This window comes from Gammaproteobacteria bacterium, from assembly GCA_016195665.1.
In the GTDB taxonomy this organism is placed as follows: domain Bacteria; phylum Pseudomonadota; class Gammaproteobacteria; order SURF-13; family SURF-13; genus JACPZD01.
Map to the genome: position 1 here is coordinate 1 of JACPZD010000005.1, position 57,671 is coordinate 57,671.

A 57,671-nucleotide genomic window follows, 5' to 3' on the forward strand; every position below is an offset into this window, starting at 1 on the left:
TCGGTCGGACGTTCCCCGCGCTCCAGCGCACCTAACACACGGTCACGCAAGTCTCTTGAATACGCATACATAGTCGCCCCTCCCCTATGACAGGGACACTATAACACATAAATGTAAATACTTAAATCAAAAATGCTCTAATGTGAGAAACCCGATCACCACGGTGGAAAAGGTTGTGAATTCCGTTACGACAGGGGATGTAGGGAGCTTGTTACGAACTGTCGGCAATGTGGCGCAAACGATAGTGGCGCAAAAGATTGAAGAAAAAATTGCTGACAAGATAGGGATCTCACCGACCCTCTTGAATGCAGGTCTGACGGGGCTTTCTATTATTGGCAATGAAGTAGCTGGGTCGAGATATACGGATAACTTTCAGGGCACCGGGCAACCTGGGTTTAATGGTGTTGGCAATCGTGGACCTATAGGCGCACCCTTTGACGCCGTCGACATTGTACTGGGCTATCAAGGTCTCCCGACCGCCTCGACAGGCGATTATATAAATGGGTCCTCTTATGCAACCAGCCCCACAGGGTATAGTGGAGGTGTGTTTGATGCTAACTATCTTGTATCCACTGGGAATGCCGTGGGGGGTAATACTTTTGCACCGCCCTTCGGTACTGTTGCGCCCGGTGGGGTAAACCCTACGATAGGCGCCTATGACCTTGTGAATGGAGGGGTTTTAGGGGTAATTCCGAACCCGACTGCAATCATAAACTATAAACCCTGTACTGCGGTACATTTTTTTGATGGGTGTTATGGGAATTAGAGAAGTCTGTTTTAAGTTAGAACAGAAAATCATCATGCTGAGAAACTGCTTTATGTTTTTGATAACATTTTCTCTAGCTGTGAACCTATATGGTTGTTACGGTATGGCGCACTATCAAAGTCCCCCCTCCGCTGTTTTAACTGATGGCACTGGCGTCGCACCAGTCAAGCCAGATGAGTTCGAAGTTAAATCTGATAAATACCAACGGTATCAGGCTTCGTTCGACTTTAAACCGCCGAAGCCTTCTGAAAGCCTGAGAAATATGGTAGAAGTTAGAAAGGAGGAAATCTGGAAGATTACACACGTCATCGGATCGAGATACATAATTCAGTCAGATGAATACAATGAACGCCAGTGCCAATACCTCAACAGTCTAGGCAAAGGCACTGGAGGGTTCGTAAACATCTTTGGTGTATGCCTCAGCGATTATGACTACGGTATTTACATCACAGCAGACGGAAAAGTCAACGGTGGCTGGGAGTTACTCCCAAGCGATCGTATAATGGGCGCTAATCGCTATATGTACATGCATTGGGAAGAGACAAAAAATGAGGGTTGGCCACGCGGCGTGGTGTTCGAACCAACAAAATCACTACCCTTCCATTAGGAACAGCGCCTAAAGGGTCACAATGTGCCACCCCCGGTTTTCCGGACACCCAGATAAGGGGATAGGCTTACTAAGCCGGTAGGGTGGGCAAACATCTTTTTGTTTGCCCACGCGTATCGAATGAACGTGATGCATGATGGACGGTGAATTTTATAGTGTCGGATTCTTCGGGCCTTTACCGCGCGGGCACAAAAACCGTGCCCACCCTACTACTGGGAATTACTCCCAAGCGATCGTATAATGGGCGCTTCTTCGGGCCTTTACCGCGCGGGCACAAAAACCGTGCCCACCCTACTACTGGGAGTTACTCCCAAGCGATCGTATAATGGGCGCTAATCGCTATATGTACATGCATTGGGAAGAGACAAAAAATGAGGGTTGGCCACGCGGCGTGGTGTTCGAACCAACAAAATCACTACCCTTCCATTAGGAGCAGCGCCTAAAGGGTCACAATGTGCCACCCCCGGTTTTCCGGACACCCAGATAAGGGGATAGGCTTACGAAGTGAGATGCCTCTAGTGTATGCGGCTCAATGAATCGCCGGGCCGATTTTGCTTCTCAAGCGGACGGTAGATAAGCTGCCAATTGGACGGTCTGAAGACTTCCAATTGGACGATAGTCAGGGTTGCAATGGGACGCTATGGGAACCGATCCGCTGTATCCGCGCTATCTGTTGCCCCGCCTGCGGGAAGCCTTGGCGGCACGGACCGCGCCAATGCGGCAAGACCACGCTTGCGCGGATGCTGGGCAAGCGCTACGCCTACTACACCTTTGACGACCGCGATCTGTTGGCGGCCGCCAAACGGGACCCGGTCGGCTTTGTCGAGCGGTTGCCCGCGCGGGTCATTCTTGATGAAGTGCAGCACGCGCCGGAACTCTTTGCGGAGTTGAAGCAGGCAATCGACTGGCAGCGGCAGCCGGGACGTTTCGTGTTGACCGGCTCCGCGAATGTGCTGCTGCTGCCCCGGCTGTCGGATTCGCTGGCCGGGCGGATGGAGATTCTGCCGCTCTACCCGCTGGCGCAGAGCGAGCTGGCCCGCAAGCCGTCCGGTTTTCTGGATCAGGTATTTAGCGGGAAGCTTGCCGGATATCACGCTGAGAGACTGGGAAAGGAACTGGCGGCGCGCATCGTGGCTGGCGGATTTCCTGAACCGTTGCAGCGCGCCACCGCGGCGCGGCGGCGCGCCTGGTACGACAATTACGTTGATACCCTGATCCAGCGTGATATCCGTGAGCTCTCCCACATTCAGCATGGCGACATCATCCCCAAGTTACTGCGGCTGCTAGCCAACCACACGGGGCAGTTGCTCAATATCAGTGAGCTGGCCAAAGCCTTTCAATTGAGCCGTCACACGATTGACGGGTATGTGGCGCTGCTGCGCCAAGTCTTTCTTGTGGATTTCCTGTCGCCCTGGTTCAGTAACCGCAACAAACGTCTGGTCAAGACGTCGAAGATTCATATGCTAGACACGGGTCTCGCCTGCGCGCTTATGCAACTTAATCAAGCCCGGATCGAACAGCAGCCGGCGGTATTCGGCCAAGTTCTGGAGTCGTTTGTTTACGGCGAACTGCGCAAACAGGCGAGCTGGCGGTCTGAGTCCCTGGAGTTTCATTATTATCGTGATAAGGACCAATACGAGGTGGACATGGTGCTGGAAGATTCCTCCGGCCGGTTCGTGGGCATAGAAGTCAAGGCGGCCGCCAGCATCGCCGAATCCGACTTCCGCGGTTTGCGCCGATTCCAACGACAGATAGGCAAGCGCTTTTCGGCAGGCGTGGTGCTGTACGACGGCAGGCAGGTATTGTCCTTCGGTGAGGGCCTGTTTGCAGCGCCTGTGAGTGTACTGTGGGCGATATAGTCATTGATACCCACTTATGAGCCGGTCCTCTACTCTTTCGGTTGCGATTGTTTGCTATCGCCCCGATATTTCTTTGCTAAGCAAAACGATTGAGAGTGTCAATGCAGCAATCGGGTATGCACAAGACAGGGGTGAATTGGGCGAAACAGCGTTATGGTTGATTGACAATGGTCCGCATCAGGAGGGGGAGACTACTGATATCACAAGCTTGTTGCGTGGTGAACGGGTACAGCTAAACGGTGTGCCTGTAGAGGTAATCAGGTGCGAAGAAAATCTGGGCTATGGACGAGGCCATAATCTCGCCATCCGGCGCACCAGCAAGGACTATCATTTGATATTGAATCCAGACGTCATCTTGGCGGAAGACGCGCTGTCCCAGGCCCTCGCTTTTATGGGAGCACATTCCGATGTCGGCCTGCTGGCGCCGGCGGTGACCGGAGAAGATGGCGCACCGCACTATTTATGTAAACGCTACCCTGCTGTGTTCGATCTTCTGTTGCGCGGTTTTGCTCCGCGAGCCGTTCAGCGCTTGTTTCGAAAGCGCCTTGCTTATTATGAGATGAGGGATGTGCTCAATACTGCGACGGCATTGGATGTGCCCATGGTGAGCGGTAGTTTTATGTTTTTCAGGCGCCCCGTGCTTTCAAAGCTGGGGGGCTTCACGGATGATCTGTTTCTGTACTTTGAAGATTTCGATCTCTCTCAAAGAACGCGTGAAATAGCGCGCACCGCCTACGTGCCCGCCGTCCGCATCCGGCATTTTGGAGGTAACGCGGCAAAGAAGGGGATGGCTCACGTCTGGATGTTCATTAAATCCGCTTTTATTTTCTACAATAAGCATGGATGGAGATGGTGGTAATCAGAGATTCCCGATAGATTTGTTTTCCCGGCAGTAGCTCCATAACTCAGGCCATACATTCAGCGCACTGCCGTAACGTTGTAATACATCGCGCGTCCCCTCACTACCGAGCCGGCCTGCCGACAGTTCTGCCTGATTTGATGGATTAACGTCATCGGACGGAGTGGATGTGCCGTTGGCGGTGATGATGCGTTGCAGGTCTTTGATCCAGTAGTCCGGCGCATCGGGATGTTCCTGCAGACGATTGTGCAGGCGTCGTATCACGTCAGCCCGCATGGATAGCCTGTGTTCCTGGAGAGCGGTCTTGAAGGTGCTCTCATCGGCGTCGGCAATGTCGAGATAAAGCGTTGCGAGGGTATGGAGGCGTTGCGCAGTGTGCCCGGCCAGGCAACGCGGCGCATCGCGCAGGGCAAGATCGGCGAGATAACCGAGCACGTTCGGCCTGGCGGCTCTGTCCAGGGCGTCCCTATCCCAGCGGCGCGGCGGTTCGGGAAGGTGTAACAACCCCCACGAAAACTCAAGCACGAGCATATCGGGATAAAGATATTGTGTGGCGGCGCCGAACAATGCGTCTTCGTTGCCGAACTCGGGCGCGGTGGGCGGGAGCAGGCGGCGATTATCCAGGCCCATGGCGGTCGTCGTCATGAGGCCTTTGGAGGTTGCGAAATGCAGGCCCGGATGGCCCCACCACAGTGTGCGGGAACTGCTGTTGTGCAGGTAGTCGGCCTCGCTGGCGATAAAGCGTTGCCAGGAATCCTTATCCAGATCGAATAACCAGCCTGGAGAATTGATGCCGGGATCGCCGAAGCTTCCGGCGACTGTTAATAATACCGGCGAGGCTTTGGCCACGCGCGATATTTCGTGGGGTTGCAGGCGGCTTACCGATGCCTGTGTCAGAGTGCCCCCGGAAAAATGCCCCAGCGCCTGCGTCAGGGTTGCGCCGAGTATTTCTTGATGCTGAGCGATAGGGTCTATGTCGGCAATCTGATTACGTTTCAGCAGCTCGTCACGATCAGGATAAAAATTAACCTGCCGCTCACGGCCGGAGATTTCTACTGCGGACGTGTGATGCGGGGACTTATACGCCACAGGCAGGGCGTCGTCATCGAACATGACGAAGCGTTCGCCGGCGCTCAGCAATAAAGCATAGTTCCAGGTGCGGCCATAGGACGCCGCGCCGTAACCCGGAGTCGCATTCAAAAGCCATTGTATCGTTGGCGCATGCTGCGGGAACTTCCGGCATAGAGTTTCCGTAAAGCGCTGCTGGGAAGTTTGGCCGTAGTAGGCGACGTTCAAGCTCTGCGCGGCGAACTCTGCTACGGATTGGTTATTCTGCTGTTGCTGTTCTGAAGACTTGGAGTCGTCGAGGATGATATAGCGATAATGATTTTTGAAGCGCTTTTCATTATCCAGGAAACTGTTTAATAGCCGGCGCAATTGCTCAGGGCGGTCGCAGGCACGCACCATTACGCTATGCAAGGGGCCCGCGCTGTATGGAACGGCCGGTATGGACAGCTCGCGGACAATATCCATGGCGCTGGTCATGAAGCCTTGGGTAGAGAGCGAGTCCAGGATGCGTCGCACCTCGGCGGCTTGATCTGCGAGTGCGGGGACAAGGCCGGTTACCCGGCTGACGTGATCGTCGAGGCTGCGGAATTCGCGGCACAACTGCAGGGTGTTTAATACATCCAGACCCACCGCAACTTCGGCGCCGGTGCGCTTGCTTCGCAGCAGACAGTGACTTGCAGAGAGCGGGAAGACGTGGCAGTCATCTAACGCTATTAAAGGCACGCTATTTCCTTTAGGTGCAGCAGATACAACCGTTGGAGCCTGGCTCCATGAATAATCCAGTGTCGTTTCGGGCTTTTCTTGATTCATAGAGTTCCTTGATGGTGGGGCGCGAGGGAGAACTAATGAGTTGAGGGCGCCCTCAACTCTCAGGTCCCTGTTACGGGCTGAGAGCGGTCCAGCAGCCTGTTCAGAAAACTTCGATTCATGGCGATCCATAAGACAGCGGTGGAGATGGGCGGCAGGATGAGGTAGCCGAATTGGTAGCCGAGTGCGATGCCTTCGCGGGTCCATTGCGGGAAGTTTACTTGCGTTGCGACAGTCGGACCGAGATCGAAGGCCACTGTTTTTAGAAATTCAAAACAAACGCCCCAGGCCTGAAAGGGCAGCAGGCCCACATAAGCAATAAAGAGCTTGCTCCAGGAAACGCTCAAGCCTTCGACAGCGAACAGCAATGCTATCAGTAAGGGGAGGCTATAGCCGTAAATGAGCGGGTTGATTTCAACGACGATAAGGCCCTTACCCTGTTGCGGCTGCGCCGCTGGTATCTCGGCTTCGAAGGGTGTGACGAAAGTGAGTTTGTGATCGCCCAGCTCGACGTTGGTCAGCAGATGGGTGGTAGATTGCTGCAAGGCGAACTTGGATATCGTTGCCAAAGGCAGGTTAAGCAGGTTGGCGGCCTGGTACCAGAACACAAAGCTAAGCGGCAGCCAGATCAGCGTCCTCAATAGAAATGCATAGAGCGGGTTAGAAGGCATGGGCGGTGTTACGCGGCAACATCCGTATCCAGACCAGCCAGACGATCATCGCGTCGAGCATGATGAGCGCCTGCCAGATATACAGGTGCGCCCAATCAAACGCCTCGCGGTCCCATTGTCCAATGTAAAACAGGCTGATGATGCGCACCAGGTTGAGGCCCTGGATGGCGAGAAAGCCGATGGCGAAGCCGATCAGCTTGTGCCACGCGGAGGCGGGAAAGGCGAGGATGGCGGCGAGCAGGATGAGCGTGGCCTCTACCCCATTGCAGCCGGCGACTATCTCTACGCCAAAGCCGGTGCGGATGCTTTGGATAATAACGCCGCCGGAGCGGACATCGCTGTCAAACAATTGCATGAGCCAGGCGCTGATCTTGGCCAGCAACCCCGTCCAGGGGATGATGACGGCCTGCTGCACCGGCTGGAGTATCTCCACGGTGAACAGAACTATGAGCAGCAAAAGAAAAATGGCGAAGAAGCGAAACATGGATGAGTTAGTATTATCTCGTGCTGTAATGTTGCTAAAAACTACGATAGTAATACCTCATAAAGCAACACCCTCCCCCCAGCCCCTTCCCGTCAAGGGAGGGGGATATTTTTCCGAGGGGCTTTGTTTACGAATTCATCGGTACAGGCGCCATCGTACAAGGGTGTGGTGTTCTAGTCTATATCTCATATAAGCGGCTGCATGCCGTAAATAGTAACAAGGTGCGCACAGCCTTTTCAGGCCACAGCCTGCCTGCGGCTACGCCGTAGTGATACAGTTGTCCGCGGTAGGGTTCAGCCAATTCGGTCAGGTTATCCGGGCTGGCTATTTCATGGGTTTTGTAGTCTACGACGGTGATGTGATCGGTGTGCACCACCAGGCGGTCTATGACGCCGTGCACCATCGTCGCGCCGGCTTGATAAGAAACGGGGACCTCGTTGTAAGCGGCGAGATAACACGTAGGGTCATAGAGGTCGCGGAACTGCGGTTGGCGGATGATTGCGCAGGCCTTGCTCCACCAGCCCTGCAGGGTGTTGTCGCCGGCCTCTAGTCCGTGTTCGTGGGCGATAAGTTTCAGCAGCTCGCTGTCCTTTATTGGGGGCAACGCGGTTAGTTTTTCCAGCATGCGATGAATGACGATACCGCGCAGTCTGCCGTCTTCGTCATCGCCGTAAAGGGTGGGTTGCGAGCTGCCCGCCCTGCTTGGCGCGATTTCTGTCACTCGGTTTGGTAGCAGGATAGGCTGAGATAAGCCGGCATCTATTTCGACGGGTTCACGCAAGAGATCATGTTGTGATGCGGTGATCTCCGTTGTTCTCTCGCCCGATTCAATCACCTGTGCGTCTTGTGACGCACAGGGATGTGCTAATGCCGCAGGCGCAGGAAGCGCAGGAGCGGCTTCGCCCGGAGGCGACAAAGCCTGTTGGATGAGACCGTACCAGCCGAGATCACTGCCTTTGTTCGGCGCGCAGCCGGAGATGAACAATAGTTGCTGGGCGCGGGTGAGGGCGACATAGAGCAGATTGGCGTCTTCGCGCCGTTCCGCCGATTTATGCCGTTCGAGTAATGTCTGGCTCAGCGTATCGAGATCCTCTTTTCTACCGCTGAGCAGAAAATGCGTGGGGCGCGGCGCCGCGGAGGGCCACTCGATCAATACCTGATAAGGCCGCGTGGACGGTGGCGCACGACCGGCGTCGGCGAGAAATACCACCGGCGCTTCGAGCCCCTTGGCCGCGTGTATGGTCATGATCCGCACGGTCGCTCCCGGCATCCTGCCTCCTGCGACATTAGTACTTCCCTGTACGTCACAAGAAGTGATGCCGGGCGCTGCGGCGTCATCGGGCGCTTCTCTATCGGCCTGCGCCATCGCGCGAAGCTGGGCGCGAAACTGCGGCGGACTGGGGTAGCGTCCGCTGTCGAGTTCCAGCGCAAGTTCGATAAATCGTGTTAGATTGCCTAGCACCCGCGCTGTGAGATGATCGGGGAAGGCCGCCCCAAAGCGCGCCATAACGCCGCCTTCACAATAGATACGATCCAGCAGATCATGCACGGGCAGCCGGCCTGCGAGCGCGCGCCATTGGCTGAGACTATGGTGCGCGCGGCAAAGCGGCGTGCCAGGCTGTAATTCCGGAGCGAGCAGCTTGAGCCGCTCATTCCAGGGCGTTTCATCTGAAGAGTGCATGGCGAGCCGTATGAGATCGGCGTCGCTGCATGCAAACAGCGGAGAGCGCAACACCTGCGCCAAGGCCAGATTGTCATAGGGGGTAATCAAGGTGTCGAGCAGGGCGAGCATGTCCTGCACCTCCAGACTTTCGAGGAGGGTGCCGCGCGCCGCGCCCAGGTAGGGGATGCCGGCTTCGCGCAGCGCGGCTTCGTAACTCTGGGCATGGGTGCGGTTACGCAGCAGGATGAGGATGTCGCCGAAATTGACGGGCCGCGCATTCCCCGGCGGGCCAATCAGGGTGCGCGTGTCAATGAGTGTTTGAATGCGTTGCGCGATGAGGCGGCCTTCCTCCAGGTGACGGATATCTTCTTCGAGTACGCGCGGCTCTAGTAAAGGATTGCGTAATGCGTCCCGTGCACTATTATCCGGCGCCGTCTCGGCAACAGTAATCAACGGCAGCAGTTCGACACGTCCCCACAGGTCGTCTTGATGTGTGACGTGTGTCTCAAAATCGCCGAGCTGCTCCGCCAGTGCGGGCAGACTGAAGGTCCGGTTCACACATTCGATGATGGCCGTCGCCGAACGCCACGAGGCGTGCAGCGGGAAGCTTTCGGACTGTAAATTCTTCTCCAGCCAGGACCGGGCCGCGGTGAACAGGTGAGGGTCGGCGCGGCGGAAACGGTAAATGGACTGTTTGTGATCGCCCACTAAAAATACACTGCGCTCCCGTGTAGGTCCCGAGGCAAGTTCCTCTAACAGAGGCAGGATCAAATGCCATTGCGTGGGGTTGGTGTCTTGAAACTCATCAATCAGTAAATGGTCAATGCGCTGATCCAGTTTATACTGCACCCACAGGGCATGATCGGAGCGGTTTAACAGGCGATACGCCTGCCACTCCAGATCGCTGAAGTCGAGCAAGCCCTGTTCCGCCTTGAGGCGTTGATAGTGATCGAGATAACGGCTCCCGGCCGTGAACCAGGCGCGCGATACGTTAAGGGTAGAATGTTTGGCAAACCACGCCAGCCGTTCGCACACGTGCTCAAAGATAAATACGAAACGCCGCGCGGCGGCATCACCCAGAAGCGTTGACTGCGCCTTGGTGATGGGACGTTTGCGCGGCGTGCCGTCCTGAGTGAGAAACACCTCACGGATCATCCGGATATGCAGTTCATTGTGTTCAGTGTGGTTCAGACAGTCTTGCAATAGCCGGATGTGATGCGGGTTGCCTGAAAACTTCACCAGCAATTCGGCAAACTCATGCAGTTGCTGTTGTACCTCTGACGTACATGGATGTACTAATGTCGCGGGAGGCAGGATGCCGGGAGCGACCGCTGAAAAGAATTCACTCACCGCATCTGAATCTGGGTCAATCTCCAACTGTTTTGCGAGGTTCATGACTGCAAAGCCGACAGGATCAGACTGGCCTTCGCTATAGGCCCACCAGTCGCTACGGTGTTCCAGAAAATTTTTGAGCGCCGTCTCGGTTCCGGAGAGCCCGCCGCAGAGATCGAACAGGGTCAGCATCGCCTCCGCGAGCGCGCCGTCCGGGGTCTCCGTCGCCTCGCGCAACAAGGCCTGCCACGCCGTTCGCTGCCAGTGCGCCGTCTGCTCGGCCAATTCAAATCCGGGCGAGACGCCTGCCTCCAGCGGGAAGCGTTGCAGTAATTCCTGGCAGAAGGCGTGGAAGGTGGAAATCTTGAGCGGTTGCTCAGAACGCAACAAGGCTTCGTATAAGCCGCGCGCCCGCGCGCAATTTTCCTCATCGGGCGCCACACCCATGCCCTGTAATGCAGTTATCAACTCAGGGCCGGAACAGCGGGCGAGTTCAAACAGGCGGTCGTTCAGGCGCGTCTGCATCTCCGCCGCGGCCTTGCGGGTGAAGGTGATGGCGAGGATGGCATCGGGACGCGCGCCGGCCAGCAGCAGGCGGATCAGGCGAGTGACCAGCAGCCAGGTTTTGCCGGTGCCCGCCGAGGCCGTTACGGTGGCATGACGCTCCGGGGCGCTGGCGGCATGTATCGAGGTCACTCCCGGCATCCCGCCTCCTGTGCCGTACAGGGAGTACCCATGTCGCGAGAGGCAGGAAGCCGGGAGCGACCGACATTAGTACCTCCGTGTACGTTACTAGACATGCCGTGATTCTGCGACAGGCCATGCCTGGCGGCGGCACAGACCCTGCATCTCGCAACGTGCGCAGGTTTTTGGATCGCCCCAGGCCGGTGCGCCTGTTCCTTCACGCAGCGCCTGCATGACGGCATCGAGCCGCTGCGCCGTCAGGGTGCTCAGCCGGTGCAGCTCTTCCCCTTCCAGCCGCGCGCCCGGTTTGACCAGATCTTTATCGAGCAGCAAATACTCGACGCGCTCTATATTATCGTTATATAACTGCTCCGCCAGCAGCGCATAGAAAATCAACTGCGTGGCCTCGCCGCTGGAGACGTCCGCCTGCTTGTCACCCTGGCCGGTCTTGTAATCCAGGATGTGCAGCCCGTTCCGGCGCCGGTCTATGCGATCCAGCCGCCCGGTTAGCGTGAGGCCATCCGCCCGAGCGCTGCGCACGCTGACCTCGCAGGCGAGTGGTGAACCCTCCTGCGCGATCTGCCAGTCAATGTAATCGGGGATAATCGCCAGCCAGCGCGCCAGCCAGGCGCGGTGTACGAAGTTTTTTTTCACATCGGGGGCGAATACGGCTTGGCTGATTTCGGTGAGCATGTGAATCGCCCGCGCGCGGTTTTCCGTCGCGATCGCTTCGCTAAAAGGGCCGGGTAAATCTTTGGCGCCGCAGTGAAAGGCTTGCAGGATACGATGCGCGCGCTCACCGAAGTCGCTTTTTTCGAGCAGCTCCTGTACCTCCTCGGACACGCGGAGTTGCAGGGCGTGTGCGGCGAAGAACTGATACGGACAATCAATGAGCCGCTGGTGAGCGCGGGCGGAGAGGGTGTCCGGCAATAGCGCCCGATCTATCGCGGGCCGCGGCCGGACGGTTCGGGCGGGGAGGGTGGATGGATCGGCATGGCTGATCTGGGCGCGAGGTTCATTGATCAGCGCGGTGAGCGTCTTGTCGTCCAGCCGGTCGCCATAGGCCAGGAGATGAAATGACTGCAAGGCCTCGACCCACGGACTGGGGAGGATGGGCTCGCCGTCCTGTTCGCGGCGCAGCGTGATCGTCACCTGCGGGGCGCACTCCAGCAATCGCCGGAAGTGGTAAAAGCGTGTGCAGAGTTCGTCATGACGCGTGGCGAGCCCCAACTCGCGCCGTACCGCGCTGTTGAAAAAGGGCGATGGCGGACCGCCGCCGGGCAGATGCTCGTGGTCGGCCCCGGCGATGATCAGCGCATCGAAACGGCACAGCGCTGTCTGTTCCAGCGCCAGCAACTGCACCGGACTGCCGGTATTATTCGGAACAAAATTCGCCGTCTCCAGGCTGCGCGCCAGCCAGGCCCGGAACTCCCGCCAGTTCATGCGCAGGCTGCGCCCAAAGAGCGCCTGCTGCAACGCCTCTATTTCAGCCAGGATGCGTTGCCCGGCGGCGTCATGAGCCAGCGCCTGGGTTATTCCCAGTCGCTGCAGGCTCTCTTGCAGGGCGTTGAGCAGGGTCTGGGGGTGATGTGCGTGCCCCTTCAACAGCGGCAGCAGAGGCTGGGAGGCGCGGTCGAGATCGGCGATGAGTTGGGCGATCGCGTCGCGCCCCTGCGTGAGGTGCGGCAGGCGCTTACGGGTCGTTCCCGGCATCCTGCCTCTGACGTACAGGGAAGTACTAATGTCGCGGGAGGCAGGACGCCGGGAGCGACCCGCGACATTAGTACTTCCGTGTACGTCATAATTGTGCAGCCCGCGCGGGAGATTGGCGCGGCGGATGATGTCGCGCTCCAGCCGGTAGACGGTATCGAGATGCTTGTCCCGGTCACGGTCCGGAAAGACAAAACTCGATTTGAGCAGGTCGAGCAGGGGGTCGTGGGCGAAATCCTGCTCCACCGTCTGTAGCCAACGCTCAATCGTGCTCGCGGCGCTGGTGGTGGACAGCGCCCATCCTGCCGCATCCTGAAGAGTGACACCGGCGCGCTCCAGCAAGGCCCGGATACGGCGGGTGAGGCGTCTGTCCTCGCTGACGATGCCGATGGCGCTACGGCCCTCAATCAGCCAACGGCGCACCTGGATGTCCACCGCCTTGGCCTCTTCTTCGGCCCCGTTGGCCGCAAACACCGACAGCCGGGTCGCTCCCGGCGTCCTGCCTCCCGCGACATTAGTACTTCCTTGTACGTCACCGGTGGCGGGGCTGTTGGAGCGGCGTTCCGCAAACGCACTTGCGCGTACCGCCAAAGCGGCGCTGCTGGGCGCATACACACTAGTTACAAAATCCGTGAAATCATCGTGGGATACTATTACCGTAGCGTCGCACTGCATGTTTTTTAGCAGCCTGACGAGAGGCGCGTCGGGAGCGGAACCGTGCAGAATGAGACTCAGTTGCCCGCGTTCATGCAAGGCCTTGCACCAGGCAAGTTCGGCGGGATAGAACTCATGAAATCCCGCCAGATAAAAATGCAGATTGCCCGGAATGGAACGATCACCGAGCCTGGACACATAGGCGCTGCGCCCATCCGTCTTGTGTTCGGCCTGAAGCTGATCGCGTAGCGCTTGCCAGAGGGTGTACACGACGCGGGCCTCGTCGCCCAGCGCCGCAGTGGCGATACCGTCAGGCAGGCCATACGCGTGCGCCAGCCGTGCCGTGAAGTGTTCCAGTGAGACGGGAGGGTCAGTCTGCCGCAGGGTCAATTCATCGAACAGCCTCAGCAAACTATCGGCTATTCGCCAGGGGGCCGCTCCCGGCGTCCTGCCTCCCGCGACATGAGTACTTCCGTGTACGTCACCGCCAAACAGATCCGGATGCTCTGCCAGGGCCTCTACGAGGAGGAGCGCGCGTGCGGGCTCTGAAATCACCCGGCCCGTTATGGGAACATGACGCTCCATCCAGCCGCGCAGGGTATCAATGTTCGGCCCCAGCAGGGCGTGATGACCGTGCGCCTGGGCGCGTTCCAACAGCAGCCTGCGCAGGCGCGGCGCGGCGCTCAGCGTAGGGAGCAGAATGACCGAGTTCGTGAGATCAGGCAGGGACGCCTGTTGCACGATCTCATCGGCGAGGACGGCGAGCGGATCGTGCCCATAGGGGACAATGAGCACGGGGTGGTGTATCAGCGCTCCAATAATTTGAGCTTGTCCGGCACCCCATCCCACTCCTTGGCATCAGGCGGCGGTTCGCCCATTTCGGTGATCACCGGCCAGGCCTTGGCCAGTTCGGCGTTGAGCGCGGTGAAATGCTTTTGTCCCTCGGGCACGGCGTCCTCCGCGAAGATGGCATTGGCCGGGCACTCCGGTTCGCACAAGGTGCAATCTATGCACTCATCGGGATCTATGACCAAAAAGTTCGGCCCTTCGTGGAAGCAGTCCACGGGGCAGACCTCGACACAGTCCATGTATTTGCATTTGATGCAGTTTTCGGTAACGACAAAGGTCATGTTCATCTCCCGCACGGGGCCGTGCGCTATCAAAATGCCCGGTTGCTCAATATAATGGGGTCACTATGATCCCTTTAGGCTGCAATTATAGCAGGATGTTTCCGGCCGTTTCCAAACGGGTGCGGTCGCTCCCGGCATCCTGCCTCCCGCGACATTAGTACTGCCTTGTACGTCACCGGTAGCCCTCCCATGACTTTGCACTACGACCTGCACAGCCACTCCACCGCCTCCGACGGCACCTTGAGTCCGGCCGAGCTGGTGGCGCGGGCCCATGCCCGCGGCGTGCACGTGCTGGCGCTCACCGACCACGACAGCACCGAGGGCCTTGCCGAGGCGGCGGCCGCGGCGGCCATTAGTACATCCATGTACGTCAGAGATATCGGGTTAGACCTCGTCCCCGGCGTAGAGATCTCGGTGAGCTGGAATAGCCAGACGGTACACATCATCGGCCTGCACATTGACCCTGCGAATCAAGCCCTGCAGGAGGGTTTGGCGGGGCTGCGCGGCTTTCGGGACTGGCGCGCGCAAGAAATCGCGCGGCGTCTTGAAAAACACGGCATTGCGGATACCTACGAAGGCGCCAAGGCCTATGCCAAAGGGACTATCGTGAGCCGCACCCATTTTGCGCGATTGCTGGTCGAGCGTGGCGAGGCGCGCGATCTGCAACAGGTTTTCAAGCGGTTTCTGGTCCACGGCAAGCCCGGCTACGTGAGCGGCGAGTGGGCCAAGCTGGAAGACGCCGTGAGCTGGATCACCGGCGCGGGCGGGCAAGCCGTCATCGCCCATCCGGCCCGTTACAAACTCACCGCCTCGCGCCTGCGCACGCTGTTCACCGAATTCAAGGACGCAGGCGGCGCAGGCATCGAAGTCGTGTCCGGCAGCCACAGCCGCGACGATTATTTCACCCTGGCCAACTACGCAAAACAGTTCGGACTGCTCGCCTCCAGCGGCTCCGATTATCACGGCCCCGAACACCCCTGGATAGAGCTGGGCCGGCTGCCTGAATTGCCCAAGAATTGCGTTCCGATCTGGACAGAATGGAGTCAATATCCATGCAACGTCTCCACCTCCACCCCACCCACCCCCAGGCGCGCCTGATTAACCTGGCCGTCAAGGTCATCCGCGACGGCGGAGTGATCGTCTATCCAACCGATTCCAGCTATGCCCTCGGTTGTCATATCGGCGACAAGACCGCGCTGGAACGTATCTGCCGTATCCGCAACCTGGACGACAGACACAACTTCACCCTGGTGTGCCGCGATCTCTCGGAGATCGCCATCTATGCCAAGGTGGATAACACCGCGTACCGGGCGATCAAGGCTCACACCCCCGGCCCCTACACCTTCATCCTCAAGGCCACCCACGAAGTGCCGCGCCGCCTGCAAAACCCCAAGCGCAAAACCATCGGCCTGCGCGTGCCCGATCACCCCATCGTGCAGGCGCTGCTGGCCGCGCTGGGCGAGCCGATCATGAGCACCACCCTCATCCTCCCCGGCGGTGATCTTCCGCTCAATGATCCGGATGAGATCGAGCGGCTTTTAAAAAATCAAACGGACCTCATCCTGGACGCCGGCAACGGCGGCTTGGACACCACCACCGTGGTGGATCTGGTGGACGAAGTCCCGCGTGTGATCCGCGAGGGCAAGGGCGATGGCCGTGCGTTTGTGAGCTGAGCGGATTTCCCGCCCGGTTTGGTAAAACTGTAGGGCAAGGGCCAAACCGGTTATAATCCGGCGATGGATGAACTCAGTTTGATGCAGCGCATCGCGGTATGGGCGCTGCCCTTGATCTTTGCCATTACCGTGCATGAAGTGGCCCACGGCTGGATGGCGCGGCGGCTGGGCGACCCCACCGCCATGATGTTGGGGCGGCTGACCCTCAATCCCCTTAAGCATATTGATCCGGTCGGAACTATCCTGGTGCCGCTGTTGTTATTGATGATCAGCCCGTTCATCTTCGGCTGGGCCAAACCGGTGCCGGTGACCTGGCAGAACCTCAAGCACCCCAAGCGCGACATGGCGCTGGTGGCCGCCGCCGGGCCGCTCGCCAATCTGCTGATGGCGGTGCTTTGGCTACTGGTGTTGAAGATTGGGGTGGTACTCAGCGGTCAATTCCCCTGGGCTGCGACCTTTCTGCGCTATGTCGGACAGGCGGGGGTGTTTATCAATCTCATACTCATGGTGTTGAACCTCATCCCCATCCCGCCGCTGGACGGCGGGCGGGTGCTGTCGGGGCTGTTGCCTGGGCCTTTGTCCTGGCAATTAAACCGGCTGGAGCCGGTCGGCTTTATTATTCTGATTGCGCTGCTGGTGACGGGCATCCTCGGGCAGGTCATGGGGCCGGTGGTGTTCGGGTTACAGTCGGCGCTGTATTTTTTAGTCGGTTTGAGGGGGTAGTTTGAGTTCGGTTCCTACGCAACACCAGCGGGTGCTGTCGGGCATGCGCCCCACCGGAGCTTTGCATCTCGGTCACTATCACGGGGTACTCAAGAACTGGCTGCGCTTGCAGCACGAGTACGAGTGTTACTTTTTTGTCGCCGACTGGCACGCGCTCACCACGCACTACGAAGACCCGCGCATCATCGGCGAGAGCGTCTGGGACATGGTGGTGGATTGGCTGGCGGTGGGCATCAACCCGGGCGCCGCCAAGCTGTTTATCCAGTCGCGCATTCCCGAACACGCCGAGCTGCACTTGTTGCTCTCCATGATGACCCCGCTCGGCTGGCTGGAACGGGTGCCGAGCTACAAGGATCAACAGGAAAAGCTCAAAGAGCTGGATTTGGCGACTTACGGTTTTCTCGGTTATCCGCTGCTGCAGAGCGCGGATATCCTGATCTACAAGGCCGGCCAGGTGCCGGTCGGCGAGGACCAGGTCGCCCACGTCGAACTGACCCGCGAGGTGGCGCGGCGCTTCAATCATTTGTATGGGCGGGAACCGGACTTTGAGGAAAAGGTCGAGATCGCCATCAAAAATCTGGGTGCGAGGAACGCCAGACTTTACAAATCCTTGCGTAAGCGCTATCAGGAACAGGGCGATCACGAGGCGCTGGAGACGGCGCACGCCTTGTTGACAGGGCTCCAGAACATCACCCTGGGCGACCGCGAACGGCTGCTCGGATTTCTGGAGGGCGAGGGGCTGATTATCCTGCCCGAACCGCACGCCCTGCTGACCCCGATACCCAAGATGCCGGGGCTGGACGGGCAGAAGATGTCCAAGTCCTACAACAACACCATCGGGCTGCGCGAAGATCCCAAGGCAGTCGAGGCCAAGCTGCGCACCATGCAAACCGACCCCGCGCGCGTGCGCAGAACCGATCCCGGCGAGCCGGAACGCTGTCCGGTGTGGCAGCTCCACAAGATCTACTCGAGCGACGAGACCAAGGCCTGGGTGCAGGAGGGCTGCCGCAGCGCGGGCATCGGCTGTCTGGACTGCAAGCGGCCGCTCATCGAGGCCATCCTTCAGGAGTTGGCGCCGATCCGCGAGCGTGCCCAGGAGTTTGTCGAGAACCCGGAATCGGTGCAGCGCATTATCGCCGACGGCTGCGAGGCGGCGCGCGCGGTGGCGCGTGAGACCCTGGACGAGGTGCGGCGGGCAATGGGTCTTTCTTATCAGTGGTCCAGCACGGAACACGGCTGAATATGAGCACTGAACTTCAAGAAGCAATAAGCGCACAGACTCCACCGGCGCTGCCGCCCTTCGCTATGGTACAGGGCGCCCCGCTCACCCAAATGCCGCGCGACCTCTACATCCCCCCCGATGCGCTGGAGGTGTTTCTGGACGCCTTCGAGGGGCCGCTCGATCTGTTGCTCTATCTCATCAAGCGCCAGAACATTGATATTCTCGACATCCCCATCGCGCAGGTCACCCATCAATATATGGACTACATCGAGCTCATGAAGGAGGGGCCTCTGGAGTTGACCGCAGAGTATTTGCTGATGGCGGCAATGCTGGCCGAGATCAAGTCGCGCATGCTGTTGCCGCGCCCGCCCGATCTCGCCGGGGAGGATGATCCGCGCGCCGAGCTGGTGCGGCGGTTGCAGGAATATGAACGCTACAAGCAGGCGGCGGAGGATATGGACACCCTGCCGCAACTCGGTCGCGATGTGTTTCACGCCGGTGTGCAAGCGCCCGACGGCCGCTTGCAGAGGCCGCCGCCCACGGTGAATCTATATGAAATCCTGCTGGCCTTCAAAGAGGTGCTGGCGCGCGCCGAGATGTTTTCTCATCATCATATCCAGCGCGAACCGTTGTCGGTGCGCGAGCGCATGGCGCAGGTCTTGACGCTGGTACAGGCCGACAGTTACACCGATTTCACGAGTCTGTTTAATGTGGAAGAGGGGCGCAGGGGCCTGGTGGTCACACTGCTCGCGCTGCTGGAATTGATTAAGGAATCCCTCGTCGAATTGGTGCAGAACGAGGCCTTTGGGCCGATTCACGTAAAATCCGCCGGGGCGCGCTTTACTCAGGAGTCAGAAAATAAGGCTACAACGTTATAATGTGACTCCTGAGTAAAAACCCTGTTTACTCTACCCCACCCTGTCCCGCCCCCTCAATAGGGGGCGGAGACGTAGCATGAAGTGTAGTCTTAATTACTGACTTCGCTATCGAGAAATTACTAAGCCTGTTCGGCGAGAATCCGCCCGAGCGTGCCGAGGTGCGCGCCGCACTGGATGATCTCGCTCAGGATTACGCCGGGCGCGGCGTTGCGCTTACAGAGGTCGGCAGCGGTTTTCGCTTTCAGGTGCGGCAGGAGTACGCGCAGTGGGTGACCCGTCTCTGGGAGGAGCGGCCCACGCGCTATTCACGCGCGCTGCTCGAGACCCTCGCCCTGATCGCCTACCGCCAGCCCATCACCCGCGCCGAGATCGAAGACATCCGCGGCGTAGGTGTGAGCACTCACATCATCAAGACCCTGCACGAGCGCGAATGGATACGGGTGCTCGGCCACCGCGACGTGCCGGGCAAGCCCGCGCTCTATGGCACGACGCGCCATTTTTTGGATCACTTCAATCTCAAGAGTCTGGACGAACTGCCCACCCTCGCGGAGATCCGCGATCTGGACAGCATCAATATCCAACTCGACCTTGGTGAGCCGCCGCCGGGGAGCGGAGAGACGAGCCATGAGCAGCAAGAGCCGGGTTGACAAGCGTTGAAAAAACCCGCCTCGCGTTTTTTCAAGCCCGACGTGGCTGATGTGAGTTCGAAGCCACCGAAGCGTTCCAAAGCGCCGGCCCGGCGCGCCGCGCCGCCGCGTCCCCACGCTGCGCCGCGGAAGGTATTGCAACACCCCGTTGCAGCGCCTCTCCCCCGCCCATCCACCGAACCGGTCACTCCCGGCATCCTGCCTCTGACGTACAGGGAAGAACTAATGTCGCGGGAGGCAGGACGCCGGGAGCGACCCGCGACATTAGTATATCCGTATACGTCAGGGGAAAAGCTGCAGAAGGTCTTGGCACGCGCGGGTTACGGCTCGCGCCGTGAGATTGAGGGTTGGATCGCCGAGGGGCGCATCACGGTCAACAAGCAGGTGGCCAAACTGGGCGACCGGGTCAGCGAACACGATGCCATCCTCATAGACGGCCATCCGCCGCAGGCCCACCGTCTGGCCGGGCCCAAACGGCGTGTGCTGGCCTATTATAAACCGGAGGGTGAGGTCTGTACCCGCACCGATGAGGAAGGCCGTCCGACCATTTTTGACCGCCTCCCCAAGCTCCGCAACGGACGCTGGATTGCGGTGGGTCGCCTCGACATCAGCACCCAGGGCCTGATTCTGCTCACCACTGACGGTGAGCTGGCTCATCGTCTCATGCACCCTTCCAGCGAGGTCGAGCGCGAATACGCGGTACGGGTTTTGGGAGAGGTCACGCCCGAGGTGTTACAAGCCTTGCGCCAAGGCGTGCCGCTGGAAGACGGCATGGCGCATTTCGACGCCATTCAAGAGGCGGGCGGCACGGGCGCCAACCACTGGTATCACGTCGTCCTCAGGGAGGGCCGTAACCGCGAGGTGCGCCGCTTGTGGGAGTCACAAGGGGTTACGGTGAGCCGCTTGACGCGGGTGCGCTATGGCCCGGTCACTCTGGGGCGGCGGCTGCGCGCCGGGCAGTGGCGCGAACTGGAGAGCGACGAGGTACGGACGTTGGCGCAGCACGCGGGATTAGAACAAGTTTCCACACCGCGCGGCCAGCCAGTGACTCAACCCGAGGTCAAGTCCGTTAAGAAATCCGATGCGACGCGCCGTATCGCCCCACGCCGCCGTCAGCCCCGCTAGACGCCTGCACGACGTTTACCGGCGTCTGCATCGGGCTTACGGGCCGCAGCACTGGTGGCCAGGCGAGACACCCTTCGAGGTGATGGTGGGCGCGGTGCTCACCCAGAATACCGCCTGGGGCAATGTCGAAAAGGCGATTGAGAACCTGAAACAGGCGCAGGCCCTGGATGCCATGGTCATCGCCAAGACCCCTCATGCCCGTCTGGCCCGCTGGCTCAAGCCTTCCGGTTATTTCAATATCAAGGCCAGACGGCTGCGTAATTTTTGCATCTGGTACCTTGCCCAGGGCGGCTTCGAGGCGCTCGCGTCGTGGGACACGGCGCGGCTGCGGCACGGGCTGCTCTCCGTCAACGGCGTCGGGCCAGAGACGGCGGACGATATGTTGCTCTACGCCTTTGCGCGCCCGGTGTTTGTGATAGACGCCTATACCCGTCGGCTGCACAGCCGGCTTGGGACTATCCGCGGTGATGAAGGCTATGAAACCTTGCGCTCGTTGTTCGAATCCACTCTGCGAGGCCGAAAAAAGATTCAATTATTCAATGAGTTTCATGCCTTGATTGTCAGACACGCCAAGGACGTCTGCCGGCCCCGGCCACGTTGCCGGGAATGCTGTCTGGCAGGGAGCTGTCCTTCGGCGACGGTTTGATGCTGCGATGATTGCAACACATTCGGCTTAGGCTTATGCTCATAATTCGAATTGTTGTTCATATAAAGGAGGTATCCCATGAGCCTGCAATTAGGTGATATCGCCCCCGACTTTACCCAGGATTCCAACGAGGGGCCGATCCGTTTTTATGACTGGATGGGGGACAAGTGGGCCGTGCTGTTCTCGCACCCGGCGGACTTCACGCCGGTCTGCACGACCGAACTCGGCGCGGTTGCTAAGCTTAAGCAGGAATTTGATAAGCGCAACGTCAAGGTGTTGGCCTTGAGTGTGGACCCGGTGGAGTCGCACAAGGGCTGGATCGGCGATATCAACGAGACCCAAAACGCCCGGGTGAATTTTCCGATCCTCGCGGACGGCGACCGCAAGGTCTCCACGCTGTATGACATGATACACCCCAACGCCAGCAATAACTTTACGGTTCGTTCGGTGTTCATCATAGACCCCAATAAAAAGATACGGCTTATCATCACCTACCCGGCGAGCACGGGCCGTAATTTCGACGAGATCCTGCGCGTGATTGACTCACTGCAACTCACCGACAAATACAGCGTCGCCACACCGGTCAACTGGCATGACGGCGATGATTGCGTTATTCTCCCTTCGCTCACAGACCCGGTAGTGCTGAAGCAGAAATTTCCCAAGGGCTATAAACAACTGAAAGCGTATTTACGGATGACGCCGCAGCCTAATAAGTACTAAGTAGTTCATAAGTAAGACGACATCTCCACCTCGTTCCCCGCCCCCTGTTTAGGGGGCGGGACAGGGTGGGGGTAAGTAAAACAGGGTTTTTTACTAATCAGACACAAAGTAGGCGTGTGCGCACATTAGTTTCTGATTAGTAACGAATAATCTATCTACCCTCATACTTGAAAGAGACCAATCATGAGCAAAAAAATAACACGTCGTGATTTTGTAAAACTGTCCGGCGCCGCCGTCGCCGCCGCCGGCCTCGGCGGCCTCCCCGCGATCGGCGAGGCCAAGCCCAGGTCCGCATCGCTCGGCAAGGCTTACCTGCCCAAGGCCAAAGGCCCGCGCGTGGTGGTGGTCGGGGCGGGCACGGCGGGGCTCACCATCGCCAAATATCTCAAAAAGGAAAACCCCAAATTTGATGTGGTGATGGTGGAAAAACGCGCCCAGTACAGCTCGTGTTTTTCCAGTAATCTTTGGTATGCGGACGTCATTAATCTCGATTTTCTTGCGGCGCACAGTTTTTTAGATGCGGCGAAGAACGGTGATTACACCTTTTTCAACGCGACCTGCACCGGCGCGGACCGCGCGGGGCGCAAACTCATCACCGATCAGGGTGAAATCGCCTATGACTATCTGGTGCTCACCCCGGGGATAGATTACGACTACGCCAAGATCGGCGTGAACGATCCCGATACCGAGTACCGTCTGCGCACGGAATATCCCGCCGGCTGGACCCTGGGCACCGAGCACGTAACCATCAAACGCAAGGTGCAAAACTTCAAGGGCGGCGTGTTTGTGCAGACCGTGCCCGGCGGCAATTACCGCTGTCTGCCGGCGCCGTATGAGCGGGCGTGCATGATCGCCTCGGTGTTCAAGAAAAACAAGGTCAAGGGCAAGGTGCTGGTGCTGGATCACAATCCTGACATTACCATCAAAAAGAACGGCTTCCACGCGGCATTCGATGAGTTGTATAAGGATATCATCGAATATGTGCCGTCGGTTGAAATCAAATCGGTGGATGTGGATAAAAAGGGCATCGTCACCGAGTTCGACACGTATCAGTTTGACGACGCGGCCATCTATCCCAATATCCGCGGCTCCAAATTGCTGGAGACGCTGGGTGTGATGGACCCCAAGAGTTTGCAAAAAGAGGCGCGCATTGACGTGCTCAAATATCACGTGCTCAGCAATGAGCACGTCTACGTGGCGGGCGACTCGCGGCCTATGCCGTTCTCGAAGAGCGCCAACACCTCTAACACCGAAGGCAAATACGTCGCCAAGGTGATCGCCGCCCATGCCGCTGGCAAACAGATGGATTGGGTCAGCCCCACTACGACGTGTTACTCGATGGTCAGCACCGGTCCCAACGAGGCCATCAGCGTGGATGCGCGCTACGCCTATGACGCGGCAAAGCAGGAGTTCAGCTTCTCCAAAGACACCAAGATGTTCGAGGAGCGCAGCCCCGAGCAGGGCAAGGCGGCGCTCGATTGGGCGCAGGGTTTATACAGCGACTTGTTTGGTTGAGGTATCACAAACAATGGACTTTACATTTATCATGTTCGGTATCGCGGCGCTGATTATGATCGCTGCGTGGATCACCTCTCTCTTTGCCGGCAGAGGCTGAGACAGCAGCCGCTGTTGTCCGCTTCAGGACGTGGGTGCATACCCTTGTGTATCTTTTGCTGCACGCGCCGATCCCATCCTGAATGAGTAGATCATCTCAACCGTGGTTATCTTTTGTGCGCAGGGTCGCCGAAGGCATCGAGCTACGGCTGAAGGTCATCCCCGGCGCCAGCCGTTCCGTGATCGTGGGCGTGCTCGGTGACAGATTGAAGGTGAAGGTGGCCGCTCCGCTGGAGGATGGCAAGGCGAACAAGGCGGTCGTCGAACTGATTTCAGAGTGGCTGGAGGCGGACTCTGTGGAAATTGTTTCCGGTCACGCCCATCCGGAAAAGGTCGTGCGGGTGCGCGGTTTGATGAAGATAGACGAAGGCCGTTTGTCGGTATTGAAGTGAAATCTTCCACGCCCTTAAAACTGGTGCGGAGCAGGCAACTCCGCTCTCCCGTCCAAGCGGTGAGGATTCCGCATCTGCGCAACTGGCTGGCGCTCACCCTGTTGACGGGCTTGTACAGTTATGTGGTATTGGCGACCCAGGGCGGCCTTCACCTGGTGGTGGCGCCGCTGGTAATCGCGCCATTGGGCTACCATGCCTTTAAGGGTAGATCGTTCATCCGCAAAGTGTTGCCCGCAACGGTCCCTTGGGCGGGCGCACCCATCCTTGCTGCAGCAGGTCTTGATAATGCGATAGAAGCGGTCTTTGTCCACTCCTTTCTCATCGGCATGGTGGTGGTGCAGGTGTGGGAGGCGTCGCTGTGGTTGGGCGGATACATCATTGCCCGCCTTGGCCGCTTAAGGAGTCGTCTCTCCGACCAGGATCACCCGCTTGCTTCGGGCGATAACAGGCAGAACGTGGTGCCGTTAAACCCCAAGTCCAAAGCAACGTCCGAGCATCCCGATGAGGGGCGGGAGACCCGCTAGCAGTTTACGCCCTCTGGCTGAACCGCCCTAGTCTGGCATCGGCGAGCAGACTTTGGAAGTGTCTGCCGCTCAGATGAATCAGTTCCTCATGGTCGCCCGCCTCAAAATAGATGTCCGGCTGTTCTATCAGACTGCTATCCAAGATGGTCGGCATTCCATAGGCCATGCCCAGCGGTGGGACTGCGCCGAGTTGGCAATCCTTAAAGATAGGGGTGAGTTCGCTCTCCACCGCAAGACGAAGTTTGCGGTTAAGTTGCTCACTCAACCTGCCGAGCTTGATGTGGTGGGTGGCCGGTACCACCGCCATGAGATAGCCGTCGTCGTCTTCGAGCAGTACGGCCTTGGCGAGGGCATCGCCCGGGATGTGCGCGGCCTCGGCGGTCTCGAGGCTTGAAAGGGTGCGGGGATGAGGCACCACCTCGTAGTGTATTCCCTTGCTCATCATGTAGTCTTCAAGAGTGTGTGCAATAGCCATGTCAGCTCCTCCTGTCGTTGGGTTTTCTACAATCGTTTACCAAATTCAGTATACATCTTAAGTACACCGTGAGATCAAGACATTATTGGAATATTTGATCTTAATCAATGTGCCTGCATTAAGATCGGAATATCTTAATTTTCCATGAAAATTTTCGATGAAAATCCATCAATTAGAAACATCATGAGCTGACCCGGCTATTCGAGATGAGATCAAGCTATAGCTATTTCGACCACGACGCCGATATCGGCGTCATCGGCTGCGGCGAGACGGCAGAGGCCGCCTTCGTTGCGGCGGCCGAAGCCATGTTCGCAATCATGACGGATATCACGACGGTAAGCGACGTTATACACATCCAAGTCGGTTTCGAGGAGTCCGATTTGGAGCTGGCGTTGGTCACCTGGCTAAACAACCTGCTCACCGAGGCCCGCATGGAGGGACTGATCTTCAGCCGCTTCGCCCTGCAAAGGAACGAAACAAATTGGCGTGGTGAGGCGTGGGGCGAGCCGTGGCGTGCAGGGATGGAGAGAGGGGTGGAGGTCAAGGGCGCGACGCTGACGATGCTTTCCGTGAAGCAGGTCGAGGCGGGCTGGGAGGCGCGTTGCGTGGTGGATGTATGAGACGGGTGAGGAGTGAGGAGCTTGTATGGACATGACCCGGTTGAACAAGATTGATGACACGTGCTGGAGTGTCAAACCCGCTGCGGGTGAGCAAGCCGCACCGGTACGGATGTACGGCAGCGAAGCGCTGCTCGCCAGCATGGACGACAAGGTGCTCGAGCAGATCACCAATGTGGCGAAGCTGCCGGGTCTGGTCGGCGCCGCCATGACCATGCCGGATGCGCACTGGGGTTACGGGTTTCCCATCGGTGGGGTCGCCGCGTTTGATCCCGAACAAGGCGGCATCATTTCTGCGGGCGGTGTGGGGTTTGACATCTCTTGCGGCATCCGCTGTCTGCGCGCCAACCTTACCCTCACAGACATCACGCCGCAGTTGGAGAATCTGGCCGACGCCCTGTTTCACACCATCCCCGCAGGAGTGGGAGAGGAGGGACAGCTTAAATTCGCGCCGGCGCAGCTCGATGAAGTGCTGCTGGGCGGCGCAGAGTGGGCGGTGCGGCAAGGCTATGGCGTGCCGGAAGATCTGGAGTACATCGAGGAACGCGGCCGTGTGACGGGCGCGGTGCCGGAAAATGTCTCGGATCACGCCAAGAAACGCCAGCGCGGCGAGATGGGCACCCTGGGCTCCGGTAATCACTATCTCGAGGTGCAGGTCGTGGATCACATTTACGATCAGCAGGCGGCGCAGGTCTTTGGACTCAGCGAAGGCCAGATCGTGGTTTCCATACACTGCGGTTCGCGCGGCTTGGGTCATCAGATCGGCACGGAGTATCTGGTGACGCTGGCCAAGGCCGCGAACCGGCTGGGTATTACTCTGCCGGACCGGGAATTGGCGTGCGCCCCGATTCAATCGCCGGAGGGTCAAGAATATATCGGCGCAATGAACGCCGCCATCAACTGCGCGCTCGCCAACCGGCAGATACTCGCCCACCTCACTCGTGAAGTATTCGACAGGATAATTCCGAATGCGACACTCGAAACCCTGTTCGATGTCTCGCACAACACCTGCAAAGTAGAGAAGCATAAGGTGGACGGCAAGACACGGCTGCTCTATGTCCACCGCAAAGGAGCGACCCGCGCCTTCGGGCCGAACCACCCGGCGCTGCCGGAGCGTTACCGCGCGATTGGTCAGCCGGTCATCATCGGCGGCAGCATGGGTACCGGTTCCTACGTGCTGGCAGGCACTGCGGAAAGTGAAAACCAGGCCTATTCCTCGGCCAGTCACGGCGCGGGGCGCGCCATGAGCCGTCACCAGGCGCTGCGCCACTGGCGCGGCCGGCAACTGATAGACGAATTGGCCGAACGCGGCATTCTGATCCGCACCCGCTCCATGCGCGGCGCGGCCGAGGAAGCCCCGGCTGCTTACAAAGACGTGGACCTGGTCGCGGAGGCGACGGAAAAGGCGGGACTCGCCAGGCGTGTCGCCTTTCTGCGCCCCAAGGTTTGCGTTAAGGGATAACTATGATACTGGCAACAAAAAACTGCCTGCACCTCGCCACCAAGCTTGCCAAGTACACGCGCACCGGCCTGCTCGGTTACGAAGTAAAAAGGTTTGCCGATGGGGAGTATTATTACCGTCTGCAATATGTCAGGAAACCTAAATCGGTAATACTGCTCGGCAACATTACTCCCGATCCCGCTTCGATCTTTGAACTACTTGCGCTCGCCGAGGCGTTAGCAGACAGCCGTATTGGAATCAAAACACTGTGCGTGCCTTATCTTGGCTACAGCCGTCAGGATCGGCAGAGCGAGAAGGGGGAGGCGGTGATGGCGCACCTGGTCGCCGAGATGCTCAACCGCATCCCCGCGAAGAAAAGGGTGTTTGTGGATCTGCACAGCGACACCGTGCGCGCCATGCTGTCCCCGCATACGGAGGTGTTTTGCCTGCCTCTGATCGTGCAGCAGCCGCTTGCTCGTGGCATTGACGTTGTCGTTGCGCCGGATAAGGGCGCGCAGGCGCGGGCCAAACGTATCGCAGGCGATTTGCCCGTCATCACCATGCTTAAGCACCGCCCCAAACACAATATCGTTGAGCGCGCGCCGATGAGTTATCCCGTCAAGGGCAAGAGGGTGCTGATGGTGGACGATATGATAGACACCGGGCGCACCATTGCCTCGGCGGCGATTCTTCTGAAGAGGCAAGGGGCCAAATCCATCACGGTGGCGGCGACACACGGCATCTTTTCCCCGTCCAGCGACAAGATTCTGACCTCCGCCCCCATCAATAAGATTTTGGTGGGCGACACGTTGGCCCCACACGTTCCGTCCGGCGGCCGCGTGATGTCCATCTCACGCTTGCTTGCAGAAACACTGTAGCGGACTCATGACCTATTCAGCCAAAGATAAGGGAGGCAATCATGCTGTTTCAGAATCGTGACGAAGCCGCGCAATTGTTGTCGGAAAAGCTCACGCAATACCGTGGTAAAAATCCTCTGATACTGGCCATCCCGCGCGGGGCGGTCCCCATGGGAAAATTGATCGCCGCCGAGCTGGGCGGCGAGTTGGACGTCGTATTGGTGAGAAAACTGCGCGCGCCGGGGAATCCTGAGTTCGCCATCGGTTCGGTGGATGAAACGGGCTGGACCTATGTGGCGGACTATGCCGCCGGTGTGGGTGCAAGCGAGAGTTATATAGAGGCCGAAAAACAGGCGCAGATGGAAACCATGCGCACTAGACGCGCCCAATACACGCCCGTGCACCCGCCGGTGGATCCAAAAGGCCGCATTGTCATCGTCGTGGACGACGGGCTTGCCACCGGCGCCACCATGATATCGGCCCTGCACGCCTTGCGCGCCAAGCAGCCTGGAAAACTGATTGCCGCCGTGCCGGTGGCCTCCCCGGAGGCCTTGCGCAAGGTGAAGCCCTATACGGACGAGCTGGTGTGCCTGCATGCGCCGGAATATTTTCAGGCCGTAGGCCAGTTCTATATGGACTTTCCGCAGGTGGACGATGAAGAGGTGATTGCCGTTCTGCGCGAGAGCAAGGGTGCACCGGCGGTCAAGTAAATAAAACCAAGGGCTGTTGAGCTAAGGAATCGCTGATTTATTCATGCTGAACCGCCAAGACGCCAAGAACGCCAAGATTTTTACTTACAATTCAAGCCTTTTTTCTTGGTGACCTTGGCGCCTTGGCGGTTGGCGATATATTTTTCAGAGCTTCCCTAAAGAAGTTCTTGATTGGCGAGCGAAACGAAGGCCCAATATAACCCTTCTGTTGCACGTGCAAGACGCGGGTAGTCGAGTTTATCAGGCGTATCTTGCTCAGTGTGATAATAAGGATAACGGTAAAATGCCGTGTCGGTTACCATCAATGCTCGGTATCCTTTCCTCCAGAAAGAATGATGATCGCTCCAGGCAACGCCGGGTAGCCAGGCAAAAGTGGCCGTGTGTTCGATGGGAAAATCGGAATGCGCACGAAATGCCGCCGCGGCCGCAGCGGCACCCGCCCTGTTCAACAAGACTAATCCAGCAGAAAAGTGATATTGGCGTTAATGCGATACGCGGTGATCTTGTTGTTCTCCACCTTGGCCTCAAAATTCTTGATGTAAATAGACTTAATCCCGTGCAGCGTCTTGGCTGCGCGGGTCACCGCCTGGGCCGCCGCATCTTCCCAGCTTTTATCCGATTCGGCGAGCACCTCAATGACCTTCAAAATGTGTGACATGCGTCCTCCTGGCTAGATGGTGATGTTCGCAGATAAAGCATACTTCCGCCGGATATAATATGTCATGCGTAAATAACAAAGAGATTGATCTATATCAAATCCAACGGGCCTGCAATCGGGTATCTTGAACTTACGTAAAAAGGAGGTCAGCTATGGCAAACCTGACGAGTTCCCAGATCAAGGAACTTAAGCAAATGATAAATAACCGGTTTACGGAGCTTCTGGAGGAGGTCCGCCAAGAGCTGATACGCTCCGACGATCAGCGCTATGCTGACCTTGCCGGCAGGGTAACGGATGTCGGTGACGAATCCGTGGCGGACATGCTCGTGGATATGGATGCCGCTATCGTGGATAGGCAAATCCGGGAAATCCGCGATCTCGAGGCCGCAAGGCTGCGTATCGGCGATTTCAGCTATGGGATCTGCGCTGATTGTGGCGAGGACATCGGCTATGAGCGGCTGCTCGCGTATCCGACGGCCAAACGTTGTTACGCTTGTCAGCAGCAGCACGAAAAGAGCTATGCCCAAGAGGGTAGACCGAGCTTGTGACAGCAACTTATGATAATCAACGACGTAGGAGGCCAATTTAAATTCATCAAGAAACGGGACGGCGCCCTTGTCCCGTTCGAGTCGGACAAGATTAAGCGCGCCATCGCCAAGGCCGGCGAAGTCACAGGCGAGTTCAGCGAGTCGGTCGCCGCGGAATTGGCGCTCAAGGTTTTAAGAGTTGCAGAAGAAACTCTCACGGAAAAGATTCCTACCGTTGAAGAAATACAGGACATCGCCGAAGCGGTATTGCTCTCCTCCCCTTATCACAAGACCGCCAAATTCTACATTCTCTATCGGGCCCAGCACGCGGGAATACGCGAGATCGTCGCCAAGGCCGATGTGGATCTGGTGGATCAGTATCTGGAACAGCTCGACTGGCAGGTCAAAGAAAACAGCAACATGACCTATTCCCTGCAGGGGCTCAATAATTACATCTCTTCTGAGATCAGCAAGGTTTACTGGCTCAATAAAATCTATCCGCCCGAGATCAGAGAGGCTTATCTCAGCGGCGATTTTCACATCCATGACCTCAACGCCATTTCGGTTTACTGTGTAGGTTGGGATCTCACCGACCTGCTCATGCAGGGGTTCAGAGGCGCGCCCGCCAAGATCGAAAGCAGGCCGGCCAGGCATTTCCGCAGCGCGCTCGGTCAGGTGGTCAATTTCTTTTATACCCTGCAGGGCGAGGCGGCAGGCGCCCAGGCTTTCTCCAATTTCGACACGCTGCTCGCGCCCTTCATCCGTTACGACGGCCTGGGGTATACCGAGGTCAAACAGGCCATGCAGGAATTTATCTTCAATATCAACGTCCCCACGCGGGTAGGTTTCCAAACGCCGTTTACCAATGTCACTATAGACTTGCAGCCTCCCAGCTATCTCGCCGGGCAGGGCGTGATTATCGGCGGCGTCATGCAGGACAAACCCTACAAGGACTTTCAGGAAGAGATCAATCTATTCAACCGGGCGCTCTTTGAGGTCATGCAGGAAGGGGATGCGAACGGCAGGGTGTTTACCTTTCCAATACCGACCTACAACATCACCAAGGATTTTGATTGGGACAACCCGAATTTAGAGGGCTTATGGCGGATGACAGCCAAGTACGGCATACCGTATTTTTCCAACTTTGTGAATTCCGACATGAAGCCGGAAGACGCCCGTTCCATGTGTTGCAGGCTGCGTATTGATACGCGCACTCTGGAGCGCAGGGGTGGAGGGTTCTTCGGCGCCAACCCGCTCACCGGCTCTATCGGCGTAGTGACCATCAACATGCCGCGGCTGGGCTATCTGTCAAAAAGCGAAGCAGAATTTACACAACGGCTGGAAAGGCTCATGCGCTTGGCCAAAAACAGCCTGGAGATTAAAAGAAAGACCCTGGAGCGTCTTACAGAAAGAGCGCTTTATCCTTACGTCAAATATTATCTCAGAGACATCAAAAACCGCTTTGGCGAATACTGGAAAAATCACTTTTCCACCATCGGTCTGGTCGGTATGAACGAGGCCTGTTTGAATCTGTTTGGAGAAAACATTGCCACTCACAAGGGGCATGCCTTTGCGATAAGAGTGCTCGATTTCATGCGCGGCAAACTGATCGAGTTCCAGGAAGAGACCGGCAACAACTACAATCTCGAGGCCACGCCCGCCGAGGCGACGGCGTACCGGCTTGCCCGCAGGGACAAGGAGAAGTATCCGGAAATTATTTGCGCCAATGAGGAACAGTACAAGAACGGCGCAGAGCCTTTTTATACCAACTCGACACACCTGCCCGTCAATTATACCGATGATGTGTTTGAGGCCTTTGACCTGCAAGATGAGTTACAGACCAAATATACGGGCGGCACGGTTTTGCACATCTTTGTCGGGGAGGAGATCAAGTCGCCGGGCGCCATCAAAAATCTCGTGCGTAAGATATGCGAAAATTATCGTCTGCCCTGTTTTACCGTAACCCCCACTTTTAGCGTTTGTCCCTCGCACGGCTATGTGGCGGGCAAACATCCGGATTGCCCGGTCTGCGGAGCGGACTGTGAGGTCTATTCCCGCATCGTGGGTTATTTACGCCCCACTGACCAGTGGAACAAGGGAAAACAAGAAGAATTCAGGCTCAGGAAAACCTACATGCTTTGAATCATGGATATCGGCGGGTTTCAGCGTTTTTCACTTATAGACTATCCTGACAAGATCAGCGCCATCGTATTCACGCGCGGCTGCGATTTCAGGTGCGGTTACTGTTACAACGCAGAGCTGGTGCTGCCTGAGCGCTATCCCGAGCTGATTCCTGAAAAAGAGGTTCTGGAATTTTTACAGACGCGCCGCGGCAAACTGGACGCCGTCGTCATCACCGGTGGCGAGCCTACCCTGCAACCTGATTTGCTGGAATTCATCGGGAAGGTTAAAAAACTGGGCTTTCTCGTCAAGCTCGACACCAACGGCTTCAATCCGGAGCTGCTCAAAAAGATTATTGAGCAAAAGGCGGTGGATTATATCGCCATGGATATCAAGGCGCCGTTGGAAAAATATCAAACCGTCATCAATGTGAAGATTGATGTCAATAAGATTGGCGAGAGCATCAGGCTCGTCATGAATTCCGGCATAGCCTGCGAATTCCGCACCACCGTGGTTAAATCGCAACTCAACAAGGAAGATATTCTCAAGATAGGAAAATTAATCAAAGGCGCCAAGCGCTATGCCTTGCAAAAATTCCTGCCCGCCAAGGTGTTGGATCCTGAATTTGCTCACAGAGAAACCTATTCCGATGCGGAATTTGCCGAATTCAGGCAGGCCTTGTCAGCCGATGTGGAGGAATGTCTGGTGCGTTAGCCGTTGTATAGCAGCGGATGACGGACCCGTCAGGCATCGTAGAGATGCGCGCGCGACCAGGGCAGGGTGTTGTTGTCGCCACGGGCGAAGACGACCTGGAAAAGCTGCAAGCAGCCGGTAGTGAAGCCCGCCAGCGAGCCCGCGAGATAGAGCCGCCAGGCTCGGACAAAGTTCTCGTCGAACATCGTTTGTACGGTGTCCGCATGCCGTTCGAAGCGCACGAGCCAGTGTTCCAGTGTCTTCGCGTAGTGGAGCCGCAGATTTTCCACGTCGAGCACGGAGAATGCGCGCGGCTCGAAGATCTCCATCATCTCGCGCAGTGACGGCGGGTAGGCGCCGGGGAAGATGCGCTTCTCGATCCAGGCGTTCATCGGTTCCGGTTTGTTGCGGCCGATGGAGTGTATCAGGCCACGTCCGTCGGGGGTTAAACAGCGGTGTATCACCTCGCCGAGTTCACGGTAATGATCCAAGCCGACATGTTCCAGCATCCCGACCGAGACGAAGGCATCATACTGGCCGGCGATGTTGCGGTAATCGTCCTCGATGTATTCGATACCGCTCAAGCCTTCCGCCGCCGCGCGTTCGCGGGCGTAGCGAATCTGTTCGCGGGAGATGTTGAATGAGCGCACCTTTACGCCATAGTGGCGCGCCATGTGCCGCGCCAGCCCGCCCCACCCGGAACCGGCCTCGACGACACGGTCGCCCGGCCGCAGTTGCAGTTTGCGGCACACGTGATCCAGCTTTGCGATCTGGGCCTCTTCAAGCGTCATCGAGGGAGAGGGGAAATAGGCGCAGGTATATTGCATCTCCCGATCGAGCCAAAGCTGATAGAAGTCATTGCTGAGATCGTAGTGATGATGGATGTTGCTCGACGAGCCCGCCAAGGTGTTGGCGCGAGGACGGTTGAGCACGTACGACTGGAATTTTCTCAAGAATTCAAATTTGGCCGCGCTTGTGCCGTAGGCGATTTCCAGAAACTTTACGAGATCCCCTTCGACTTCAACGCTCCCGACGCTGTAAAGATCGCCGAATTGCAGATTCGGATTGCTGAGCAGCTTATACAACGCAGAACGGCGACGGAGCGCAACGCGCGCGGCCGGCCGCGCGGAAGAGGTTGTGATCTCTTCACCGTTCCACAGCACCATCTGCAACGGCGGATCGCCAAGGAGGGAGAGCGTCTTGCGGGCGAGCCAGCGTTCCAGGGGAGAGACCCGCGCTGACGTTTCCGTGAAATCGGGGGCCGGCATGCCCTCAGTGACAGCCGGCATATTGAACGCTACGGCTTTTTCTTTTTTCATGGATACAGTCTCCTTGTGGTTATTCATCTCCGCATAACTATGAACGACCGGCGTTTCAGCACTCCAATTTGTTGCAAACAGCCTCAAATATCTCCTGAATAGATAAGCTTACTTGCATTGTAATAAAGAGGCATAAGGGTGGCAACTGTAGAATTCAACTCGGCCAGGCCCATTACGATGGGAACACATCGAGATGAATGAGCCCCCCTATCTGGGTAGAATGGAAGCGGACCGGGAGAAACTGTTGCAGCAGCCGCCAAGGCCACGGCCGTTCTCACGAGTTGGCCGCCGCCTTCGCCGTATGAGCCGTCTATTTCAAGCATGCGATTCAAACCCCGGCGTCAAAACTTTTGTGTTGATGGGGCGGACTATTATCCTCTGGACAGAGGGTTGCATGATGTTTAAAGTTGTAGCTGCCCAGTGAGAGTCTTACATAAAAGGAGTTAACCGTCATGCAGCTTCCCCTTCAAATTACCTTCCGAGATATTCCTCCCTCCCCCGCCGTTGAGGCGCGTATCCGCAAAAAGGCGGAGAAGCTGGAATCGTATTATGACAGGATCATGGGTTGCCGGGTCGTGATCGAGGTGCCCCAGAAACACCACCACCAAGGCAAACTTTTTAATGTGCGCATTGATATCACCGTACCCGGCGGCGAGCTGGTGGTGAATCGTCATCCACACGAAGATATTTATGTCGCGCTGCGTGATGCCTTTGCCGCCGCCGGCCGTCAGTTGGAAGATTATGCGCGCCACCAGCGAGGCGACGTGAAGGTTCACGAGACTCCGCACCACGGCCGTGTGGCGAGGCTGTTTCCTGAAGAGGGTTACGGCTTTATCGAGACACCGGACGGGCGCCAGATTTACTTCCATCGCAACAGCGTGGCGCATCCTGAATTCGAACGCCTCAAGACGGGTACGGAGGTGGTGTTTGTGGAGGAGCAAGGACATGAAGGTCCGCAGGCCAGAACAGTCACCATGGGCAAGCATCACCTGACTGAGTGAGGCGTTTGCGGTATCGGCCTATTTTGCCGCGGGGTGCCGGTCGGTAGAAAGTGAATCGCCGCCTATCCAAAGGTGGCTTTCCTTGCGCTGAACTTTCACTCCCAATTCGGCGCTGAGTGCCGTGATCCGGTTGGCGATATATTCAAACTCATCCCCGGTGGCGGGTACACTGCGGCAGTCTTCGATGAAGACGGGATGAAGATTGATCCGGTGAAGCTTAGAGCGGCTCAACTCAAGTTCAAAGAGCAACTGCAAGTCGTTTCTAAATCCGGGATCTACGTGGTAATCATCCACCAGATCGCCGGCCGCATAGAGGATGGGGCGGCCGCGATAGATCTCAATGCCCTGAAACAGATGTGCGCTATGGCCAAATAGAATTCCATAGCCCATGTCTATGGCCGCGTGGGCCAGGGTGACGAAATAATCCGGGGGGCGCTCGGCCCAGTTCGATCCCCAATGCAGCGACAGGATCGGCCAGTCTACGCCGGCCTGCTGCATGGCGTGGCAACTCGCCCGGAACTGGGCGAGGGTGGCCTTTTCGTCATCCAGATCAAGGTAGGCGATGCCCGGCCTGGCCCCGCTCGCGGCAAAGTCCTCCTGGTGGTCGCAAAAGGCCACCATTCCGAATTTGACGCCGTCACGTTCGATATAAACCGGGACGCGGGCCTCATTCAAATCTCTGCCGGCGCCGCTGTAACCAATGCCGTGCGCATGCAGGTGGCTCAGCGTATCCGTTAATCCCGTTATGTCGAAATCGAGGGTGTGATTGTTGGCGAGGCTGACGAGATCAATCCCCGCATCGGCCAGTGATCGCGCGGCCTCCGGCGGTGCGCCGAAATAAAAGGCCTTGGATGCGCCCTGCCAGAGTTGCTGAGAGGCGGTGACGGCGCATTCCAGATTGACGAGGGTGAGATCAGCGGCGCGCATCAGCGGGGCGATGCGGCCGAGGGGATAATCGGGACCGTGGCTCTTGATCCGCTCAGCCACGATGCGACCCAGCATCACATCCCCACCCACCATGAGGCGCAGAGTTTTGTCCATGTCGGGTCTGAGAGACCTCTGCAGGAATGCAGACACACGTGGAAGATAGAAGTGCCCTTGTATCTTGTATCTGATTAAATGGTACCGAGGGTCGGAATCGAACCGACACGGTGTCACCACCACTGGATTTTGAGTCCAGCGCGTCTACCAGTTCCGCCACCCCGGCACGATCGCCAAGTATAAGAAAAAACCAGGCTCTTACACAAGGCAGGGGGGCGATTATTTGCTACAATTTGCAATAATGCGGCGCAGTGACTTTTATTTTGAGCTTCCTGACGGCCTCATCGCCCAATATCCCGCATCGCAACGCAGCCAAAGCCGCTTGTTGTGCCTGGACGGCCGCAGCGGCGCCATGGACGATAGGCTCTTTGCAGATCTCCCTGAGCAGCTCCGCAGCGGCGATTTGCTGGTCTTTAACAATACCCGAGTGATCCCGGCGCGTCTGCTCGGCTCCAAACAAAGCGGCGGCAAGGTTGAGGTTCTGGTTGAGCGGCTGCTGGACGACCAGCGCATCCTGGCGCAGATCCGCGCCAGCAAACCGCCCAAGCCCGACAGCCGGATCGTTCTGCAACGCGGCGATCACTCCGTAACGGCCGGAGTGCTTGCGCGGCGCGATGATCTTTATGAACTGCGGTTTGACGATCCGCGCCCGGTATTGGAGATCCTCGATGCGGTTGGACATCAGCCGCTGCCTCCCTACATTGCCCGCGCCGACGAACTTCTCGACCAAGAACGCTATCAGACTGTCTACGCCGAAAGGCTGGGCGCGGTAGCCGCACCCACCGCCGGTCTGCACTTTGATCGGCCGTTGCTCGACCGGCTCGCCAGTATGGGCGTGGAAAGCGCCTTTGTGACACTGCACGTGGGCGCCGGCACCTTTCAGCCGGTGCGTGTCGAGGATATTACCGCGCACCGCATGCACAGCGAAGTTGTGGAGGTCTCTGAACAGGTCCGCACCCAGGTGCGCGCGACACAACAAAGGGGAGGGCGAGTCATTGCGGTCGGCACCACCAGCGTGCGCGCCCTGGAATCGGCGAGCCGCGGCGGCAAGATCGAACCCCTGCACGGCGAGACAGCCATCTTCATCTACCCCGGCTATGTGTTCAAAACAGTAAATGCCCTGATCACCAACTTTCACCTGCCTGAATCCACGCTGCTCATGCTGGTATGCGCCTTTGCGGGAAGAGAACATGTCCTCGCGGCCTATCGCCACGCAATAGCACAAGGCTATCGCTTTTTCAGCTATGGCGACGCGATGTTCATCACCCCGGCCTGAAATGACTTGATCTATTGGAGAAGACGTAAAATAATGCCCAGTCAGAATGTCTATTTTTATTTGCTGGTCGGGCGCGCCGTCCAAACGTATCGTTAGGCAGCGCGTAGCGGGTGGGTGTATATACTTCAACGCGGTGGATAAAAATGATCTCGTAAGGAGGTGGATATGTTGCGAACTGTTAGTGGGTGTTCTTTCCGTTCAAGTAGTGTGAGACTCAGCGATGTTGGATGTGATCCCCGGATAAAAATACACGACGAAGATTTTCTGCAGCGGCATAAGTGGCATATGGGCCCCGGCGCTTGTTCGGTGTCCGGGTGCCCTTGTAAGGGTTACACGGCAACATACGGGTCGGATCTGTGCAACAACTGTGGCCATAACTATACCGCTCATTGGTAAGTTGTAGGGTGGGCACGCCGTATGTGCCCACCTGTTTGAGTTGGGATTGAATCCAGGGGTGGGCACATACGGCGTGCCCACCCTACGAAACTGAACGAGAATCTCGCCCGACAAGATAAGGTAATTAGGACGAAACGTACCAAAAATAGCCTCACCGTGTCGCCTTACACGTTCATGGCGACATAAAAAATAAACCAGCACTTTTCTATATTGTTTACTTGTACCTTGTATCTTTCCCCTTGTATCTGCTTCTATCATGAAATTTGAATTACTACACACAGACGGCCCGGCCCGTCGCGGCCAATTATTGTTTGAGCGCGGCATAGTAGAGACCCCCGCCTTCATGCCGGTGGGTACCTATGGCACGGTCAAGGCGATGACGCCGGAGGAGCTGGTTGAGATCGGGGCTGAGATCATTCTGGGCAACACCTTTCATCTCATGCTGCGGCCGGGCGTGGAGGTCATCGCGGCGCATGGCGATCTGCATGACTTCATGCATTGGCAGGGACCTATTCTGACCGATTCAGGCGGTTACCAGGTGTTTAGCCTGGGGGCGATGCGCAAGATCTCCGAAGAGGGGGTCAGCTTCCGCTCGCCGGTCAACGGCGATCCCGTCTTTCTCGACCCGGAGCGATCCATGGCGGTGCAGCGCGCCTTGGGGGCCGACATCGTGATGGTGTTCGATGAGTGCACGCCTTATCCGGCGAGCGAAGAACAGGCACGCGACTCGATGGAGATGTCGTTGCGCTGGGCGGCGCGCAGCAAGCAGGCGCACGGCGATAACCCGTCGGCCCTGTTTGGCATCATCCAGGGCGGAATGTATGACGATCTGCGTCAGCGCTCCCTGCGGGGCCTGATGGAGCTTGGCTTTGACGGCTACGCCATCGGCGGCCTGTCGGTGGGCGAACCCAAGGCGGAGAGGATGCAGGTCCTGCAAACACTCTTGCCGCAGATGCCGATGGATAAACCGCGCTATTTGATGGGGGTAGGCACGCCCGAGGACATCGTCGGCGCGGTGCAGTTGGGCATAGATATGTTTGACTGCGTGCTGCCCACGCGCAACGCCCGCAATGGCCACCTGTTTGTGCACGGCGGCGAGATCCGCATCCGCAACAGCCAGTATCAATACGACAGCCGCCCGCTGGACGAGACCTGTCCCTGTTATACCTGCCGCAATTACAGCCGCGCCTACCTGCGCCACCTGGATAGATCTCATGAGATCCTGGGCGCAAGGCTGAATACTATCCATAATCTCTATTACTACCAGGAACTGATGCGCGGTCTGCGGGAGGCCATCGGCCGGGGCGCATTGGCGGATTTTGTCGCCGGGTTTTACGCAAAACGCGCCCAAAACCCCGTCGCTATGTCATAATTAACGAATAAATCACGACAAGTAAGGAAAATCCCATGAGTCTGTTTATCTCCGATGCCTGGGCGCAGGCCGCACCCGCCGCCGGCCCCGAGGCGATGTTAACGAGCTTTTTGCCGCTGATTGTCATCTTTGCACTGTTTTATTTCCTGCTGATCCGCCCGCAAATGAAGCGCGCCAAGGAACACAAGATGCTGGTGGCGGCTCTGAGCAAGGACGATGAGGTGGTCACCAGTGGCGGCCTGCTGGGACGCGTGACCCAGGTGGGAGAGGACTTTATCGCCCTTGAGGTGGCGCCCGATGTCCAGATCAAGGTGCAAAGGCATGCGGTGTCGGGCGTGATGCCTAAAGGGACGATTAAGTCCGTATAACCTCTGCGCTCCTCTGAGACTTAACCCATGATTAATCAGTACCCGTTGTGGAAGTACCTGCTGGTCTTGATTCTTGTTGTTGCGGGGGGGCTGTATTCCGTGCCCAATCTGTACGGCGAGGACCCGGCCCTGCAGGTAAGCCCCACCCGCACCACAAAGGTGGACAGCGCGACCCTCGCCAGGGTGGAGGATCTCCTCAAGCAGGACGGGCTGAGCTATAAGTCCATCGTTCTGGATACGCACGGGTTGCTGGTGCGCTTTGCCGATACCGAGACGCAACTGAAGGCCAAAGACAAGGTCAAGGAGGCCCTGGGCAATGACTACGTGGTCGCCTTGAATCTTGCCCCCAGCACCCCGCGTTGGCTCACGGCCATCAATGCCTTGCCTATGTATCTCGGTCTGGATTTGCGCGGTGGCGTGCACTTCCTGATGGAGGTGGATATGGGGGCCGCCGTCAAGCAGTCCGAAGAGCGTTATGCGGGCGATCTGCGCACCCTGTTCCGCGATAAAAAATTGCGTTATGTGACGATCACGCGCACCAACAAGGGGGTAGAGGTCAAATTCCGCACCCGTGAGGAACGCGGCCAGGCGCGGGATGCCGCACATAAGGAATATAACAGTTTGGTGCTCAAGGAAGAGGACAGCGGCAATGATTATTATCTCTACGCGAGCCTGAGCGAGGCCGATCAGCGCGAGGTGCGCAAGCTGGCCCTGCAACAGAACATCACGACTCTACGCAACCGCGTGAATGAACTGGGTGTCTCCGAGCCCGTGATCCAGCAACAAGGTCAGGAGAGGGTGGTCGTGCAGCTCCCCGGCGTGCAGGATACCGCGCGCGCCAAGGAGATCCTGGGCGCCACCGCCACCCTGGAGTTTCGCATGGTGGATGAGGGGCACAGCGTCGAAGACGCGCTCGCCGGGCGTGTGCCCGCGGGTGCGCGGCTCTACAAAAAGCGTGGGGGCGGCCAGGTTCTGCTGAAGAATCAGGTCATGCTCACCGGCGACTACATCACCGATGCCGCATCCGGCATCGAGCAGCGCAACGGCAGTCCGGCGGTGTTCATCACTTTGGACGGCAAGGGCGCCGCTATCTTCAGCAACGCCACCAAGGAGAACGTCGGGAAGGCGATGGGCGTCGTGTTTATCGAAAACAAGACCGAGACGCGCACCGTAGACGGCAAGCAGGAGAAGGTCCGCAGCAAGGTCGAGGAGGTCATCAACGTCGCGGTGATTCAGGAACAGCTCGGCAAACGCTTCCAGATCACCGGTCTGGACAGCACCACCGAAGCGCGCAATCTCGCGCTGCTGCTGCGCGCCGGCGCGCTCGCCGCGCCGCTCGAGATCGTCGAGGAGCGCACGGTCGGCCCCAGCCTGGGCGCCGAAAACATCACCAAGGGCTTCGATTCCACGCTCATCGGATTCGCCGCGATTGCGTTGTTCATGACGATTTACTACCACTTCTTCGGCGTGATCGCCAGCGTCGCGCTCGCCGTCAACGTGCTGTTGCTGATCGCCGTGCTGTCTCTGTTACAGGCGACGCTCACCTTGCCCGGTATCGCCGGTATTGCGCTTACCGTCGGCATGGCGATAGACGCCAACGTGCTTATCTTCGAGCGTATCCGCGAGGAACTGCGCAACGGCAATAGCCCGCAAGCCAGCATCCATGCCGGCTATGACCGCGCCTTGGATACCATCGTAGACTCCAACATCACCACGCTGATTGCGGGTTTTGCGCTGTTCATGCTCGGCTCCGGCCCGGTACGCGGTTTCGCCGTGACTCTGTGCATCGGTATTCTGACCTCCATGTTCAGCGCCGTGATGGTGTCGCGCGCCGTCGTCAATTTGCTGTACGGCGGGCGGCGCAAGCTCGCCAAGCTCAGTATATAGAGAGGGCTGGACATGGAATTTTTTAGAATCAAGCGCGACATTCCCTTCATGAGCTATGGCCGGAGCACTGCGGTGATTTCAGCGCTCACCTTTCTCGCCGCCGTAGTGTTCCTTATCGTGCGGGGCCTCAACCTCAGTATTGAGTTTACCGGCGGCACACTCATCGAGGTGCGCTATCTGCAGGCCGCGGAATTGCAAAAAATCCGCGCCGAGCTGACGGACGGCGGTTTTCATGACGCCTCCGTCCAAAACTTCGGTACCGCACAAGATGTGATGATACGGCTCCCCGCTAAAAAGGGTGTCAGCAGTGCAAAACTGAGCGAGGCCATCCTGGCGAGCTTGCGCCAGCAGGATAGCGGCGTCGAATTGCGGCGCGTGGAGTTTGTAGGCCCCCAGGTCGGCGAGGAACTGATCAACGACGGCGGGCTGGCGCTGATCCTGGTCTCGATAGGTATCATGCTCTATCTCGCCATCCGCTTCGAATGGCGCTTTGCGGTCGGCGCTATCGTCGCCACGGCGCACGACGTGGTGATTGTTTTGGGTCTGTTTGCGCTGTTTCAGTGGGAGTTTTCACTCACCGTGCTGGCGGCGGTGCTGGCGATCCTGGGCTATTCGGTGAACGACACCGTGGTGGTGTTTGACCGGATACGTGAAAACTTCCGCAAGATGCGCAAAGGCACTATCGCTGAAATTATAGACAACGCCATCACCCGCACCTTGAGCCGTACCATCATGACGCACGTCACCACCCAGCTCATGGTGTTCTCCATGCTGTTCCTGGGAGGCGAGGTGTTGTTTTACTTCGCGCTCGCGCTCACCATCGGCATCGTGGTCGGCACCTATTCATCGGTGCTGGTGGCAAGCCCCATCGTCATGTGGCTCGGCATCTCGCGCGCCGACCTGGTGCCGGTCAAGAAAGAGGGCGAGGTGGACCAGCGGCCTTGAGGGCACCGCAAAAAATAGTGGATTTTGGCTTTAGGCAAGGCGGAATTCTGCGAGAAAGCGGAGTGTACACGCCAGTACATGAGCATTTCGAGCAGAATTCCAACGCCGCATAAAGACAAAAGACGCATTTTTAGAGGTGCCCATGATCCCGCCTGTAAGCCTAACCGTTGGAGGACTTCCTCATACCTGTATTCAGGGAGAAACTCTAAGCCTCACCCTGCGCTTTTCGGTTACCAATCTTTGCGTCTTCGACCCCGTCCTGCGGATCTTTATCCGCCGTCGTGGCGAGACGGCGCATCTGCTCAGCGCCGATACGCATCAAGGCGGTTTATTCTTCCCGTGGTTGCCGCGCGGCGACTATTCATTCAACTATAGCCACAGGCTTCCCTTTCCGGAAGGCGACTACGAGTTGGGGATCGCCTGGGGTAGCCCGAGGGAGATTCGTGATCCGGATATTGTGCATACCTTTTGTATTCTGGCAGGTGCATCGGAGGTATCTGCGGAAAATCCTTCCCACTGGAAGATGTCCGAAGAGACCCGTTTGCGTGTAGAGAAATTGTCCTGGCAAGCAGGCATGAAAAATTGGTTTCACCGTCACTTCTGTCATGCGGCCTGTGTCATTGGTGAAACTTTTTTAGCCCATTCTCCGCTCCTCAAAGGGCGGATTCTCGACATCGGCGGAGGCGACGGCGTTACTGATCTGAGTTTGTTCCTGCGTTACCGGCCGCAGCAATTGGTGGTCATGGATATCGTAGACTACATCGCCGAGCTTCCTCGGGTGGCCACCGAGAATGGGCTGCCGTTGGAACGGCTGCCTGACAACTTCGTTTTCGTGCGGCAAAGCTGTGAATCGGTGCCCTATCCCGACGCGAGTTTCGATGTCGTGCTCTCTTGGGGCTCCGTGGAACACATCGTAGGCGGCTACAAAAAGGCCCTCGACGAGGTCTGGCGGGTGCTCAAGCCGGGCGGTTTGTTTTTTGTAAACCCGGGGCTGTACTATTCTTCCTACGGCAGTCATCTGGGCGAGTTTAGCGACGAGCCGCACCTTCATCTCAAGATTCCCGAAGAGGAATTGCGCGCCCTGGTCATGAGTGGTCGTCCCCGCTTGATGGACCGCGCCGGGTTCGATGTCTCAAACGCTGAGTACTGGCGCTTTTACAAGGAATTAAACCGCATCAAGGTCGCGGAGTTCGAGGCCGAATTGAAGGCCTACGGTTACACCATAATCAGGGCCGCGTTGCGGGTCAATGATGTGGTCGAGTACAGTCCCGAGCTGCAACACTACAGCGTGCTCGACCTGGCGATAGAGGATGCCTTTTTTACCCTTCAGAAGCCCGCTGGATTGGGGTCGCTCCCGGCATCCTGCCTCCCGCGACATTAGTACATCCCTGTACGTCATTAGTAGCAATTGTTCTACAGCGAGGCCGCCAGTCCCGCCTCCAGTGTAGGGTAGAGGAGTGTCACCCCCAATTCTTCACATATCCGGCGATTGTCCATGCGGCGCGATTCGTTGAGATAGGAGAGCATCTCCGGGCTGAGGGTTCGCTGCGCCTCGGCCAGGCTGATTTGCGGCGGCCTGGGAAGCCCCAGACGATCAGCCACCGCATTGAAATAATCACTCATGGTACTGTACTCACCGTCACAGACGTTGTAGATTCCACGGTCAATGCCACGCTCCGCCGCCGCTACACAGACCCGGGCGAGATCATCGGCGTGGATGCGATTGGTATAGGGCGCCTCTTCCCTGCGCACCACGGGCTGACCTTGTTTGATGTGCTCAATCGGCAGCCGTCCAGGACCATAAATGCCGCCCACACGCAAAATCACCACCGGTATTTTTTTGATTTGACCCCAGTCGAGCAGGGCGGTCTCGGCTTTGATTCGCGCCTGTGCTCGCGGTGTTTGCGGGTGAGGCGGCGTGTCCTCGTTGACCCAACCGCCTTGATGGTCCCCGTAGACGCCGCTGGTGCTCAGATAAACGATTTTGTTGGGGAGGCGGTCCGGGGGCACTGCGCCGAGAAAATGCTCCATGCGCGGGTCGGCGCTGCCTCCCCTTGGGAGAGGGTGGCCCGAAGAGCCGGGAGAGGGCGGTGGGGCGAAGTAATAAATCAGGGCGTTGTGAGCCGGCAAGGTGATCAGCGAGCGGGCGTCGTCGAGATCGCCGGGTACGGCGGTGATCCCTTTCGCCTCCAGTCGCCTCCGGTTCGCCGTGCTACGGACAAGGCCGCTTACCGTAACACCGCGCGCCTGCCACAGCTGCGCGACGCGCGTGCCGATGTCACCGCAGCCGACGATGAACACTCTGCTAATCAAATTTCCTCTCCCAGCCAAAATCTAAGATAATAACGCACTTTACATCACCCTAAGGTCAGCTATGAGCTTCAACGTATTAGTAAAGCCAAGTGGCCACGCGTTTGGTATGGAGGCAGGTGAGACCGTCCTCGATGCGGCGCTGCGGCACGGCTATGCTTTTCCTTACGGTTGCCGCAACGGCAGTTGTGGCGCCTGCAAGGGTATCGTACTGGAGGGCAGGGTGGACTATGGGGTGTTCGAGCACAAGGCGCTCAGCGCGGCGGAGATCGCTGCGGGCAGGGCGCTGTTTTGCCAGGCCACGCCGCTCACTGATCTAACGGTAGAGGTGCAGGAGGTGTCCAGCGTCAAGGGCATCGTGGTCAAGATATTACCCGCCCGGGTGGTGAAGATCGAGCAGCTTGCGCACGACGTGGCGCGTGTTTATCTCAAACTGCCCGGCAATGAACGGCTGCAATTCCTGGCCGGCCAATACCTGGACATCCTGTTGCCCGGCGGGCGCCGGCGCAGCTTCTCCATCGCCAATGCTCCCCATGACGACGCGTTTATCGAGCTGCACATCCGCCAGATCGAGGGCGGGCGTTTTACCGGCGAGATTTTTTCGAATCTCAAGGAAAAGGCCATCCTGCGCCTGCAGGGGCCGCTCGGGAGCTTCTATCTGCGTGAGGACTCAGACCGGCCTGTCATCTTCGCCGCGGGCGGCACCGGTTTTGGCCCGATCAAGGGCATCATCGAGCATGCCTTCGCGCTGGGAACGAGTCGCCCCATGCACCTGTATTGGGGCGCGCGAGCACGCAGTGATCTTTACCTTCACGAACTGGCGCGGCGTTGGACCGAGGAACACGCCAGCTTCACCTATACCCCCGTGTTATCGCAACCCAATAATGAGGATCATTGGGCTGGCCGGCGCGGCTATGTGCAGGACGCCATCGTGCATGACTTTCCCGATTTGAGCGGCTACGATCTTTACGCCAGCGGCCCGCCGGGAATGGTGGAGGCGGTACATAGAGCCGGTATTGAACACGGCCTCAAGCCGGAGAATTTCTACGCCGACCCGTTTGAGTTTTCCAAGGATGCACCCCCTGCGCAGTTCCCTAGTCAGGACGTTTTATAAAGAAACACATTTTTTCACCGCTGAGGACGCAGAGGATTTTTTTGTCCCACACTTAAAGTTTCCTCCGCGTTCTCTGCGGTAAATTTTTGCATTTTTTTTCACCGCTGAGGACGCAGAGGATTTTTTTGTCCCACACTTTTCCTCCGCGTTCTCTGCGGTAAATTTTTGCATTACTTGGGGGGCTCGTGATCGCCGGTTCGGTCTTTTCAGGCCCGTCGGTCGAACTCGCGCAGCAGCGGGAAATTTTCCACTGCGGCGAGTTTTTCGTTGTTCCTGTTGGATCGCGCGGGGAGTGGAACAGCGGGCTCCACGACGAGTTGCAGACCCTTGCGGTAATTCTCCATCGCAGCGTCTTTCTCGTCCATCTGTTCGAGCAGGCCGGCGAGCTCCTTGTAGGCCTCCGGGCGTCCTCCCGCGCCGACGCTGGATTCGAGATAGCCGCGCGCCTTGCCCCATAGCCGGTTGCGCAGACTGAGGCGTCCCAAGGTCAGCAACAGCACCGGGTTCTTGGGATGGGTTTTGAGCCAGCCCTCCGCGTGGGCAAGCTGCTTGGTCGGGTCCGCACCCTCAACCTGGCCGTAGAGGTGTACCAGCGGTTCACTCCACTGTTTTTTCAGGGCCTCGCGCAACAGGGGTTCACTCTCTTTGTCTTCTCCGTAGAGTCTGAGCTGTTGGATATAAGCCAAAAGAATTTTATCCTGCGCCTGCAGGCGGCGGGGGATGTTCGCCCACACCTCGTGCAAGGCCTGCGAGTCCTGCGCGCGCGCTGCGGCATGGAGCTGTCCGACATAGGCCTTGGTTTCTAATTCATGCGCCTCGGTGTCGTTCACCACCTTTGCCTTGCGCAGCAGCGGCAGCAATTCAAGCAACTGCGCCCAGTCCTGCACCTCAAGGTAGACTCTCATCAGGAGCTTCAGTACGTGGCTATGCTGTGGAGAGATCTGGCGCAGGTGTCTTAAGGTGGCGAGCGCCTGTTCGATCTGATGGTGACTCAATTGCAGCTCGGCCTGGGTGAGCCCCACGGCGATGTCCGCATCCGGGGCGCTTTCCAGGGCGAGGCGCAGATAATTATCGCGCCGTTCAGGCGCACCCTGCCGCTGTGCCGCGCGTGCCGCGGCAAGGTAGCCTAACAGGGGGGCCTCGCTGTGAGCGATGTATTTGAGCAGGCTTTTCTCAGCCGTTTCCCATTTACCCTCTTCGAGCAGGGTCAGGCCGCGAGTGAGCGCCAGCCGTCCCTTATGCGCCAGCCGCTCCCGCCGCCAGGCCTGCATGCGGCGCGGCAGCGTCAATATTTTGATGACAAAACGGGTGAAGACGTACAGCACTGCAAATCCGAATAACGTCAAAATGATAAAAAAAGTGAGTGTGGTCTCGGCGCGCCATGGCCCGCGTCCCAGTACCACGTAGCCTGGGTCGTTTTGTATCAGCAACGCCGTCACCGTGGCGAGAAAGAACACGACAATCGAGGTGATGAGTACTCTCATGGCGCGGGCGCCTCTGCTGTGCCAGGCTCACTGGCGTTATTATGTTGGAGATTATCAGGAAGGTCAGATTCTGGAACTATACTTCCTGCTCTACCAGGCTCACTGGAGTTGCGATCTTGGAGATCCTCTTCCGTAGGCGCGCTATCTCGCCGGATGTGCGCCTGCAGCAACTGTAGAGAGAGCGAGACGGGCGGCAGGTACGGTTGTAGCTCGGTTTGCTCCAGTTCCGTAATGCGGGTCAGCATGGATTGGACAGGCTGAGCCTCCGTGTCGAAATGGGCGATGAGCAGAGTGCGGATGGAGCGCATAACATCGCGGAAGATTCGTGTGTTACCCTGCAGCAGGGCAAATCGGGCGGTGGCGAACTCCAGGCGGAGATTTTGCCTCAGGATAAATTCTTCATTGGGTGACAGCAGCGGCGAGGATCCTTTTATCCCGTGGCGGATAACGATGAGGCCGTTAATGTCATCCCACAGCTTGCTCAACGCCTCTCGCCAGCCACGCGGCCCGGACTTTGCGGGAGTGGACGTGGCGCCGGCGGATTGACGGCCGGATAAGGGTAAATCGGTCGCTTCCTCGCCCATTTCGGTGAGTGTCCGCGCCAGTTTTCCAAAATCAGGCATTTTGACGGCCAGCAGGTTGTCGAGATCTTCCTTCAATTTCACGCGAATCTCGGAGGCGGCCGGGTCGCTGCTTTCCTGCAGACGTTGATCGGCCAGGCCGAGGGCTTGTAGCGCGCCCGGCAAGTCACGTTCCAGGGCCAGCCGGTGATTGGCGATACGCACCAGATATTCAGCCTCGGCCACGGCCTGGCTAGCACCCTGCCGGCGTAATTGAGTATGTAGCGCGGCGAGCGAGGTTTGCAGGGTGCGTTGTTCATCCTGCAGGGCCTTCAGGCGAGCGGTGACCTGTTCGGAGATGTCTTGTTTGAGATGCTGATTGTCTTCGCGCAGGGCGGTAATCTGTTGCTCGGTTGCAGCCGAACGCAGATTGCTGAGTTGCTGGACATCGGTGAACGCACGCCAGGTGAGGTAACTCCCTGCAGCCGCCGCAATAGCAAGCACCACGGCCAGCAGGGTGAATAACGTGAATAACCCTCTTCCCCTGGTTTTTTGAGGTAGAGGAGCGGCCTGTTCTGCCTCGGCGACGGACTCTTGCGGCGGAGTGATGTCGTTCATGCCGTTGTTCTCGTTTTAACCAAATCCTCAATCGCCTCGGCCAGCCCCGCATCACTGGCTTGTTTTCCTATCGCTATCGGCCCGGCAAAGCCCAGGCTGCGGGCATGCGCGACGTTACGCTCACTCATCACCGCCAACGGGGTGGCCAGTAAGGTGCTCCGTACAGCGGGCCCCGCCAATTCTAATAGATTAACCAATCCTGCGTTGCTCGTCACGCTGATGACGTCCACTTTACCACGCCGTAAGTGATCTTGCAGGTTACCAGGATCGGTCGCGGGCTTGGCCCGCCGGTACACCTCCGCATAGACCACGCTGGCGCCGCGTTGCCGCAGGGTCTCGCCCAACAGCTCGCGGCCACCCTCGCCGCGGAAGATCACGATGTTCTTGCCTCGCACCTGCTGCATCTCAGGCAGGGCCAGCAGGGCCTCGCTGTTGGACTGTTCGCGCGGGCAGAGATCGGGGCTCCTGCCGTACTTTTGCAGTGCCTTGGCGGTGCTCTCACCCACGGTGACGAGCCGCAGCCGGGAGGGCAACGGTCTCCGCGCTGTTATCATCGGCATCGCCTTGTGCACGGCATTGGCGCTGATGAAGATCGCCATATCGAACTCATCCAGCCGCTCGATGAGCGCATGCACCGCGCCGGTGCCTTCGGCATCTTGAATTTCCAGCACCGGGAACAAAATAACCATTCCGCCCCTGTCTTCGATCAGCTCTCGCAAGCCCTGCGCCTGATGCGCGGGGCGCGTTACCACCACCGTGACGCCGGCGAGGGGACGATAAGCAGGCTGCTGAAAAGTCTGTTTTTCAGCAGCCTGCGTGCGGTGTAGGGATGCACCGCCATTTTTCAAACACGCCCAGTGTTTGAAAAATGTAGAAAAGAAAAAATTACATTTTTTGCTTTTCGCGCTGAAAAGGCCATGGACGGACTTTTTCAGCATTCTACGGGCCCTTTTCGGCGAAGCGTTCATCGGCATAGACATCGCGCAGGATGGCGCGCGCGCCGCGTTCCAACAAATCCACGGCCAATGCCCCCCCCAGTTTTACTGCTTCCTTCTCATCGCCGCTGATCGTGCCGCGCACCACCTCGCTGCCGTCCGGCCTGCCCACCAAACCGCGCAGCGTCAGCACCCTGTTATAAATTTCCGCGTAACCCGCGATGGGCACCTGACAGCCGCCCTGCAATCCCTCATTCATGGCGCGTTCGGCGCGCACGCACGTGTCGGTGACGGGATCATGCAGAACGTTAATCAAGTCATGCACACGCGCATCGTTGCTGCGGCATTCAATGCCGATGGCCCCCTGGCCTATCGCAGGCAGGCTGATATCGGGTTCCAGGCAGTGCGTGATGCGATCCGCAAATCCCAACCGCACCAGGCCCGCCACGGCAAGGATGATGGCGTCGTAGTCGCCGTTGTCGAGTTTCTTCAGGCGCGTATTCACATTGCCGCGCAGTGCGGTAATGCTAAGGTCGGAACGGCGGGCGTGCAACTGAGTCTGGCGCCGCAGGCTGGATGTCCCCACGTGCGCGCCTTGCGGCAAATCATCCAGCCGCGCATAACGATGCGAGACAAAGGCATCGCGCGGGTCTTCGCGTTTGCCGATGACCGGCAAGTGGAGACCCTCGGGAAACTCGACCGGCACGTCTTTCATGGAGTGCACCGCGATATCGGCGCTGCCATCCAGTAGACATTGCTCCAATTCCTTTACAAACAACCCTTTGCCGCCGACCTTGGCGAGCGGGGCATCGAGCAACTTGTCGCCCTGCGTGCTCATGCGCACCAGTTCGATCCGGAGAGCCGGGTGGGCCGCCATCAAAAGATCACGGATGTGTTCAGCCTGCCACACGGCAAGCGGACTTTTTCGGGTGGCGATACGGAGGATATTAGCGGGCATAGTACGGGGTGAGAGTAGATTCGAATGCCTATGCTACTCTCTAGCGGGCCATTGAAAAAGCCCTTGCATGGGCTTTCCCAACAGCCTGCTAGCCCTTGGTCAATCGCTTGCGCACCTCCGGCAGGTGACGGCGGCTGATCTCAAGCAGCTCTTCGGCCCCTTGCAGGGCAAGCATACAATTTCCTTCGTGATCCTTGACCAGGCCGGAGATGTGGGCGGCGGCGGCCAGGGCGTTGCGGTGGATGCGGAAAAAGCGCTCGCCGAATTCATCTTCCAGATCCTTGAGCGACTCTTCAATCAGCACCTCACCGGCAGCAAAGCGCACTGTCACGTATTTCTGGTCGGCCTTGAAATAGAGAATGCTCGTTACCGGGATGAGCTGCAGGCTGCCTCGGTTCAGCACGCTGATGTGGGTGCGCGCGCGCGAGTCGTGCGTTTCGCCCTTGGTCTGATTCAGGGCGGCGAGCTGCACCCGGTTAAGCTGCTGGAGTTTGCGCAGGGCGTTCTCCAGCCGCTCCTTGCGGATGGGTTTCAGCAGATAATCCACCGCATGCGCCTCAAAGGCCTCCAGGGCGTGATCGCCAAAAGCGGTGGTAAAGATGATCGCGGGCGGCTGTTCCAGTGCGGAGAGGTGCATCGCGGCCTCCAGTCCGTCCATCGTGGGCATGCGGATGTCCATCAGGATCAGGTCCGGCTGGATGTTCACTCCCTGTTGCAGGGCTTCTTTGCCGGTGGCGGCCTCCCCCACGATGTGATAACCGCCGATCTCGCCCAGCAATTCACGCAGACGGGCGCGGGCCAGCGGCTCGTCATCGGCGATCAGGATGTTCATGATTCTTTGTGCAAATAAGGAAAGCGGAGATGCACGACATGCAACTGTGGCGAGACGTTTTCCACGGCCAGTTCGCCGCGCTCGCCATAGAAGGCCTGCAAGCGCTGCCGCACGTTGTCGAGGGCTATACGGTTGCCTGTGAGCCGGCCGGCTGCTTCAACGCCTAACGGGTTGCTGATGCTGACATGAATCGTAGTCTGTCGCAGGGTTCCGGAGATCACTATCTCGCCGCCGGACGCCAGGGGTTCAATGCCGTGATAGATCGCATTCTCCAGCAGGGGTTGCAGGGTAAGGGCGGGGAGCAGGGCGTCCGGGGGGAGTTCGCCGGTCTCCCAGCGCAGGCTCAGCCGCTCGCCGAGGCGCAGCTTTTCGATGCGCAGATACTTGTGGCATAACTCGATTTCTTCGGACAGCGGCACCCGCAGGCGCGCCTCGCGCAGGCTGCCGCGAAACAGGTCTGCGAGATCCATGACCGCCGCCTCGGCCTGATGGGGATGGCTGCGGGTGAGACTCGCAATGCTGTTGAGGCTATTGAATAAGAAATGCGGCCGGATGCGCGATTGCAGCGCCTGGATACGCGCCTGGGTTTCGGATTCGATGTTTCTTTTCCATTGATGCTGCACGTAAAAATAGCGCAGCGCCACGGCGCTGACGATGGCGCTGATCGCCAGATTGCGCAGCAGGAAACCGTAATACCAGTCGCGTGAGAGGAGCGCGTCCATCGCGGTGCTCTGCATGATCCAATACACGGCCTCACTCATCCCCGCCGTCACTGCCAGCAACAGAAAATGGCTGAGCAGTCCGGCCTGAATGTTGGGCAGCTTGCGCAGCCAGGGACGGCTGAAACACAGCACCGCGCCGCCGCTGAGGGCGGTCCACTGGATGAACAGCGAGATCAAGCTGAGGTCTTTCCAGCGGTTGTCCGACCCCATCTGCCCCAGCGCCAGCACGAAGGCCAGCAGTTGCTCAATGACCATCAGCGCCAGCACCATCCGCACGCCGCAGAAATTGGGCAAGAACAGTTCGTCTGTCACCGGTTTGACGGCGGCGCCGGTCTTTTTCTTGTCATTTAAGGAGAGCAAGGCTCGCATTTCGCTATACATAGTGACGGCTCGGTAAAAAAATGCAACTGCGGCTGAATTTACTCAGGAGCCACAAAGTAAGGCTGCAATGCTTATGATGTGACTCCTGAGTAAATACACTGTCTTACCTGCCCCCACCCTGTCTTTTGCGCTGTGCTTCCTGCGCCGCGCAAAAGTCCAGGGTGCACATCCCTGTGCACCCGTTCGGCAGCTTCGCTGCCTCACCCCCTGCACAGGGGGCGGGGACGTAGCGGGAAGTATAGTCGCGCTTACTGACTTATGAGTATCATCGTTTATACTGTTCTATTATCGGCCTGAAATGACGGTTCTAAAGCGTTCATGACTGACAACAAAAAGCCCTGGGGCGGGCGTTTCACCGCCCCCACCGACGAATTTGTGGAGGTCTTCACCGCCTCGGTGAGTTTCGACCAGCGCCTCTACAGGCACGATATCGCAGGCTCCATCGCCCATGCGCGTATGCTCGCCAAAGTGGGCGTACTTAAACAAACGGAATGTGACGCCATCGTAAACGGTCTCAAGGGCATCGAACTCGATATCGAGCGCGGCGAGTTTGCCTGGCTGGCGGAACTTGAGGACGTGCACATGAATATCGAGGCGCGCCTGATTGACCGCATCGGCGAAGTGGGCAAGAAGCTCCACACCGGACGCTCCCGCAACGACCAGGTGGCGACCGACCTCAGGCTCTACCTGCGCGATGAAATAGACGCCATTCTGGCTGAATTACAGCGGCTGCAAACGGCGCTGCTGGATCTCGCCGAGCGTGAGGCCGACACCTTGATGCCGGGCTTTACGCACTTGCAGATCGCCCAACCGGTGACCTTTGGCCATCACATGATGGCGTGGTTTGAGATGCTGAGCCGCGACCGTGAGCGCTTCAAGGATTGCCGCAAGCGGGTCAACATCATGCCGCTCGGCGCCGCCGCCCTGGCCGGCACGAGTTATCCGATAGACCGGGCCTATACCGCGGAATTGCTCGGTTTCGACGCCCCCGCGCAAAATTCGCTCGATGCCGTCAGCGACCGCGATTTCGCCATCGAATTCGCGGCGGCCGCAGCCCTGCTGATGGTGCACCTGTCGCGGTTTTCCGAAGAACTGATTCTGTGGTCGTCCAGTCAGTTTGACTTTGTGGACCTGGGCGACGCCTTTTGCACCGGTTCCTCCATCATGCCGCAAAAGAAAAACCCCGACGTGCCGGAGCTGGTGCGCGGCAAGAGCGGCCGCGTCATCGGCCATCTGATGGCCTTGTTGACCCTCATGAAGGCCCAGCCGCTGGCCTACAACAAGGACAACCAGGAAGACAAGGAGCCGCTGTTCGACACCGTGGATACGGTCAAGGCCTGTCTGCGCGTCTATGCCGAGATGATCCCGGCGCTGCGGGTAAAGCGCGACAAGATGCGCGCGGCCGCCGAGCAGGGTTACGCCACCGCCACCGACCTCGCCGATTACCTGGTGCGCAAGGGCGTGGCGTTCCGTGACGCCCACGAGATCGTGGGCAAGACGGTCCGTTACGGCCTGGAGCAGGGCAAAGACTTGGCACAAATGCTGCTTACTGAATTGCGTGAGTTCTCTCCCATGATCGAGCAGGACGTGTTCGACGTCCTCACCCTGGAGGGATCGGTCAAGGCGCGCAATCATCTCGGTGGGACCGCGCCCGAACAGGTAAGACAAGCGGTGCACAAGGCTAGACAAAGGCTATGCGGCAAATGACACGAATGTTGATCCCCTTCATGCTACTGCTACTGGCAGGCCTCGCTCTGCCTGCGCTGGCAGGCAAGCTTATCAAGTGGGTAGATGACCAGGGGCAGGTACACTACGGCGACAAAATCCCGGTGGAATACGCCGCCCAGCAGCATTCTGTGCTGAACAAACAGGGTGTGACCCTCAAGCGCAGCGAGGATGCAGTACGCACGCGGGAAGAAGCGGAAGAGAAGAAGCGCCAGGAACAGTTGCAGGCCGAACAGAAACAGCAGGCGCAGGAGCAGGCGAAAGAGCAGGCGGCCAAAGATAAGCGGCTGCAGGATAGCTACGCGAGCGAGCAGGACATTATCAAAATCCGCGACCGCCAGTTGGCGGGCCTGGAAGAAGAGATCAAGAACAGCCTCGTTAATCAGGAAAAGCTCAAGGCCCGGCTGGCCGAACTTAATACCAAGTCGAACGCCCTGCAAGCGGCGAATAAGCCCGTGCCAGCAAAACTGCAAGACGACATCAAGACGACTCAGACTCAGGAAACTCAATATGATGCCCTGATTCAGGCCAAGCGCAAGGAACAGGATCTAGTCCGTAAGACGGCGGAAGAAGACCTGCGGCAATATCAACAAATGCAGGCTAGGGCCCAAGTTCCCTGATTCTGCTCATAGCAAGCTGGCTCCTGGCTTTATTTACCGCAGAGGACGCAGAGGAACAACGCGGCTTTGCTTCTCCTCTGCGCTCTCCGCAGTGATTTATTTTATCGTAGAGCGAGTTACGAAAGTTAGGATTACAGCACCAGGCTGGGCTGTAAGCGGCGTAGTGCAACCCGATGGGCATGGCAGTCAGGGTCCAAACCTTCCACCAAGTCCCAAAATGCCGCTGAATGATTGAGGTGGCGGAGATGGCAGAGTTCGTGCGCCAGCACATAATCCACCAGCGCCGCCGGCGCGAGCATGAGGCGCCAGTTGAGGCTGATCGTGCCGCGCGCAGAACAGCTCCCCCAGCAGGTCTTTTGGCTGCGTATGGTGACCCTCTCGGGCCACAGGCCGGCCTTTTCAGCGAGTATCGCCAGCCGCCCAGTCATGTAAACCTGCGCCTCCCTCCGGTACCAGATCTCAAGCAAACGCACGATGCCCGCGCGCTCGTGACATGGGCTATGTACATGCAGCGCCTCATCGTGGCGGTCGACGCGGCCATGTGCGGCGTGATGCAGACGCAGCGTGAGTTCGGTATCGAGCAGGGGAAGGCGGGAGGCCTCCTCCAGGGGGCGGCGCCGCGCAAGTTGAGCGCGCACCTGCGCAAGCCGTTTCGCCACCCACGGGGTATGGTTATGCACAAACTCCCGTGCCTCGCGCAGGCTGGCGCGCAACGGGATGCGCACGATAACTTCCGCATCGTCACTGACGTGAAGACTCAGACGGCGGCGACGGGGGATCCGATGGAGGGTGTAGGGGATGTCTTCACCCATGACTGTCAACTGGTCTTTGGCAAAGAGCTTGCCAAGTGTATTAGACATTTTGAGATTTGCCACTTTCAATCTCGGTGGCGGCGACATTGCCTTCGGGAGTGAATCTCAGCCGAATCTTTCCCCAGCAGGGCACGCGCCCGGCCTCGCAGCCGGAGCCTTCCATCACTACTTCATCAAAGCTTACCGCACACAGCGCCTCATCGGGCTTATTCTCTATTACGCTGACCTTGAGGCTGGCGGGGTCGGGCCAGCCGTTCTGGGTGCACAACTCGGCCAGTCTTGGCGTCGTAGCGAAGAAGTCTGCTAACGCTTTCTGATTCATGCGCATCAAGATTTGATCAGCGTGCCGACGCCCTGGTCGGTAAAGATTTCCAGCAGCACGGCGTGCTCAACGCGCCCATCGAGAATATGCGCCGCGCCCACGCCACCCGCTACCGCGTCCAGCGCGCAGCGGATCTTGGGCAACATGCCGCCGTAGATCGTGCCGTCGGCGATCAGCGCCGCGACATCGTCGCTGCTCAGGCGCGGCAACAAGTGGCCTTGCTTGTCGAGCACGCCCGGTGTGTTGGTCAGCAGCATCAGTTTTTCGGCGTGCAGGGCCTCGGCCAGCTTGCCCGCCACCAGATCGGCGTTGATGTTGTAGGATAGCCCGTCCTCGCCCACGCCCACCGGGGCAATTACCGGGATGAAATCGCCGCCGGTCAGGGTGTGGATCACCGCGGTATCGAAGCTGGCCACCTCGCCGACGTGGCCCATGTCTATGATCTCCGGCGCCTCCAGTTCGGGGCTCTTGCGCGTCAGGGTGAGCTTGCGGGCGCGGATCAGGTCGCCGTCCTTGCCGGACAGGCCCACCGCCGAGCCACCCTGGCGATTGATGAGATTCACGATGTCCTTGTTCACCAGCCCGCCCAGCACCATCTCCACCACGTCCATGGTCTCGCTGTCGGTGACGCGCAGGCCGTCCACAAATTGACTTTGCTTGCCGATCTGGTCCAGCACCTTCCCGATCTGCGGCCCGCCGCCGTGCACGATCACCGGGTTGATGCCGACCAGTTTCATCAGCACCACATCACGCGCAAAGCCGTTCTTCAGGGCCTCGTCCACCATGGCGTTGCCGCCGTACTTGATGACCAGGGTCTTGCCCTTGAAGCGCTGGATATACGGCAGCGCCTCGGTCAAGACATGGGCGATGTTGCTGGCATTGATGCTCATGGCGGTTTCAAAACGGCAAGGTGAGAGTGGGGTCCAGGCTCAATATTAAATCACGAAATTGTTTTTGAATGCGCGCCAGGGCCTCTTTGTTTTCCGCTTCGAAGCGAATCACCACCGTGGGGGTGGTGTTGGAGGGACGCGCCAGGCCCCAGCCGTCCGTAAAGTCGGCGCGTACACCGTCTAGGGTGGTGAGTTTGGCGCCCGGAAAGTGCGCGCTCTTTTGCAGGCGCTCCATCAGCTTGAAATGCTCGCCTTCCTTCATTTCGAGTTTCAACTCCGGCGTGTTCACCGTCTCGGGCAGTTCCGCAAACACCGCGCTGGGCGCGCGCGCATCGTGAGACAAAATCTCCAGCAAGCGCGCGGCCGTGTACAAGCCGTCGTCAAAGCCATACCAGCGCTCCTTGAAGAAGATATGGCCGCTCATCTCGCCTGCCAGCAGTGCGCCGGTCTCCCTCATCTTGGCCTTGATGAGCGAATGGCCGGTCTTCCACATCAACGGTTCACCGCCGTGCTGTGCAATCACCGTGGCGAGGTTGCGCGTGCACTTCACGTCATAAATGACCGTCGCGCCGGGGTTGCGCGACAGCACGTCTTTCGCGTACAGCATCATTTGCCGGTCCGGCCAGATGATGACACCCTCGGCGGTGACTACGCCCAGACGATCCCCATCGCCGTCGAAGGCGAGTCCCAGATCGGCGCGCTGCGCCTTGACCGCCCGGATCAGATCCTCCAGATTTTCCGGTTGGCTGGGATCGGGGTGGTGATTGGGAAAATGCCCGTCCACCTCGCAAAACAGTTCGCTCACTTCACAGCCCAGCTCGCGCAGCACGCGCGGCGCGAGCATGCCCGGCACGCCGTTGCCGCAATCCACCACTATTTTTAAGGGACGCGCGAGGCGCACATCGGAGGTTACGCGCGCGATGTAATCCGGCGCCACGTCCACCGCCTGCCACTCGCCCGCGCCGCTGGAGAGTTCCCCCTCGACAATACGAGTGCGCAGCGCGCTGATGGCCTCGCCGGAGAGCGTCTTGCCCCCCAGCATGATCTTGATGCCGTTATAGTCCGGCGGATTGTGACTGCCGGTGATCGCCACGCCGGAGCCGGTTTCGAGATGGTGTGTGGCGAAATACAGCACCGGTGTCGGCACCATGCCGATATCTATCACGTTGACACCCGCGGCGCGGAGGCCGTCACTCAACGCCTGCGCAAACTCCGGACCCGATAAA

54 protein-coding genes, 1 tRNA gene and 1 pseudogene (1 of these 56 running past the window's edge) are annotated in these 57,671 nt (G+C 58.3%); 33 read left to right on the forward strand and 23 right to left on the reverse strand.

Annotation, left to right across the window (positions count from 1 at the left end):
* Positions 1-163 precede the first annotated feature (163 nt).
* From HY028_02340 to HY028_02355, 4 genes and pseudogenes are all read left to right on the forward strand, one after another.
* Entirely contained in the window at positions 164-766 is a 603-nt protein-coding gene (locus tag HY028_02340; protein MBI3343703.1) for a hypothetical protein, read from the forward strand.
* Positions 756-1,373, forward strand: coding sequence for a hypothetical protein (locus tag HY028_02345; protein ID MBI3343704.1), 618 nt, complete (start codon positions 756-758; stop codon positions 1,371-1,373). The genes HY028_02340 and HY028_02345 overlap by 11 nt, the downstream gene beginning before the upstream one ends.
* A 640-nt stretch (positions 1,374-2,013) precedes the next feature.
* Positions 2,014-3,232: pseudogene (locus HY028_02350) on the forward strand (ATP-binding protein).
* Between the two features lie 16 nt (positions 3,233-3,248).
* Positions 3,249-4,091 carry a glycosyltransferase gene (locus HY028_02355; protein MBI3343705.1) on the forward strand — a complete coding sequence of 281 codons (843 nt, stop codon included), beginning with the start codon at positions 3,249-3,251 and terminating at the stop codon, positions 4,089-4,091.
* On the opposite strand, the gene HY028_02360 is transcribed toward HY028_02355, so the two are convergent.
* From HY028_02360 to HY028_02385, 6 genes are all read right to left on the reverse strand, one after another.
* A complete protein-coding gene (locus HY028_02360) occupies positions 4,092-5,882 on the reverse strand; it encodes a hypothetical protein (GenBank protein MBI3343706.1) in 1,791 nt (596 codons plus the stop codon). It abuts the gene before it with no gap.
* A 146-nt stretch (positions 5,883-6,028) separates the two neighbouring features.
* Entirely contained in the window at positions 6,029-6,313 is a 285-nt protein-coding gene (locus tag HY028_02365; GenBank protein ID MBI3343707.1) for a hypothetical protein, read from the reverse strand.
* A 313-nt stretch (positions 6,314-6,626) separates the two neighbouring features.
* Positions 6,627-7,121 (reverse strand): exosortase H, encoded by a 495-nt coding sequence (gene xrtH / locus HY028_02370; GenBank protein MBI3343708.1) that lies wholly within the window; start codon positions 7,119-7,121, stop codon positions 6,627-6,629.
* A 178-nt stretch (positions 7,122-7,299) separates the two neighbouring features.
* Entirely contained in the window at positions 7,300-10,821 is a 3,522-nt protein-coding gene (locus HY028_02375; GenBank protein MBI3343709.1) for a UvrD-helicase domain-containing protein, read from the reverse strand.
* 87 nt (positions 10,822-10,908) lie between these two features.
* On the reverse strand, positions 10,909-13,959 hold the full coding sequence (locus HY028_02380) for a PD-(D/E)XK nuclease family protein (GenBank protein ID MBI3343710.1): 3,051 nt from the start codon (positions 13,957-13,959) through the stop codon (positions 10,909-10,911).
* 11 nt (positions 13,960-13,970) lie between these two features.
* Positions 13,971-14,294, reverse strand: coding sequence for a ferredoxin family protein (locus tag HY028_02385; protein ID MBI3343711.1), 324 nt, complete (start codon positions 14,292-14,294; stop codon positions 13,971-13,973).
* A gap of 189 nt (positions 14,295-14,483) precedes the next feature.
* Between HY028_02385 and HY028_02390 the strand changes: the two genes are divergently transcribed.
* From HY028_02390 to HY028_02445, 12 genes are all read left to right on the forward strand, one after another.
* On the forward strand, positions 14,484-15,392 hold the full coding sequence (locus HY028_02390; protein MBI3343712.1) for a PHP domain-containing protein: 909 nt from the start codon (positions 14,484-14,486) through the stop codon (positions 15,390-15,392).
* Complete coding sequence (locus tag HY028_02395) at positions 15,347-15,967, forward strand: threonylcarbamoyl-AMP synthase (GenBank protein ID MBI3343713.1); 621 nt, start codon at positions 15,347-15,349, stop codon at positions 15,965-15,967. Before HY028_02390 ends, HY028_02395 begins: the two co-directional genes overlap by 46 nt.
* 63 nt (positions 15,968-16,030) lie before the next feature.
* Positions 16,031-16,690 carry a site-2 protease family protein gene (locus HY028_02400; protein ID MBI3343714.1) on the forward strand — a complete coding sequence of 220 codons (660 nt, stop codon included), beginning with the start codon at positions 16,031-16,033 and terminating at the stop codon, positions 16,688-16,690.
* 1 nt (position 16,691) lies between these two features.
* Positions 16,692-17,930 (forward strand): tryptophan--tRNA ligase, encoded by a 1,239-nt coding sequence (locus HY028_02405; protein MBI3343715.1) that lies wholly within the window; start codon positions 16,692-16,694, stop codon positions 17,928-17,930.
* A 2-nt stretch (positions 17,931-17,932) separates the two neighbouring features.
* The gene (locus tag HY028_02410) at positions 17,933-18,790 is read left to right on the forward strand and encodes a segregation/condensation protein A (protein MBI3343716.1); all 858 of its coding nucleotides are present in this window, start codon (positions 17,933-17,935) and stop codon (positions 18,788-18,790) included.
* A gap of 92 nt (positions 18,791-18,882) precedes the next feature.
* On the forward strand, positions 18,883-19,437 hold the full coding sequence (scpB, locus tag HY028_02415) for an SMC-Scp complex subunit ScpB (protein ID MBI3343717.1): 555 nt from the start codon (positions 18,883-18,885) through the stop codon (positions 19,435-19,437).
* 225 nt (positions 19,438-19,662) lie between these two features.
* Entirely contained in the window at positions 19,663-20,562 is a 900-nt protein-coding gene (rluB, locus tag HY028_02420; protein MBI3343718.1) for a 23S rRNA pseudouridine(2605) synthase RluB, read from the forward strand.
* Entirely contained in the window at positions 20,519-21,208 is a 690-nt protein-coding gene (locus tag HY028_02425) for an endonuclease (GenBank protein ID MBI3343719.1), read from the forward strand. Before rluB ends, HY028_02425 begins: the two co-directional genes overlap by 44 nt.
* A gap of 78 nt (positions 21,209-21,286) precedes the next feature.
* Positions 21,287-21,928, forward strand: coding sequence for a peroxiredoxin (locus tag HY028_02430; GenBank protein ID MBI3343720.1), 642 nt, complete (start codon positions 21,287-21,289; stop codon positions 21,926-21,928).
* Positions 21,929-22,111: 183 nt separating this feature from the next.
* Positions 22,112-23,443, forward strand: a complete 1,332-nt coding sequence (locus tag HY028_02435; GenBank protein ID MBI3343721.1) for an FAD-dependent oxidoreductase — start codon at positions 22,112-22,114, stop codon at positions 23,441-23,443.
* Positions 23,444-23,625: 182 nt separating this feature from the next.
* Positions 23,626-23,934: a YggU family protein gene (locus HY028_02440; GenBank protein MBI3343722.1), complete on the forward strand. Its 309-nt coding sequence runs from the start codon at positions 23,626-23,628 to the stop codon at positions 23,932-23,934.
* A 59-nt stretch (positions 23,935-23,993) separates the two neighbouring features.
* Complete coding sequence (locus tag HY028_02445; GenBank protein MBI3343723.1) at positions 23,994-24,458, forward strand: hypothetical protein; 465 nt, start codon at positions 23,994-23,996, stop codon at positions 24,456-24,458.
* 4 nt (positions 24,459-24,462) lie between these two features.
* On the opposite strand, the gene HY028_02450 is transcribed toward HY028_02445, so the two are convergent.
* Positions 24,463-24,933 carry a YbaK/EbsC family protein gene (locus HY028_02450; protein MBI3343724.1) on the reverse strand — a complete coding sequence of 157 codons (471 nt, stop codon included), beginning with the start codon at positions 24,931-24,933 and terminating at the stop codon, positions 24,463-24,465.
* Positions 24,934-25,139: 206 nt separating this feature from the next.
* Here HY028_02450 and HY028_02455 point away from each other — a divergent pair, with 206 nt between their 5' ends.
* Genes HY028_02455 through HY028_02470 form a run of 4 tightly spaced genes read left to right on the forward strand, consistent with a single transcriptional unit; the run spans position 25,140 to position 28,558 of the window.
* Positions 25,140-25,553: an archease gene (locus HY028_02455; protein ID MBI3343725.1), complete on the forward strand. Its 414-nt coding sequence runs from the start codon at positions 25,140-25,142 to the stop codon at positions 25,551-25,553.
* Positions 25,554-25,578: 25 nt separating this feature from the next.
* A complete protein-coding gene (locus tag HY028_02460; protein ID MBI3343726.1) occupies positions 25,579-27,012 on the forward strand; it encodes an RtcB family protein in 1,434 nt (477 codons plus the stop codon).
* Positions 27,013-27,014: 2 nt separating this feature from the next.
* On the forward strand, positions 27,015-27,869 hold the full coding sequence (locus HY028_02465) for a ribose-phosphate pyrophosphokinase (GenBank protein ID MBI3343727.1): 855 nt from the start codon (positions 27,015-27,017) through the stop codon (positions 27,867-27,869).
* Positions 27,870-27,910: 41 nt separating this feature from the next.
* Complete coding sequence (locus tag HY028_02470) at positions 27,911-28,558, forward strand: phosphoribosyltransferase (GenBank protein ID MBI3343728.1); 648 nt, start codon at positions 27,911-27,913, stop codon at positions 28,556-28,558.
* A 155-nt stretch (positions 28,559-28,713) separates the two neighbouring features.
* Here HY028_02470 and HY028_02475 read toward each other — a convergent pair whose 3' ends face one another.
* Together HY028_02475 and HY028_02480 are read right to left on the reverse strand one after the other, a co-directional pair.
* A complete protein-coding gene (locus HY028_02475) occupies positions 28,714-29,010 on the reverse strand; it encodes a M28 family peptidase (GenBank protein ID MBI3343729.1) in 297 nt (98 codons plus the stop codon).
* A 2-nt stretch (positions 29,011-29,012) separates the two neighbouring features.
* On the reverse strand, positions 29,013-29,216 hold the full coding sequence (locus tag HY028_02480; protein ID MBI3343730.1) for a dodecin domain-containing protein: 204 nt from the start codon (positions 29,214-29,216) through the stop codon (positions 29,013-29,015).
* Positions 29,217-29,368: 152 nt separating this feature from the next.
* Between HY028_02480 and HY028_02485 the strand changes: the two genes are divergently transcribed.
* Genes HY028_02485 through HY028_02495 form a run of 3 tightly spaced genes read left to right on the forward strand, consistent with a single transcriptional unit; the run spans position 29,369 to position 32,578 of the window.
* Positions 29,369-29,764 carry a TraR/DksA family transcriptional regulator gene (locus tag HY028_02485; GenBank protein ID MBI3343731.1) on the forward strand — a complete coding sequence of 132 codons (396 nt, stop codon included), beginning with the start codon at positions 29,369-29,371 and terminating at the stop codon, positions 29,762-29,764.
* Between the two features lie 9 nt (positions 29,765-29,773).
* Complete coding sequence (locus HY028_02490; GenBank protein MBI3343732.1) at positions 29,774-31,885, forward strand: ribonucleoside triphosphate reductase; 2,112 nt, start codon at positions 29,774-29,776, stop codon at positions 31,883-31,885.
* A 3-nt stretch (positions 31,886-31,888) separates the two neighbouring features.
* A complete protein-coding gene (locus HY028_02495; GenBank protein ID MBI3343733.1) occupies positions 31,889-32,578 on the forward strand; it encodes an anaerobic ribonucleoside-triphosphate reductase activating protein in 690 nt (229 codons plus the stop codon).
* A 29-nt stretch (positions 32,579-32,607) separates the two neighbouring features.
* On the opposite strand, the gene HY028_02500 is transcribed toward HY028_02495, so the two are convergent.
* Entirely contained in the window at positions 32,608-33,846 is a 1,239-nt protein-coding gene (locus HY028_02500) for a class I SAM-dependent methyltransferase (protein ID MBI3343734.1), read from the reverse strand.
* A gap of 482 nt (positions 33,847-34,328) precedes the next feature.
* Between HY028_02500 and HY028_02505 the strand changes: the two genes are divergently transcribed.
* Positions 34,329-34,877, forward strand: a complete 549-nt coding sequence (locus HY028_02505) for an HPF/RaiA family ribosome-associated protein (GenBank protein MBI3343735.1) — start codon at positions 34,329-34,331, stop codon at positions 34,875-34,877.
* A gap of 18 nt (positions 34,878-34,895) precedes the next feature.
* Here the strand turns inward: HY028_02505 and HY028_02510 are convergent, their stop codons facing one another.
* Together HY028_02510 and HY028_02515 are read right to left on the reverse strand one after the other, a co-directional pair.
* A complete protein-coding gene (locus HY028_02510; protein MBI3343736.1) occupies positions 34,896-35,918 on the reverse strand; it encodes a CapA family protein in 1,023 nt (340 codons plus the stop codon).
* A gap of 79 nt (positions 35,919-35,997) precedes the next feature.
* Positions 35,998-36,084, reverse strand: a tRNA-Leu gene (locus tag HY028_02515).
* A gap of 75 nt (positions 36,085-36,159) precedes the next feature.
* Between HY028_02515 and queA the strand changes: the two genes are divergently transcribed.
* The 6 genes from queA (at position 36,160) to HY028_02545 (ending at position 43,543) form a co-directional block, all read left to right on the forward strand.
* Positions 36,160-37,194: a tRNA preQ1(34) S-adenosylmethionine ribosyltransferase-isomerase QueA gene (gene queA, locus HY028_02520; GenBank protein MBI3343737.1), complete on the forward strand. Its 1,035-nt coding sequence runs from the start codon at positions 36,160-36,162 to the stop codon at positions 37,192-37,194.
* 652 nt (positions 37,195-37,846) lie between these two features.
* Positions 37,847-38,962, forward strand: coding sequence for a tRNA guanosine(34) transglycosylase Tgt (tgt, locus tag HY028_02525; protein ID MBI3343738.1), 1,116 nt, complete (start codon positions 37,847-37,849; stop codon positions 38,960-38,962).
* A gap of 35 nt (positions 38,963-38,997) precedes the next feature.
* Positions 38,998-39,330: a preprotein translocase subunit YajC gene (gene yajC / locus HY028_02530; GenBank protein MBI3343739.1), complete on the forward strand. Its 333-nt coding sequence runs from the start codon at positions 38,998-39,000 to the stop codon at positions 39,328-39,330.
* Between the two features lie 27 nt (positions 39,331-39,357).
* Positions 39,358-41,217 (forward strand): protein translocase subunit SecD, encoded by a 1,860-nt coding sequence (secD, locus tag HY028_02535; GenBank protein ID MBI3343740.1) that lies wholly within the window; start codon positions 39,358-39,360, stop codon positions 41,215-41,217.
* A 12-nt stretch (positions 41,218-41,229) separates the two neighbouring features.
* Positions 41,230-42,162, forward strand: a complete 933-nt coding sequence (gene secF, locus HY028_02540; protein MBI3343741.1) for a protein translocase subunit SecF — start codon at positions 41,230-41,232, stop codon at positions 42,160-42,162.
* A 142-nt stretch (positions 42,163-42,304) separates the two neighbouring features.
* Positions 42,305-43,543, forward strand: a complete 1,239-nt coding sequence (locus tag HY028_02545; GenBank protein ID MBI3343742.1) for a class I SAM-dependent methyltransferase — start codon at positions 42,305-42,307, stop codon at positions 43,541-43,543.
* A gap of 32 nt (positions 43,544-43,575) precedes the next feature.
* Here HY028_02545 and HY028_02550 read toward each other — a convergent pair whose 3' ends face one another.
* The gene (locus HY028_02550; protein MBI3343743.1) at positions 43,576-44,472 is read right to left on the reverse strand and encodes an SDR family oxidoreductase; all 897 of its coding nucleotides are present in this window, start codon (positions 44,470-44,472) and stop codon (positions 43,576-43,578) included.
* Between the two features lie 64 nt (positions 44,473-44,536).
* Between HY028_02550 and HY028_02555 the strand changes: the two genes are divergently transcribed.
* A complete protein-coding gene (locus HY028_02555; GenBank protein MBI3343744.1) occupies positions 44,537-45,586 on the forward strand; it encodes a CDP-6-deoxy-delta-3,4-glucoseen reductase in 1,050 nt (349 codons plus the stop codon).
* 206 nt (positions 45,587-45,792) lie between these two features.
* Here the strand turns inward: HY028_02555 and HY028_02560 are convergent, their stop codons facing one another.
* From HY028_02560 to HY028_02585, 6 genes are all read right to left on the reverse strand, one after another.
* On the reverse strand, positions 45,793-47,070 hold the full coding sequence (locus HY028_02560) for a heme biosynthesis protein HemY (GenBank protein MBI3343745.1): 1,278 nt from the start codon (positions 47,068-47,070) through the stop codon (positions 45,793-45,795).
* On the reverse strand, positions 47,067-48,248 hold the full coding sequence (locus tag HY028_02565) for a uroporphyrinogen-III C-methyltransferase (GenBank protein ID MBI3343746.1): 1,182 nt from the start codon (positions 48,246-48,248) through the stop codon (positions 47,067-47,069). Before HY028_02565 ends, HY028_02560 begins: the two co-directional genes overlap by 4 nt.
* Positions 48,245-49,096 (reverse strand): uroporphyrinogen-III synthase, encoded by an 852-nt coding sequence (locus tag HY028_02570; protein ID MBI3343747.1) that lies wholly within the window; start codon positions 49,094-49,096, stop codon positions 48,245-48,247. The genes HY028_02565 and HY028_02570 overlap by 4 nt, the downstream gene beginning before the upstream one ends.
* Before the next feature lie 91 nt (positions 49,097-49,187).
* Positions 49,188-50,141, reverse strand: coding sequence for a hydroxymethylbilane synthase (gene hemC, locus HY028_02575; protein ID MBI3343748.1), 954 nt, complete (start codon positions 50,139-50,141; stop codon positions 49,188-49,190).
* An 88-nt stretch (positions 50,142-50,229) separates the two neighbouring features.
* The gene (locus HY028_02580) at positions 50,230-50,973 is read right to left on the reverse strand and encodes a response regulator transcription factor (GenBank protein MBI3343749.1); all 744 of its coding nucleotides are present in this window, start codon (positions 50,971-50,973) and stop codon (positions 50,230-50,232) included.
* Positions 50,970-52,076, reverse strand: a complete 1,107-nt coding sequence (locus HY028_02585) for a histidine kinase (protein MBI3343750.1) — start codon at positions 52,074-52,076, stop codon at positions 50,970-50,972. Before HY028_02585 ends, HY028_02580 begins: the two co-directional genes overlap by 4 nt.
* 318 nt (positions 52,077-52,394) lie before the next feature.
* Between HY028_02585 and argH the strand changes: the two genes are divergently transcribed.
* On the forward strand, positions 52,395-53,783 hold the full coding sequence (gene argH, locus HY028_02590) for an argininosuccinate lyase (protein MBI3343751.1): 1,389 nt from the start codon (positions 52,395-52,397) through the stop codon (positions 53,781-53,783).
* 20 nt (positions 53,784-53,803) lie between these two features.
* Positions 53,804-54,421, forward strand: coding sequence for a DUF4124 domain-containing protein (locus HY028_02595; protein ID MBI3343752.1), 618 nt, complete (start codon positions 53,804-53,806; stop codon positions 54,419-54,421).
* A 131-nt stretch (positions 54,422-54,552) separates the two neighbouring features.
* Here the strand turns inward: HY028_02595 and HY028_02600 are convergent, their stop codons facing one another.
* The 4 genes in view from HY028_02600 to HY028_02615 are tightly spaced (at most 7 nt apart) and all read right to left on the reverse strand, a layout consistent with a single transcriptional unit that may run on beyond the window.
* Positions 54,553-55,281 carry a M48 family metallopeptidase gene (locus HY028_02600; protein ID MBI3343753.1) on the reverse strand — a complete coding sequence of 243 codons (729 nt, stop codon included), beginning with the start codon at positions 55,279-55,281 and terminating at the stop codon, positions 54,553-54,555.
* Positions 55,274-55,555, reverse strand: a complete 282-nt coding sequence (locus tag HY028_02605; protein MBI3343754.1) for a hypothetical protein — start codon at positions 55,553-55,555, stop codon at positions 55,274-55,276. Before HY028_02605 ends, HY028_02600 begins: the two co-directional genes overlap by 8 nt.
* Positions 55,556-55,560: 5 nt before the next feature.
* Positions 55,561-56,445 (reverse strand): acetylglutamate kinase, encoded by an 885-nt coding sequence (argB, locus tag HY028_02610; protein MBI3343755.1) that lies wholly within the window; start codon positions 56,443-56,445, stop codon positions 55,561-55,563.
* A gap of 7 nt (positions 56,446-56,452) precedes the next feature.
* Positions 56,453-57,671: the 3' portion of a phosphomannomutase/phosphoglucomutase gene (locus HY028_02615; protein ID MBI3343756.1), read on the reverse strand. The gene runs 161 nt beyond the window's last position; only the last 1,219 of its 1,380 coding nucleotides appear in the window; its start codon lies off the right edge, out of view; the stop codon is at positions 56,453-56,455.

Excerpts from the sequence above, each read along its gene's own strand:
- HY028_02345 (MBI3343704.1), top strand. The coding sequence starts at position 756 with ATGGGAATTAGAGAAGTCTGTTTTAAGTTAGAACAGAAAATCATCATG.
- HY028_02355 (MBI3343705.1), top strand. The coding sequence starts at position 3,249 with ATGAGCCGGTCCTCTACTCTTTCGGTTGCGATTGTTTGCTATCGCCCC.
- xrtH (MBI3343708.1), bottom strand. The coding sequence starts at position 7,121 with ATGTTTCGCTTCTTCGCCATTTTTCTTTTGCTGCTCATAGTTCTGTTC.
- HY028_02375 (MBI3343709.1), bottom strand. The coding sequence starts at position 10,821 with ATGCCGGGAGTGACCTCGATACATGCCGCCAGCGCCCCGGAGCGTCAT.
- HY028_02385 (MBI3343711.1), bottom strand. The coding sequence starts at position 14,294 with ATGACCTTTGTCGTTACCGAAAACTGCATCAAATGCAAATACATGGAC.
- HY028_02390 (MBI3343712.1), top strand. The coding sequence starts at position 14,484 with ATGACTTTGCACTACGACCTGCACAGCCACTCCACCGCCTCCGACGGC.
- HY028_02395 (MBI3343713.1), top strand. The coding sequence starts at position 15,347 with ATGCAACGTCTCCACCTCCACCCCACCCACCCCCAGGCGCGCCTGATT.
- HY028_02400 (MBI3343714.1), top strand. The coding sequence starts at position 16,031 with ATGGATGAACTCAGTTTGATGCAGCGCATCGCGGTATGGGCGCTGCCC.
- HY028_02410 (MBI3343716.1), top strand. The coding sequence starts at position 17,933 with ATGAGCACTGAACTTCAAGAAGCAATAAGCGCACAGACTCCACCGGCG.
- rluB (MBI3343718.1), top strand. The coding sequence starts at position 19,663 with ATGTCGCGGGAGGCAGGACGCCGGGAGCGACCCGCGACATTAGTATAT.
- HY028_02425 (MBI3343719.1), top strand. The coding sequence starts at position 20,519 with ATGCGACGCGCCGTATCGCCCCACGCCGCCGTCAGCCCCGCTAGACGC.
- HY028_02430 (MBI3343720.1), top strand. The coding sequence starts at position 21,287 with ATGAGCCTGCAATTAGGTGATATCGCCCCCGACTTTACCCAGGATTCC.
- HY028_02435 (MBI3343721.1), top strand. The coding sequence starts at position 22,112 with ATGAGCAAAAAAATAACACGTCGTGATTTTGTAAAACTGTCCGGCGCC.
- HY028_02440 (MBI3343722.1), top strand. The coding sequence starts at position 23,626 with ATGAGTAGATCATCTCAACCGTGGTTATCTTTTGTGCGCAGGGTCGCC.
- HY028_02450 (MBI3343724.1), bottom strand. The coding sequence starts at position 24,933 with ATGGCTATTGCACACACTCTTGAAGACTACATGATGAGCAAGGGAATA.
- HY028_02455 (MBI3343725.1), top strand. The coding sequence starts at position 25,140 with ATGAGATCAAGCTATAGCTATTTCGACCACGACGCCGATATCGGCGTC.
- HY028_02460 (MBI3343726.1), top strand. The coding sequence starts at position 25,579 with ATGGACATGACCCGGTTGAACAAGATTGATGACACGTGCTGGAGTGTC.
- HY028_02465 (MBI3343727.1), top strand. The coding sequence starts at position 27,015 with ATGATACTGGCAACAAAAAACTGCCTGCACCTCGCCACCAAGCTTGCC.
- HY028_02470 (MBI3343728.1), top strand. The coding sequence starts at position 27,911 with ATGCTGTTTCAGAATCGTGACGAAGCCGCGCAATTGTTGTCGGAAAAG.
- HY028_02480 (MBI3343730.1), bottom strand. The coding sequence starts at position 29,216 with ATGTCACACATTTTGAAGGTCATTGAGGTGCTCGCCGAATCGGATAAA.
- HY028_02485 (MBI3343731.1), top strand. The coding sequence starts at position 29,369 with ATGGCAAACCTGACGAGTTCCCAGATCAAGGAACTTAAGCAAATGATA.
- HY028_02490 (MBI3343732.1), top strand. The coding sequence starts at position 29,774 with ATGATAATCAACGACGTAGGAGGCCAATTTAAATTCATCAAGAAACGG.
- HY028_02495 (MBI3343733.1), top strand. The coding sequence starts at position 31,889 with ATGGATATCGGCGGGTTTCAGCGTTTTTCACTTATAGACTATCCTGAC.
- HY028_02500 (MBI3343734.1), bottom strand. The coding sequence starts at position 33,846 with ATGCCGGCTGTCACTGAGGGCATGCCGGCCCCCGATTTCACGGAAACG.
- HY028_02505 (MBI3343735.1), top strand. The coding sequence starts at position 34,329 with ATGCAGCTTCCCCTTCAAATTACCTTCCGAGATATTCCTCCCTCCCCC.
- HY028_02510 (MBI3343736.1), bottom strand. The coding sequence starts at position 35,918 with ATGGACAAAACTCTGCGCCTCATGGTGGGTGGGGATGTGATGCTGGGT.
- queA (MBI3343737.1), top strand. The coding sequence starts at position 36,160 with ATGCGGCGCAGTGACTTTTATTTTGAGCTTCCTGACGGCCTCATCGCC.
- tgt (MBI3343738.1), top strand. The coding sequence starts at position 37,847 with ATGAAATTTGAATTACTACACACAGACGGCCCGGCCCGTCGCGGCCAA.
- yajC (MBI3343739.1), top strand. The coding sequence starts at position 38,998 with ATGAGTCTGTTTATCTCCGATGCCTGGGCGCAGGCCGCACCCGCCGCC.
- secD (MBI3343740.1), top strand. The coding sequence starts at position 39,358 with ATGATTAATCAGTACCCGTTGTGGAAGTACCTGCTGGTCTTGATTCTT.
- secF (MBI3343741.1), top strand. The coding sequence starts at position 41,230 with ATGGAATTTTTTAGAATCAAGCGCGACATTCCCTTCATGAGCTATGGC.
- HY028_02545 (MBI3343742.1), top strand. The coding sequence starts at position 42,305 with ATGATCCCGCCTGTAAGCCTAACCGTTGGAGGACTTCCTCATACCTGT.
- HY028_02555 (MBI3343744.1), top strand. The coding sequence starts at position 44,537 with ATGAGCTTCAACGTATTAGTAAAGCCAAGTGGCCACGCGTTTGGTATG.
- HY028_02560 (MBI3343745.1), bottom strand. The coding sequence starts at position 47,070 with ATGAGAGTACTCATCACCTCGATTGTCGTGTTCTTTCTCGCCACGGTG.
- HY028_02565 (MBI3343746.1), bottom strand. The coding sequence starts at position 48,248 with ATGAACGACATCACTCCGCCGCAAGAGTCCGTCGCCGAGGCAGAACAG.
- hemC (MBI3343748.1), bottom strand. The coding sequence starts at position 50,141 with ATGCCCGCTAATATCCTCCGTATCGCCACCCGAAAAAGTCCGCTTGCC.
- HY028_02580 (MBI3343749.1), bottom strand. The coding sequence starts at position 50,973 with ATGAACATCCTGATCGCCGATGACGAGCCGCTGGCCCGCGCCCGTCTG.
- HY028_02585 (MBI3343750.1), bottom strand. The coding sequence starts at position 52,076 with ATGTATAGCGAAATGCGAGCCTTGCTCTCCTTAAATGACAAGAAAAAG.
- argH (MBI3343751.1), top strand. The coding sequence starts at position 52,395 with ATGACTGACAACAAAAAGCCCTGGGGCGGGCGTTTCACCGCCCCCACC.
- HY028_02595 (MBI3343752.1), top strand. The coding sequence starts at position 53,804 with ATGCTACTGCTACTGGCAGGCCTCGCTCTGCCTGCGCTGGCAGGCAAG.
- HY028_02600 (MBI3343753.1), bottom strand. The coding sequence starts at position 55,281 with ATGTCTAATACACTTGGCAAGCTCTTTGCCAAAGACCAGTTGACAGTC.
- HY028_02605 (MBI3343754.1), bottom strand. The coding sequence starts at position 55,555 with ATGAATCAGAAAGCGTTAGCAGACTTCTTCGCTACGACGCCAAGACTG.
- argB (MBI3343755.1), bottom strand. The coding sequence starts at position 56,445 with ATGAGCATCAATGCCAGCAACATCGCCCATGTCTTGACCGAGGCGCTG.